The organism is Microcoleus sp. EPA2, assembly GCA_020882975.1.
Classification (GTDB): Bacteria; Cyanobacteriota; Cyanobacteriia; order Cyanobacteriales; family Microcoleaceae; genus Microcoleus.
Genome location: JAHRFD010000001.1, coordinates 57,672 through 104,235, shown reverse-complemented (window position 1 = coordinate 104,235; position 46,564 = coordinate 57,672). Strand labels below are relative to the sequence as shown.

General features: G+C 46.4%; 35 protein-coding genes, 1 CRISPR repeat array and 1 riboswitch (1 of these 37 running past the window's edge). Of the genes, 22 read left to right on the top strand and 13 right to left on the bottom strand.

Annotated features, from left to right (window positions below; genetic code table 11):
- On the top strand, positions 1-1,181 hold a 1,181-nt coding region (locus AAFP14_RS00355; RefSeq protein WP_341730364.1), incomplete at its 5' end, for a right-handed parallel beta-helix repeat-containing protein.
- A gap of 279 nt (positions 1,182-1,460) precedes the next feature.
- Here AAFP14_RS00355 and dprA read toward each other — a convergent pair.
- Together dprA and AAFP14_RS00345 are read right to left on the bottom strand one after the other, a co-directional pair.
- Entirely contained in the window at positions 1,461-2,612 is a 1,152-nt protein-coding gene (gene dprA, locus AAFP14_RS00350; protein WP_341730363.1) for a DNA-processing protein DprA, read from the bottom strand.
- Between the two features lie 178 nt (positions 2,613-2,790).
- On the bottom strand, positions 2,791-2,982 hold the full coding sequence (locus AAFP14_RS00345; protein WP_341730362.1) for a hypothetical protein: 192 nt from the start codon (positions 2,980-2,982) through the stop codon (positions 2,791-2,793).
- A 31-nt stretch (positions 2,983-3,013) separates the two neighbouring features.
- On the opposite strand from AAFP14_RS00345, the gene AAFP14_RS00340 reads away from it, so the two are divergent.
- The 7 genes from AAFP14_RS00340 to thiC all read left to right on the top strand — a co-directional run bounded on the left by AAFP14_RS00340 (position 3,014) and on the right by thiC (position 13,101).
- Entirely contained in the window at positions 3,014-5,023 is a 2,010-nt protein-coding gene (locus AAFP14_RS00340) for a tetratricopeptide repeat protein (protein WP_341730361.1), read from the top strand.
- Between the two features lie 631 nt (positions 5,024-5,654).
- Complete coding sequence (locus AAFP14_RS00335) at positions 5,655-7,913, top strand: Calx-beta domain-containing protein (protein WP_341730360.1); 2,259 nt, start codon at positions 5,655-5,657, stop codon at positions 7,911-7,913.
- Positions 7,914-8,223: 310 nt separating this feature from the next.
- The gene (locus tag AAFP14_RS00330; protein ID WP_341730359.1) at positions 8,224-8,784 is read left to right on the top strand and encodes a Uma2 family endonuclease; all 561 of its coding nucleotides are present in this window, start codon (positions 8,224-8,226) and stop codon (positions 8,782-8,784) included.
- Positions 8,785-8,860: 76 nt separating this feature from the next.
- A complete protein-coding gene (locus AAFP14_RS00325) occupies positions 8,861-9,418 on the top strand; it encodes a Uma2 family endonuclease (RefSeq protein ID WP_341730358.1) in 558 nt (185 codons plus the stop codon).
- Between the two features lie 79 nt (positions 9,419-9,497).
- A complete protein-coding gene (locus AAFP14_RS00320) occupies positions 9,498-10,058 on the top strand; it encodes a Uma2 family endonuclease (protein ID WP_341730357.1) in 561 nt (186 codons plus the stop codon).
- Positions 10,059-10,612: 554 nt separating this feature from the next.
- Entirely contained in the window at positions 10,613-11,452 is an 840-nt protein-coding gene (locus AAFP14_RS00315; RefSeq protein WP_341730356.1) for a Uma2 family endonuclease, read from the top strand.
- A gap of 172 nt (positions 11,453-11,624) precedes the next feature.
- Positions 11,625-11,720, top strand: a riboswitch (TPP riboswitch).
- Between the two features lie 7 nt (positions 11,721-11,727).
- Positions 11,728-13,101: a phosphomethylpyrimidine synthase ThiC gene (gene thiC, locus AAFP14_RS00310; protein ID WP_341730355.1), complete on the top strand. Its 1,374-nt coding sequence runs from the start codon at positions 11,728-11,730 to the stop codon at positions 13,099-13,101.
- A gap of 162 nt (positions 13,102-13,263) precedes the next feature.
- On the opposite strand, the gene dcm is transcribed toward thiC, so the two are convergent.
- The 4 genes from dcm to pyrE all read right to left on the bottom strand — a co-directional run bounded on the left by dcm (position 13,264) and on the right by pyrE (position 16,649).
- Positions 13,264-14,556, bottom strand: a complete 1,293-nt coding sequence (gene dcm / locus AAFP14_RS00305; RefSeq protein ID WP_341730354.1) for a DNA (cytosine-5-)-methyltransferase — start codon at positions 14,554-14,556, stop codon at positions 13,264-13,266.
- A gap of 53 nt (positions 14,557-14,609) precedes the next feature.
- Entirely contained in the window at positions 14,610-15,662 is a 1,053-nt protein-coding gene (locus AAFP14_RS00300) for a restriction endonuclease (protein WP_341730353.1), read from the bottom strand.
- 124 nt (positions 15,663-15,786) lie between these two features.
- The gene (locus AAFP14_RS00295) at positions 15,787-15,939 is read right to left on the bottom strand and encodes a hypothetical protein (protein ID WP_341730352.1); all 153 of its coding nucleotides are present in this window, start codon (positions 15,937-15,939) and stop codon (positions 15,787-15,789) included.
- 134 nt (positions 15,940-16,073) lie between these two features.
- A complete protein-coding gene (gene pyrE / locus AAFP14_RS00290) occupies positions 16,074-16,649 on the bottom strand; it encodes an orotate phosphoribosyltransferase (RefSeq protein WP_341730351.1) in 576 nt (191 codons plus the stop codon).
- An 84-nt stretch (positions 16,650-16,733) separates the two neighbouring features.
- Between pyrE and AAFP14_RS00285 the strand changes: the two genes are divergently transcribed.
- Positions 16,734-17,255, top strand: coding sequence for a hypothetical protein (locus AAFP14_RS00285; RefSeq protein ID WP_341730350.1), 522 nt, complete (start codon positions 16,734-16,736; stop codon positions 17,253-17,255).
- A 188-nt stretch (positions 17,256-17,443) separates the two neighbouring features.
- On the opposite strand, the gene AAFP14_RS00280 is transcribed toward AAFP14_RS00285, so the two are convergent.
- Both AAFP14_RS00280 and AAFP14_RS00275 read right to left on the bottom strand, forming a co-directional pair.
- Positions 17,444-18,190, bottom strand: coding sequence for a pentapeptide repeat-containing protein (locus tag AAFP14_RS00280; RefSeq protein WP_341730349.1), 747 nt, complete (start codon positions 18,188-18,190; stop codon positions 17,444-17,446).
- Between the two features lie 19 nt (positions 18,191-18,209).
- Positions 18,210-18,854, bottom strand: a complete 645-nt coding sequence (locus tag AAFP14_RS00275) for a hypothetical protein (protein WP_341730348.1) — start codon at positions 18,852-18,854, stop codon at positions 18,210-18,212.
- Positions 18,855-19,129: 275 nt separating this feature from the next.
- Between AAFP14_RS00275 and AAFP14_RS00270 the strand changes: the two genes are divergently transcribed.
- On the top strand, positions 19,130-19,432 hold the full coding sequence (locus AAFP14_RS00270) for a WGxxGxxG family protein (protein WP_341730347.1): 303 nt from the start codon (positions 19,130-19,132) through the stop codon (positions 19,430-19,432).
- 160 nt (positions 19,433-19,592) lie between these two features.
- On the opposite strand, the gene AAFP14_RS00265 is transcribed toward AAFP14_RS00270, so the two are convergent.
- The gene (locus tag AAFP14_RS00265; protein WP_341730346.1) at positions 19,593-20,750 is read right to left on the bottom strand and encodes an AAA family ATPase; all 1,158 of its coding nucleotides are present in this window, start codon (positions 20,748-20,750) and stop codon (positions 19,593-19,595) included.
- A 186-nt stretch (positions 20,751-20,936) separates the two neighbouring features.
- Between AAFP14_RS00265 and AAFP14_RS00260 the strand changes: the two genes are divergently transcribed.
- Positions 20,937-21,692: a DUF561 domain-containing protein gene (locus tag AAFP14_RS00260; RefSeq protein ID WP_341730345.1), complete on the top strand. Its 756-nt coding sequence runs from the start codon at positions 20,937-20,939 to the stop codon at positions 21,690-21,692.
- Positions 21,693-21,796: 104 nt separating this feature from the next.
- Here AAFP14_RS00260 and AAFP14_RS00255 read toward each other — a convergent pair whose 3' ends face one another.
- Positions 21,797-22,441 carry a hypothetical protein gene (locus AAFP14_RS00255; protein WP_341730344.1) on the bottom strand — a complete coding sequence of 215 codons (645 nt, stop codon included), beginning with the start codon at positions 22,439-22,441 and terminating at the stop codon, positions 21,797-21,799.
- 84 nt (positions 22,442-22,525) lie between these two features.
- On the opposite strand from AAFP14_RS00255, the gene AAFP14_RS00250 reads away from it, so the two are divergent.
- Together AAFP14_RS00250 and AAFP14_RS00245 are read left to right on the top strand one after the other, a co-directional pair.
- Positions 22,526-23,173 (top strand): DUF2301 domain-containing membrane protein, encoded by a 648-nt coding sequence (locus AAFP14_RS00250; protein ID WP_341730343.1) that lies wholly within the window; start codon positions 22,526-22,528, stop codon positions 23,171-23,173.
- Positions 23,174-23,334: 161 nt separating this feature from the next.
- Positions 23,335-23,988 carry an ElyC/SanA/YdcF family protein gene (locus tag AAFP14_RS00245; RefSeq protein ID WP_341730342.1) on the top strand — a complete coding sequence of 218 codons (654 nt, stop codon included), beginning with the start codon at positions 23,335-23,337 and terminating at the stop codon, positions 23,986-23,988.
- A 305-nt stretch (positions 23,989-24,293) separates the two neighbouring features.
- Here AAFP14_RS00245 and hisD read toward each other — a convergent pair whose 3' ends face one another.
- Positions 24,294-25,607, bottom strand: coding sequence for a histidinol dehydrogenase (hisD, locus tag AAFP14_RS00240; protein ID WP_341730341.1), 1,314 nt, complete (start codon positions 25,605-25,607; stop codon positions 24,294-24,296).
- Positions 25,608-26,333: 726 nt separating this feature from the next.
- Here hisD and rpsT point away from each other — a divergent pair.
- The 7 genes from rpsT to AAFP14_RS00205 all read left to right on the top strand — a co-directional run bounded on the left by rpsT (position 26,334) and on the right by AAFP14_RS00205 (position 40,732).
- A complete protein-coding gene (gene rpsT / locus AAFP14_RS00235) occupies positions 26,334-26,633 on the top strand; it encodes a 30S ribosomal protein S20 (protein WP_341730340.1) in 300 nt (99 codons plus the stop codon).
- A 156-nt stretch (positions 26,634-26,789) separates the two neighbouring features.
- The gene (locus AAFP14_RS00230) at positions 26,790-27,569 is read left to right on the top strand and encodes a TatD family hydrolase (RefSeq protein WP_341730339.1); all 780 of its coding nucleotides are present in this window, start codon (positions 26,790-26,792) and stop codon (positions 27,567-27,569) included.
- 818 nt (positions 27,570-28,387) lie between these two features.
- Positions 28,388-31,777, top strand: a complete 3,390-nt coding sequence (gene rpoB, locus AAFP14_RS00225) for a DNA-directed RNA polymerase subunit beta (RefSeq protein ID WP_341730338.1) — start codon at positions 28,388-28,390, stop codon at positions 31,775-31,777.
- 142 nt (positions 31,778-31,919) lie between these two features.
- Positions 31,920-32,075 carry a hypothetical protein gene (locus AAFP14_RS00220; protein ID WP_341730337.1) on the top strand — a complete coding sequence of 52 codons (156 nt, stop codon included), beginning with the start codon at positions 31,920-31,922 and terminating at the stop codon, positions 32,073-32,075.
- 279 nt (positions 32,076-32,354) lie between these two features.
- Positions 32,355-34,229, top strand: a complete 1,875-nt coding sequence (locus AAFP14_RS00215; RefSeq protein ID WP_341730336.1) for a DNA-directed RNA polymerase subunit gamma — start codon at positions 32,355-32,357, stop codon at positions 34,227-34,229.
- Between the two features lie 591 nt (positions 34,230-34,820).
- Complete coding sequence (locus AAFP14_RS00210; RefSeq protein WP_341730335.1) at positions 34,821-38,951, top strand: DNA-directed RNA polymerase subunit beta''; 4,131 nt, start codon at positions 34,821-34,823, stop codon at positions 38,949-38,951.
- 762 nt (positions 38,952-39,713) lie between these two features.
- Positions 39,714-40,298: direct repeats of the CRISPR family, unit length 36 nt; unit sequence GTCCCCACTCGTTGGGGAAACTAATTGAATGGAAAC.
- Positions 40,299-40,591: 293 nt separating this feature from the next.
- The gene (locus AAFP14_RS00205) at positions 40,592-40,732 is read left to right on the top strand and encodes a hypothetical protein (protein WP_341730334.1); all 141 of its coding nucleotides are present in this window, start codon (positions 40,592-40,594) and stop codon (positions 40,730-40,732) included.
- A 568-nt stretch (positions 40,733-41,300) separates the two neighbouring features.
- Here AAFP14_RS00205 and AAFP14_RS00200 read toward each other — a convergent pair.
- Complete coding sequence (locus tag AAFP14_RS00200) at positions 41,301-41,699, bottom strand: response regulator (protein ID WP_341730333.1); 399 nt, start codon at positions 41,697-41,699, stop codon at positions 41,301-41,303.
- A 1,260-nt stretch (positions 41,700-42,959) separates the two neighbouring features.
- On the opposite strand from AAFP14_RS00200, the gene AAFP14_RS00195 reads away from it, so the two are divergent.
- A complete protein-coding gene (locus AAFP14_RS00195; RefSeq protein WP_341730332.1) occupies positions 42,960-45,512 on the top strand; it encodes a DNA gyrase/topoisomerase IV subunit A in 2,553 nt (850 codons plus the stop codon).
- Here the strand turns inward: AAFP14_RS00195 and AAFP14_RS00190 are convergent.
- Positions 45,499-45,693, bottom strand: a complete 195-nt coding sequence (locus AAFP14_RS00190; protein ID WP_341730331.1) for a hypothetical protein — start codon at positions 45,691-45,693, stop codon at positions 45,499-45,501. The genes AAFP14_RS00195 and AAFP14_RS00190 overlap by 14 nt on opposite strands.
- Positions 45,694-45,721: 28 nt before the next feature.
- On the opposite strand from AAFP14_RS00190, the gene AAFP14_RS00185 reads away from it, so the two are divergent.
- Positions 45,722-46,564 carry the 5' portion of an ABC transporter ATP-binding protein gene (locus tag AAFP14_RS00185; RefSeq protein WP_341730330.1) on the top strand. 507 nt of this gene lie beyond the right edge of the window, so only the first 843 of its 1,350 coding nucleotides appear in the window; it begins with the start codon at positions 45,722-45,724; the stop codon falls past the right edge of the window.

Here is a 46,564-nt window from a genome sequence, read left to right as displayed (position 1 = left end):
AAAGTCAATTAGAGACGGCGCAACAACAGCAAGCTAACCTGACAGCTCAAGTATCCGAGTTAGAGCAGAGTCGCTCCCAATTACAGTCAGAATGGGAAACAGCAAATCAAGAGCGATCGCAATATTACACCCAACTTCAGGAAATGCAAAGTCAATTAGAGACGGCGCAACAACAGCAAGCTAACCTGAGAGCTCAAGTATCCGAATTAGAGCAGAGTCGCTCCCAATTACAGTCAGAATGGGAAACAGCAAATCAAGAGCGATCGCAATATTACACCCAACTTCAGGAAATGCAAAGTCAATTAGAGACGGCGCAACAACAGCAAACTAACCTGACAGCTCAAGTATCCGAATTAGAGCATCAGTTAGCAAATTTCGATCGCGAAAAGTTGCAACTAAGTACACAATTATCAGAAATCCCAGCACAATCCCTCACGGGCGATGGAGAAATTGCAACACCCGCTGCTGAATCTGAGGAAATTGCACCATCAACTTTCCAGGCTCAAATCTCCAATAGCCTAGAATTGGTTGTTTGTCAACAAGGCCAAGGTAATTATACTACAATTAACGAAGCACTACAAAATGCAGCACCAAATACTCGCATTTATGTGAATCCGGGCTTATATTTAGAAAGTCTCATCCTCGATAAATCTGTGGAAATTATCGGTAAAATAGAAGCGGGAAGCATTGTTATTCAAAGTACCAATTCTAACTGCCTCAAAATGCAAACAGCATCGGCTTTAGTGCGAGGTTTAACCCTAAATGCTACTGGAAATTATTATGCGGTTGATATTCGGGAAGGAGAGTTAGTCATCGAAGATAGCGATATTACTTCTGCTGACTATTCTGTGGTGGGAATTTGCGGGCATAATGCTGCTTCTGTAATGCGTCGCTGTCAAATTCATGATGGCATCTGGAACGGAATTTTTATGTCCGATAGCGCCCAACTAACGGTGGAAGATAGTGATATTTTTGGCAATGGTACTGTAGGAATTGGTGTCGGATTGGGAGGGAAATTGATTGTACATCGGTGTCGAATTACTGGTAATGGCTCTGAGGCGATCGCACTTTATAAAGATGCTATTGCGAAGGTGGCAGATTGCGATTTGACAGGCAATTCTGGCGGCGCTTGGCGACTGGTAGATAATGGATATGTGGAAGGAAAAAATAATCAAGAATAAATATACAGCGATTCCCGCTGTATTGCGACACACTGGGAGCATCCCGAATTTGCAAATATATCGGTAGGGGCGAAGCATTCGCGTTGAAAATCTCTGATCTATCTATAAGATATGGGCGCGAATGCGAATCCCCTACAAAAATGCGATGCACCCCGCTTTTGTACCTCATAACAGCAGGAACCGCTGTAGCAATCCTTGGAGGAGTCGTAAATTTTTTACCCCACCCCAGCCCTCCCCTTACTAAGGGGAGGGAGGAAGAAATTCAGAAATGATGCGATGTCAGCACCGCTGGTATCGCATTCCCGGTAACTGGGAGACTAATCCTAATAATTCTAATTGCAATAGTGCACTAGAAATTTTGCCGGTATCTAATCCTGCGGCTTGGACAATGCAATCAAAAGCAATCGGACCAGATTCGATCGCACTTAACACCAAAGCTAATTCCCTATCCAATGCTGGCTCTTGCTTTTGGGGAGACGGATTGGCTGGAAATAGGGACAATTGTTGGGGAGAATCCAATTTGGGGATAGCTCCTAGCATTTCTAACAATCGTTCTTCGCTCAAAAGTCGATCGCTATTGGGCAGAATTGGATGAGCACCTTTACTCAATAATTCCAAACATCCAAAGGAAAGTTCATCATCTAATCTTGATGTCAAAACATAGACATCCCGGCAAAAATCATTAGCTTGATAAGCGGTAATTAAAGCACCAGATTGGCGCGGAGCTTCTATGACTATGGTAGCACGACTTAAACCAGCAATTATCCGATTTCTCCGGGGAAAATTAGTTTTATTTGGTTGAGTACCAGCGGGATATTCACTAATTGCTAATCCCTGCTGCAAAATGCGATCGTACAACTTATCATTTTGCCGAGGATAAACGATATCGACTCCCGTGCCTAATATGGCAAAAGTCCGCCCTCCCGCAGCCAAACAGCTTGTATGAGCTTCTGTATCGATTCCAGCCGCCAATCCCGACACCACAGTAAAACCGCTTTTAGCCAAAGCAGCGCTAAATTTACGAGTCCACCGTCTACCATATTCCGAAGGAGAGCGAGTACCCACAATTGCTACTGTGGGTGTAATTCCTTGACTTTCTTTGGTATCAACTGTACCCCGATAATATAAGACTGCTGGTGGAGTGGGAATTTCTAATAATAAACGAGGATAATCTCGATCGGCTGGTGTCCAAAAAAGAGGATTTTTGATGAGATGTTGTTCAATAAATTGTTGGGGATTAATCTTTTTTCGTTCTGCTATTACTTTTTCAATAGTCTGTTTACCAAAGCCTTCAATTTGGCATAAATCTAGGGATTTTGCCGTCCAAGCTGTTGCTAAACTCTGAAAATGTTCCTGCAATCTTTGTAATAAAATCGGCCCGATGCCGTTAATTTGAGACCAAGCCAGCCAGTAAGTGCGTTCTTCTGTCATGAATTGCCCTCAATTACTGTTGATTGAATTAGTTATGGACATCCCCAAAATTATTCTGGGCTTGGCATTCTGCTGTTCCAAGACTGGCTTTTTAGGAGATGTCTATTTTATCATTTTTCAACAATGAGTTTATGGGTATTTTTGATACCCGACTTCGTAGAAGTTGTTGGGTATCTGACTAGAGGGTGATGGAACCGGAGCGATCGCCACCATCTATCCTTTCGGGAAAGTGACAGAGTGGGAATTGTGGACACTTTTCCTGATAAATCAGAGGCTGGGCGTATTTTGGAGATAGTAAGCCAAACTCTCTGGAAATCGCGATTTTGACTGCTGACAGTAGCATCGCGATCGCCCCAGGAGCGATCGGCAAGCACTAACTCCTCCTAAGTAATTTCACGCTTATGCGAGTATCAAATGTAGCTTTTTTGACTCTGGCTGCCCTCGCATCCCAGAATTTAACTGCTAATGCTAGCAAAACTCCCGCTCCACCTCCGGCTGCTCCTCAAACACCACAAAGCAGCAACTTTGTGGATGCCATAAATAATACCGTAGCCCGTCCCGCTCATTCAATTAGCGCCCCAGAGACGATCGCCCACGAACAATTTTCCCCACGCATTGCTGTCAAATCCCAGACAGGTTTGCTCGTGGCGACAGCACCACCCCAGTCATCTATCCCAGCCAAAACCAAGGAAAACACTACATCTTCATCCGGTGATGAATTGACCAAATCCTTACAAGAAACTTGGCTAGCTAAATTAATCGAATCCGGTACTCAAACCATCCCCCAAGCTCGCGACGCTTTCGATTTGATCTCTCCCCGCGTTGGTGGCAATATCGACTCTGAATATAGTTTTAATCATACTGTAACTTTGCTCAATATTTTGCTGATTCTGGGGACCATATTTCCCCCAGTTACCCTTGCTTTTTTTTGGATGATGCGACGGCTGGTAATCAGACAGTTGGTGGCTGATGCCAATAAAAGATTACAGGGAATTGGTGTATTAGAATCAGAATTAATTAATTCTAGTCAGTTAAATCAAAAATTGAGAGATGAATTAGAAGCACAAATGAGTGCAGCCAAACAATCCATTGATTTTTTAAGTAAAGAAACTGAAGTTTCTAAATCTTCCGTCGAGCAAATAGAAACTCTCAAATCTCAATTTTTGATGCACCTGCAAGTTTTGCTGACGGAAGTTTACGAAAAAAAATCTCAAATAGTTCAAGAAATTTCTCAACTCCCCGCCGTGGTAGCCCAGGAAGTTGTCAAAGTCGCACCAACACCTCCCTCCAACAACTCCCCAGACTCAGAAGTAGCCTCGGTTTCTAGTGAGGACAATAATTTGATTGCTGATGATTATATCAAGCAAGGGGAAGGGCTTTATTTTCAAGGCAAATATGATGAGGCAGTAGTCTGCTTTGAAAAAGCTATTTTAACGAATAATAATTTAGATATGGCTTGGTATTGGCGCGGAAATGTGTTAATAAAGTTGCAAAAGTACGAAGAGGCGAGCGCCTGTTATGACCAAGCCATATCTATTAAATCAAATAACTATGAAGCTTGGTATCATAAAGCTAATTTGCTGGGAAAATTGCAAAAGTACGAAGAGGCGATCGTCTGTTACCAGCAAGCAAGTGCGATCGAACCCACAAATTATGCTCCCTGGCACAATATCGCAGCTTTATTGGGGAAATTACACCACTACGAAGAGGCGATCGCCAGTTACGATCGCGCCCTCGCCATCAAAGCAACCGACAGCGAAATTTGGCACAACCGAGCCGTGATGTTGGGTAAAATAAAGCAGTACGAAGCAGCAGTCGATTCCTACGATCGAGCGATTGCTATCTATCCCAATAGATACGAAACCTGGTACAATCGAGGTAATATGTTATGGAAATTGCTCCGCTACAAAGATGCGATTGATTCCTACGATCGAGCCATCAGCATCGCCCCAGACAAATATGAAGTTTGGTACAATCGAGGTGCTGTCTTCGGAAACATACACCGCTATCTGGATGCGATCGCATCCTATGACAAAGCCATTGCGATTAAATCAAACGACTTTGAAATTTGGCACAACCGAGGCACAGCTTTCGAGAAACTGTTGGATTACGCACCCGCCATCGCATCTTACGAAAAAGCGATCGAAATTAACCCTCAGTGTTATGAAGCTTGGTTTGGTAAAGGCGAAGCCTTAGCAAAATTGTACCGAAACCAAGAGGCGATCGCCGCCTATGAACAAGCGGTTGCGATCAAGCCTGATTCCTACAACGCTTGGCATCACTTGGGGACAGTGTTGTCGCAATTAAAGCGCTATGAAGAAGCAATGACAGCCTACGATCGAGCCATCGCTATTCAGCCAGAAAACGAGGAAGCAAGGCGCGATCGCCGCACTCTCATCTCAGAACTATAGCAGATGTTCAAGGCAGAAGGAATAATCGCCATAGAACCCCGACTTTGTAAAAAAAGTCGGGGTTCTGCGTTTGATGTGTTTGCTAGTTAGACTTAGGTGTAAATAGGGTAATGGGTAATGGGGAATGGAAAATGGGGAATCGGGAATCGGGAATGGAGAATGGGGAATAACCAATTACCAATTACCCATTACCTATTACCAATTCTCCAACGTACCTCATCTTTCACTCCAAAGACTATATTTATTTATTTTTCAAACATTTGTCCTGAAAATATCTCATTGTTTAGAAGCATAGAGGTGGACTATATAAACAATTCTTGCTTTCCAAATATCCGGTAAAACAACTATTAAATTCACCCCGAATATTCATAATAAATGGGAACTTTATACGGGCTGGTTGCTTCTGAGCTATTAACAGGGCAGGAAAACAGATTTACCTGACTAAGTGCTAGCAATAAAAGATTGCCTACGGCAATTATTTGACCTAACGGATAAGTATAGTCAATCATGACATAAATACCGGATTGTTGCACAAATCATACGTGTATAAAAATAGTGCAAAAAATCCCTAAAAAAATTCTACAGGTGCTTCTACTAAAGGCAAAAAAAACTAATCTGTGGAATTAAGAAAATGGCAAACATAACAGGAACTCTAGGCGCAGATCTCATACCTGGAACTTTACCAGACGGTCGCGTAATTAGCCTAGGCAGCTTGCTAGGCGACGATACAATCATTGGACTTGACGGTAATGATGCGATGGGTGCAGGCTCAGGAAACGACCTCGTATTCGGCGGCCCCGGCAATGATATTCTTAACGGCAACGAAGGCGACGACCAAGTATACGGTGGCAAAGACGACGACGTAGTATACGGTGGCAAAGGCAACGACTTAGTAAGAGGCGACATCGGCCGCGACAGCGTGTTCGGTAATGACGGCAACGACTCGATGTTCGGCGGTAAAGACAACGACACGATGTTCGGTGGTAAAGGCAACGACTTGATTCTGGGCGACCTCGGCGACGACGTACTCTACGGCGACCTTGGTTCTGATACCATGAGCGGTGGTGGTGGAAATGACCTGTTTGCGATCGGGCGAGTAGGCGACGGCAAACCCACAGCCACTACTGGCGGCCCCAGCGTCTCCGATGCCGACTTCATTACTGACTTTCAACTCTCCGGGAACGATGTCATCCAGTTATTTGGGGGACTGCAATTCAGCGATTTGCAATTCATCGACGGCACCGGCTCCAACGGCATCAGCATCGGCAACACCCTCGTTCGCGATACCGGCACCGGCGAGTATTTAGTCAACATCCAAGGTTTGACTGCTGCACAACTGAGTGCAAATCCGGGTTGGTTTCAATCCTCCGGGTTGCCCACACCCACACCAACGCCGACACCAACCCCCACCCCAACCCCGGCACCCACACCGACACCGGGAACAACACCTACAAGTGTCTTCAGCTTCAGCACCAATAATTACTCTACCCCCGAAGGCAGCCCCGCCACAGTCACAGTGATTCGCACCGGCAATACATCTGCCCCCGGAAGCATCAGCTTTGGTACCGTTGATGGTTCAGCCCTATCTACCGGCTCGGCTACTGATTATACTGCCACCACAGGAACCCTAAATTTTGCGGCCGGGCAAACTAGCGCCACTTTCACTGTCCCCACTTTGACCGATGCTATTAGCGAAGGCTCAGAAACAGTGAATGTATTTCTCAACAACGGTAATGTAGGCAGTCTCAATCCAGCCACTGTTACCATTTTTGATGGTGGAAGTGCCCCAGCTCCGACTCCGACTCCGATTACAACTCCAACGCCTGCAAGCGTCTTTCAATTCAGCCAAGGCAGTTACACGGTGAATGAAGGCGGTGCGGCCACCATTACCGTCACTCGCACTGGTGGGACTGGTGCAGCAACCATTAACTACGCCACCACCGACGGTTCAGCTAGTTCTAGCGGCACTAGCCCTGACTATACCGTTGGGGCGGGTTCCCTCAACTTTGCCGCTGGACAAAATAGCGCCAGTTTCACTGTCACTGCTTTGACTGATGCGATTACTGAAGGCCCGGAAACTGTCAACTTAGTTCTCAGTGGCGGTACTGTCGGCAGCAACCCGTCTATCTTGACGATTAATGATGTTGCGCCGACTCCGACTCCGACTCCGACTCCAACCAGTCCCACTCCCACTCCCACGACAGCAACTACTGGGCCTAGTATCTTCTTCTTTAGTGCCGCTACTTACAGCGGTAACGAAGGTAGCACTGTGAACGTGACAATCAATCGCTCTGGGGATTTGACAAAGGCAGGAACCATTCTATTTAGCACTGCTGACGGTTCGGCCACAGCTTCTGCCCCTGATTATGTCTCTGTCAGCAATGTGTCAGTTAACTTTGCTCCTGGTCAAGCTAGCGCTACAGTAGGTGTTCCCATCATCAATGATACGGTGCCGGAATTGACTGAGACTGTGAACTTATTCCTCAGTGGTGGCTCTGTAGCTAGTCCATCCGCAGCAGTCTTATCCATTCTCGACAGCAGTGGTGGGATCAGCAATGGATTCTTCTACGGTTCTGCTCCAGCCCCTGTGGCTGACAATACTAGCGGAACGTTTACCATCAACCGGACGAGTGGTGTCGGTACGGGTTCCATCGACTTTTTGATAGCTGCACCTGGTGGTGGCCAACCCCAGAATCTTACCGACTACTTTATCACCGGCTCTGGCGTAGTCCCCAACGCTACCGGCGGCACCGTGAATTTTGCTAACGGACAAACTAGCGTCAGCTTGACAATTAACAACATTGCTGGTTTGACTGCTGGTAATGTCAACCTAGGTTTCGGCGCTGGTTCCATTGGTACTCCAGCCTCAACCTCAATTACTCTACTCTAAGGTGATTTCCCTGGCGGACAATGCCCGCCTGGCGATCGCTAAAACCTGTATTTTTAGCACTTGAAATTCTCTTGTTTTAGCCTAGGTCATTTACACCGTTTCAGAATATGCCACCCTATTTAGGGTGGTTTTTTGTTGTCTTGAAATAATACTATAGCAATCCTAAATCATTTGTGAATTTCTTACTCCCGGACCTTAATAAGGGGAGGGTTGGGGTGGGGTAAAAAACTTTACGACTCCTGCAAGGACTGCTATATTTATCAAAATCAAGTGATAAGCTGAGATTCACTGCTCAAAAAGGAGAATAGTTATGTCTGTTCAGATTCAAAGACGGCTATTTACAGTGCAAGAATACCACATGATGAGTGAGGCTGGTGTTTTTGCTCATAACGAACGAGTGGAACTTATAGAAGGAGAAATCATCCAAATGGCCGCAATTGGTACTCGTCATGCTACTTGTGTGCGACGACTGATCCGACAGTTTCGCCAAATTCCTGAAGAAAGTGCTATTTTGGATGTTCAAAACCCAATTCGGTTAACTCAACGTACCGAACCTCAACCCGATCTAGTTTTGCTGCAATTCCGTTTAGACTGCTACGCTACAGCCCATCCAATACCGTCAGAAGTTTTGCTGTTAGTTGAGGTTTCTGATACTACAGTTGATTTTGACCGCGATGTGAAAGTACCTAACTATGCTCGTTCTGGGATTCAGGAAGTATGGTTGTGGGATTTAGAGGTTAACTGTTTAGAAGTTTATCGCTTTCCAACGGCAAATGGCTATACTTCCATCCAAAAAATTGAGAGGGGAGAAATGGTTTCACCGTTGGCTTTTCCTGATTTTGAAGTGAGCGTTGATTTGATTTTGAGTTAGCCTACTTTAGCAGTAGGTAGAATATTAGAATCAAAAATAGTAAACTTAGGTTAACTGCCGAAAAAGGAGAATAGTTATGTCTGTTCAGACTCAAAAGTGGCTATTTACTGTCCAAGAATATCACCTGATGAGTGATGCTGGTGTTTTTGCTAATGAACGAGTGGAATTGATAGAAGGAGAAATTATTCAAATGGCTGCAATTGGTACTCGTCACGCAAGTTCCGTTAAGCGTCTCACTAGATGTTTTAGCCTCATTCCAGAAGAGCTGGCAACTCTGGGTGTTCAAGACCCCATTCAGTTGACAGAAAAAACTGAACCTCAACCGGATGTTGTCTTGCTGCAACCTCGTGCTGACTACTACGCCACAGCCCATCCAGTACCGTCAGAAGTTTTGCTATTAGTTGAAGTAGCCGACAGCACTGTTGATAACGATCGCAATATTAAAGTCCCTATCTACGCTCGTTCTGGGATTCAGGAAGTATGGTTGTGGGATCTTGAGGTTAACTGTTTAGAAGTTTACCGCAATCCCACGGCAAATGGCTATACTTCCATCCAAAAATTTGAGCGGGGAGAAATTGTTTCACCCTTGGCTTTTCCTGAGTTTGAAGTGAGTGTTGATTTTATCTTGGGTTAGGGAGATTAGCTAGTAGTAGTTTGAATATTACTAGCAAAAATGGTAAGCTTAAGCCAACTGTTGAAAAAGGAGAATAGTGATGTCTGTCAAAATGCAAAGACGGCTGTTCACATTACAAGAATATCACCTGATGGGTGAAGCTGGCATTTTCGGTGAAGATGACCGAATAGAATTGATAGAAGGGGAGATTGTGCAAATGGCTGCAATTGGAACTCGTCATGCAAGTTGTGTAAACCGCCTCGCGCGGCGGTTCAGCTTGATTCCCGAAGATCTGGCGACTTTTGCTATCCAAAACCCAGTTAAGTTAACCGATCGCACTGAACCTCAACCGGATGTTGTATTGCTACAACCTCGCGCTGATTACTACGCCACAGCGCATCCAGTAGCGTCAGAAGTTTTGCTATTAGTTGAGGTTTCGGATAGTACAGTTGATTATGACAGAGATGTGAAAGTATCTATTTACGCGCGATCGCTAATTCAGGAAGTTTGGCTACTAGATTTAGTGGAAAATTGTTTGGAAGTCTACCGTCAGCCAGGCCCGAATGGTTATAGTTTAATGCTCAAGTTTTGGCGCGGTCAACAAGTTGCGCCGCTGGCTTTTCCTGAGTTTGAAGTGAGTGTTGATTTTATCTTGGGTTAGTATGAATAAGCAATGGCAGCTTACGATCGACTCTCTAAAAAAATTGCTAACTCTCCAGAAGACTCCCAACAATTACTACTTCAGATTTCTGAAGTCACAAAAAAGATTTTGAAAATCATAAATGTTTTAAATAGCATTTAGACTAATTAGCGACGACAGCAAGGGAACAAACAGCAGAGATTCGCGCAAAATATAACACGATGCGCCTAGCAGCAAAATTGCGCGAAATGGGGATTAATCCTGATGAAGTCTGAGGTTTTTTTTCGGTTGTTAAATTGAGGGCGATTCCCTACCATTAGGCAACGCTTCGCGCGTTCGGGATAGCTCAGCTTCACGCACTTTTTTTACAGCAGAAATATGAGAAATCTGGAAAGTGCGATCGCACCTCCGCTCGCCCTTTTAATTATTTATTATGGACTCTAGGGACACTGCATCGTTCGTACTTGTAGCGGGCGATAGATTAGCTTTTTTCCGATTGTCAATTATTAATTACAATTACCAAAATTTTATAGTTGCTATATAATAAGTGTAATTCCTCAAATAGCGCAAGTTTTATGACTATTGCCAAATCATTTGAATTGGAAGTCACCCATCTCCCAGACCACACTGAATTACCAGAGTCGGATGGTACTTTTGTGAAAAATTTTCAAGAACTTCCTCAAAGGATTATTCTCACTGATTCACTCCGGCCAATATTGCAACAAATTCATCCTGATGCACGGTACCGCATCGGTCAAGATTGCGGGATTTATTGGCGTTTAACTGAGCCTCTGGAACGGGGTGCAGAAGCACCTGATTGGTTTTATGTACCGAATGTTCCCCCACTATTAAATGGTGAGGTGCGACGTTCTTATGTATTGTGGAAAGAATATGTTGCACCGCTGATTGTTTTGGAATTTGTATCGGGGAATGGTGCAGAAGAGCGAGATAGAACGCCACCGCCTGAATTAGGACAAGCAGAAGAACAAAAGGTGGGCAAATTTTGGGTTTACGAGCAGGCAATCCGCGTACCTTTTTACGGGATTTATGAAGTAAAAAAAGCTGCTGTAGAAATGTATCATTTACAAGATAATCGCTATCAGCTAATGAGTGCAAATGAGCGAGGTCACTATCCAATTCCTCAGCTTGGAGTTGAGTTGGGAATTTGGCAAGGTGAATATGATGAGATGAATTTGCCTTGGTTACGTTGGTGGGATAGTGAAGGTAATTTGTTGTTAATTGGGGAAGAACGTGCGGAAAAAGAACGCCTTCGCGCAGAACGAGAGCGTCTTCGTGCTGGAGAAGAACATCTTCGGGCAGAGGAAGAAAAACTTCGCGCAGAGGAAGAAAAACAACGGGCCGATCGCCTAGCAGCAAAATTGCGCGAAATGGGAATTAATCCTGATGAAGTCTGAGGGTTTTTTCCGGTGTTAAATGGGGGTACGATCGCACTTTGGGCAACTCTAGAAATATCAGAAGTCTGGAAAGTGCGATCGCAGTTCCCATCTTCCCATCGCCTCAGTCATCCTCCTTATTAAGATTTGCTTAATTGCTTACATCCGGTACAGACATCAGTGTTATTATTAATAGCTTAGCTAGGGGTGCCCGAAAATCCGGGCTGAGAAACACCCTTAGAACCTGAGTCTGGGTAATACCAGCGGAGGGAAGCTGTTTATCAAGGAAATCAAATATGCGTACCGAATGGATCGCTAAGCGTAGCGGGCAGAGCAATGTAAGTCAAATGCACTATGCCCGCCAAGGTGTAATTACTGAAGAAATGCACTACGTCGCTAAGCGAGAAAATCTCCCGGCCGAACTCATCCGCGCCGAAGTAGCCCGCGGACGGATGATTATTCCAGCTAATATCAATCACCCGAATTTGGAACCAATGGCGATCGGCATCGCCTCCAAGTGCAAAGTCAATGCTAATATCGGTGCATCTCCCAACTCTTCCAATATGGCAGAAGAAGTTGACAAGCTGAAATTAGCAGTTAAATACGGTGCTGATACCGTCATGGACTTGTCCACCGGTGGTGGTAATCTGGATGAAATTCGTACTACCATTATCAAAGCTTCACCAGTGCCGATCGGCACAGTACCAATTTACCAAGCTCTAGAAAGCGTTCATGGTAAGATGGAAAGTCTCACCGCCAATGACTTTCTTCACATCATTGACAAACACGCTCAACAAGGTGTTGATTACCAAACTATCCACGCCGGAATTCTGATTGAGCATTTACCATTAGTCAAAAATCGGATTACTGGCATTGTTTCGCGCGGTGGCGGCATTTTGGCCCGGTGGATGCTACATCATCACAAACAAAATCCCCTCTACACTCACTTTAACGACATCATTGAAATCTTCAAAAAATACGATGTTTCGTTTAGTTTGGGAGATTCTCTGCGCCCCGGTTGCACCCACGATGCCTCCGATGCCGCTCAATTAGCTGAACTCAAAACTTTGGGACAATTAACTCGCAAAGCTTGGGAACATGACGTGCAGGTAATGGTAGAAGGCCCAGGCCACGTTCCCATGGATCAAATTGAGTTTAATGTCAAGAAACAAATGGAGGAATGTTCCGAAGCACCCTTCTATGTTTTGGGACCCTTGGTGACAGATATTGCGCCCGGTTATGACCATATCACTTCGGCGATCGGCGCAGCAATGGCTGGTTGGTACGGCACTGCCATGCTGTGCTATGTAACACCCAAAGAACACCTCGGTTTACCCAATGCTGAAGATGTCAGAAATGGGCTGATTGCCTATAAAATTGCGGCTCACGCTGCTGACATTGCGCGGGGTCGTCCGGGTGCACGAGACAGAGACGACGAACTCTCAGCAGCCCGTTACAACTTCGATTGGAACCGTCAATTTGAGCTGTCTTTAGATCCAGAACGGGCCAAGGAATATCACGACGAAACTTTACCAGCAGATATCTACAAAACTGCTGAATTCTGTTCGATGTGTGGGCCTAAATTCTGTCCGATGCAGACGAAAGTTGATGCCGATGCTTTGACAGAATTGGAAAAATTCTTGGCTAAGGAACCTGTGGCGCAACGCTAACCGGATTGATTGGTAGGGCGGGCATTTCCCGCCTTACTTACCCAGAGTAATTTGGAATTATTTTACCACAGAGAGCGCAGAGAGCGCAGAGAAAGAACCCAGAGGGATGAATAATTTGGATACCAATGGCTTTTATCTTATACATTCGCTGCTTGATGTTGATTAAACTACATTTAGCCAAGGAACTTGTTTTGCAGAATATAAGACATTCTGAATAACTTCTTCAGCAACAGCTTTAACTACATTGACGCTGACACTGTTACCCATTTGATGATAGGCTTTATCATCATTGGAATGCAAAGTAAAAGTATCTGGAAAGCCTTGTAAACGCGCCGCTTCACGGGGCGTAATTCTGCGAACTCGGTGATGATGATAAATTCCTAATCTATTAGCATCGCTAGCAACAACTGTGACGGAAATTTTAGCTGGATCGAGAAACTTATACACTTCAAAGGAAAAGTTACCCGATACAGGTTTGTAAAGTTGATTATGCCGTTGCAGGTACTTTTTTGTTACCAGAGAATCCAGAATTTCATCGAGATTGGGATGAGCAAAAAAAGTAGCTATTTGCTCTTTTGTCAACAGCTTCCCATCTTGGTGGTTCCCAAATTCTTTATTCCGCCTTTTCAAGATAAAAAGATTCATCAATTCAATTTCTGCGACACTGCACTCCCCTCGCAAACCCAATTCCCAAGAATGAATGGAATTGCCACCACGATAGTCGATTAGCCGCATTCCGTGCAAGCGATTGAGGTCATTGTTAACGATTTGTTTCAAAGCCTTGACAAATTCTGGGGAACAATCATATTTTGCATCTGGATTATCTTCTAATATGTCTGCAACTGTGACAGGTTTATTTAAGGGATAAAATAATGAGAGTTGTTGATGGCTAGAGGAATGGGAATCTTTTGGTCCCAAGTCGGAAATTAAGTTATATTGGGGAACAGTATTTAAAACTCCGACTAAGTAAACTCGGACGCGGTTTTGAGGTAAACTGAAGTTAGAGCTGTTGAGTACAAAATAATCGAAGCTATAACCTCGGCTGGTCATTTCGCCTTTGATAGTTTCTAGGGTTTGTCCGCTGTCGTGGGAGACAAGTCCCCGCACATTCTCGAAAATAAATGCTTGAGGTTTGAAAGTGTCAATCAGTCGTACAATCTCAAAAAACAGCGTGCCTCTGGTGTCTCCAAAGCCTGCTTTTTTGCCTGCGTAGGAGAAAGATTGGCAAGGAAATCCTGCTAGTAAAATGTCATGGTCTGGGAGTTGGTCAATTAGTCGGATGTCGCCTGAAGGTCGATCTCCAAAATTGAGCTGGTACACTGATTGAGCGTCGGGATTGATTTCGCTACTTAATACGCATTCTGTTTGAATATTCAAGGAACTAGCGGCGGATTCAAATCCTAATCTCATGCCGCCTATTCCTGCAAATAAGTCAATGAAACGGATTTTTTTCATAGTAATTTTAGTTAGTTTAGATTTTCACACGCTTTCTTAAGCATAGCATCTCTTTACTCATTGTTAGGCGCAAAGTAATCCGTCAAGAACTCGCAAAGTACATTAAGTTCATTATGGGAAAATGCAACTGTGCAATGACTATATGTACACAAGGTTCTGATTGCATTTTCTCTTTCAAAGTTACCAGCACCATCAATGACATAAGCCATTTTATAACCTGCATTTTCAATTTGCTCGAATCTAGATCTTGCTTGTCCAGCTTTACGTTCAATTACACTATTTGTTGTTACCTGAAAGCTAATCTCTATTGCAACAAACTTATCTTGTTTAGAAATAACCAGATCAAATGTTGTTAGTCCTTTTTCGCTTTCTTGGTCGGTATGTCTAACGCCTGGTAAATGACCGTTAGGTCTAATAGCGATATCTATAATTCCTAAATTATCTTGCAAGTATTCTTTGACAAAGTTTTGAGCGATTTGACCTAAAGTATTTGATTGTGACCCAGAAGTTATCCGGCTAACCCAGATATATCGTTGTTTAATAAACTTATTTAATTTATCGGGTTGACCTAAGTAATTACCAATTTCACATTTGGCTAAAACCTCAGCGCTTTTTTCATTCATTGAACTAGCACCGAATAAAAGAATCATTATTAAATCTTTGTGTACGAAAGATAGAGATTGATTTTGGAGTATATTTTTACCGTCAATCCCTAATTTATTATTTGTTAGTTGACCTGTTACTGGTAAGGAAGTAAATTGATAAGAGTAAGTTTGCAGATTCCAAAGGTAATCTAATCTATTTAATGGGAAGAGAGAATTAAATTGACTATTCACTCTTTTGATCATTTCTCCCCCAAAGTCTGCCAGTACAATTAAATGCTTCAGGAACATATTTGCTGAAAGTGTTGAAGAGTCTACTATTTGAAATAATCCGCTTAACTCCGAAACAGTGACGCTAAGAATAGCAATAAATTGATCTTGAGTTTCTATCAATTTTGGTATGACACTCAGTTCTGCTTCCTTTTGAGATAAGTCGGAAGGCCAAAACATAGAAGCTAACTCACGGATTTCTTCAACTGTTCTTCTGTAATTTTGATTTGACATTTTGGGTTTTGTGTGGTAGTGAGTGATGTGAGTTTGATGCGATCGCCCGCCGTTCTCTCTATTAAATGTTCGGCGGCAGTTGACGCGATTCTTCTGGGGAGGAGGCTGGCGATCGCACTTTTGCCTATTTCTTAGCAGCCATCCACTTTTGCAGATCCTTAATCGTAAACACCGCCTCAAAATCCAAGCCAACAGAGCGATAAAATCTCATGCCACCTATTCCTCCGAATAAGTCAATGAAACAGATTTTTTGCATGGCGATTAAGCGGGCAGTCAAACCTCAGATATTCTACTATTTTTTGATCGAGGCAGAGCCTCTAGATATTCATTACCAGGCAGAGCCTGGTAACTAGCATCTTCTTCTTCTTTCTCTTCCTTCGCGTTCTTCGCGCCTTCGCGGTTGCTTAAATCTTAGGACTTATTAGCCATCCACTCCTGAATATCCTTAATCGTAAACACCGTCTCAAAATCTAACCCAACAGAGCGATAAAACTCGGCCCCACCTTGCTCTCTATCGATCAGAGACAAAATGCGATCGACCTTATAACCCGCACCCCGCAGCCTCTCCACCGCCTGCATCGCCGACTTACCCGTCGTCACCACATCCTCCAAAACCACCACTTTCGCACCCTCAGACAGCGTTGGCCCCTCAATATACGCCATTGTTCCATGTCCTTTGGCTTCCTTTCTGACAATCAAAGCTGGTATTGGTCGATCGCCCAAAGCCGAAACCACACTCACCGCAGTTACAATTGGATCGGCCCCCAAAGTCAAACCAGCCACAGCCTCCACATCCGCCGACAGCATCGACAACAGCAACCTCCCCGTCGCCAAAGCACCTTCAGGATGCAGAGTCACCGGTTTGCAGTTAATGTAATAGGAGCTTTTTTGTCCCGAAGACAACACAAAATCCCCCTCACGATAGGCAAAAGAACACAACAAATCCAAAAGTCGATCGCGCCCCACCTTCAAATCTTCAACATTCATAACTGACACCGTGTACAAAACAAGAATAATCTGCCGATAATCAGTCTATATTGGAACCGTAATTAATTTAGAAGCTTGAATATCATGGGCCACAAGTTAAAAAGCTTAAGTAGTATATTGATGATGACAGCCGTTTCTGCCACCTTGGCATCCGTGAAACCAGCCCAAGCAGAACCAGCCAGATTTCACCCTATCTCCGACGATTTCAATCGGCAATTCTTTCAGAGCTCAGGAGACTTTTACCACAACGTCAGCCTCCAAGGTTACTTCGGCGACTATTTAGGCATCGGTTCCCCCAGCGGCGTAGTTGCCTTTCCCGAAAAAGAAATCGAGCGGGACGCTAGTCGCGTCAACGGCTTTTACCGACAAATGATGCAGCGCCAAGTTTCCAGCGATCCAATTCTCCGGGTTCCAGATGCAGTCAATCCCTTCGACTCCTCCGTAATGGCACTGCCTCCAGCTTGCCAATTCGCACCCCAGCCCAGTGGCTGTTTCCCTACTGCTACCGGAGTGCAAGAACAGTTGCCCACTTCCGAGCAACAGCCACAAGCAGTGCCGGGCCCTGTTAGAGGGTTGTATCAAATATCACCCAATCGCCGAAATTAAGGGCCTAGGATTTATAGCAGAAGTTCTAAGTCATTGGTTACTTGTTAGTTGTTAGTTGTTAGTTGCGGTACCCGCTCAGCTTCGCCTATGCAAAATCGGGATGCTCCCTCAGCTTCATCGAATGGTTACTTGTTATTTCTAATAACTAATAACCAATAACTAATAACTAATAACTAATAACCAATAACTTAGAGAACAATACTACCATCCGGCATCATAGTTTTGGTCAAAATAGCTTCCGATAAATTGGCTCCTTTCAAATTGGCTCCTCTCAGATTCGCCCCCGCCAAATTAGCTCCACTCAAGTCAGCTTTGCCAAGGTTTGTCCACCGTAAATCAGCACCTTTCAACTGAGAAAAACTCAGATTAGCCCTAAAAAGATAAGCTCCCGTTAGGTGAGCTTCTACGAGATTAGCTTTATAGAAATTAGCACTATAAAAATGCGCCTCAATCAACTCTGCTTGACTGAGATTAGCTTGACTCAGATTAGCATTATTCAAGTTGGCTCCTGTCGCCTTAACTCCACACATCACCGTACCGATTAAACTAGCATCTGCTAAATCGGTATTTTGGAGATTGGCTGCGCTCATATCTGCCCCGATTAAATTTGCTAGACTCAAATCGGCTCCTCTCAAGTCGGCTTCCTGGAGGTTGGTTCCAGTTAAATTAGCTTTGACTAAGTTTGTTTCGAGCAGTAGGGTACCTGCTAGATTTGCTAGACTGAGATTAGCTTCAGTGAGGTTGGCTGCAATCAATTTAGCTTTGAATAAGTCGATTTTAAACAGGTTCGATCGCCCAAGATGCGCGCCTCGCAGATTTGCTTCCGCCAGGTTTGCTTCACTCAGATCTGGCTCGATATCTGGGTGAATATTTCTCCATTCAATCCAGGTTACAGCACCCCGTTTCAGCAGTGCCAAATGCTCTTTATTTGCCATAATTACTCTCCTTTAATGGCTATTCTTTTCGTCCAAAAATTGCTGGATTGTCCCGACCGGCCACACCTTCAATTGCCGCAATTGCCGCCTGGGAACCTGCGATAATATCTCGTTCTGCTCCGCCTAGGTACAGCCGTCCAAAACTGCCTACAGCCTGAACCTCTAGAATATTAATAGATGCGCCTTTTTCGGCTTCATTTGCCGCTAGTGCAGCATAGGCTGCGGGTTCTACTTCTAATACGTAAAGCGTTTGTCCCGCCAGCAGTAATTGTCCCCGGCGGGTGCGGTTAATTAATTGCGTTTGGTGGGCGTCGATGTTGCGAATAATTTGGCTGGAAATAACTCGCGGTTTGATACATTCTTCTCTGCGAACTCCGATGAATTCTAGAATCGCTTTTCCCGCAGCCCTGGTTTCCCCCTGCTGGCTTGAATGCACTTCCAGAAGACCGTACAAGCGTTCGACTATCTGTACTCCTGGGCGCACAGAGGCAGATTTGAGGGCGACATCGGTAATTCGGTTAATTTCGATACCGGGCGAGATTTCTATCCACAGCGACGCATCCCCCGGTAGCGGCAAGAATCCGGCCGCGACAGTGCCTATGTATGCTGCGTGCTGTGGCTGTAAGTTGTCTAGAAAGACGTAGCTGCGTAGCTCTATGCCCAAAAGTTTTTATCTCCGTCGATCGATCTGCAACTGTTTTCCTTGCAATATCTGAGTGTACCGCACGGTTGACTTGTTTTCTTCCTTGTCCAATCAGATTCCCCTACCCCTATATCCGCTGTTGATGCTACACACTAGGGTTCGATGGAGTGGGTAATGGACCTATAGTAATAGCTGGAATTTACCACAGTTTATAGCTACAGGTGGATTTTACTGGAGTTGGCGATCGATATAGTAGTGATAGTTAAAGATTTTGCCCACACACAGCATTTTTAGTTATGAAACGTTCTGATTTATCTAAAGTTATTGGTGCAGGAATTATTGCTGCTGGTTTAGCCATTGTACCAGCTAACTTGCCTGCTGCTGCTCAGACCAATACAGCTCCTGGTACTAACAGCACTACAACTACCACAACTCCTGGCTCCGATGTTTACCGTACAGAGTCCGATCGCGATTTTGACTGGGGATGGTTGGGATTGCTCGGTTTGTCTGGTTTGTTCGGTTTGATGCCCCGCAAGGAAACAGAAACTGTCAACTACACTACTACCGATCGCGACCCCTCTGTTCGCACTGAATACTAATCCTACTTTAGGATGTTGGCTGTGAGCATTATACAGGGACAGGGTTTTTTCACCTGTGCGATCGTAAATAGGAATTTCTTGACCTCCATCTTTGGGGGTCTTTTGTTTTAGGGATGAGGTCAAGGAATCAATTCACCGTCACACAAAGATAAAATAGTATTCAGAACGGTCTGCCTCCAATGATATTCATTGCCCAAAGCTGATCCAAGCTATAATCTTTTAACCAGTGTTCTAAGTCTATAGAGTCAGCCCAAGTTAGAGTCGCCAAACCATCTTCAGAATCACAAACTAGCACCTCATGAGGTTGTAAAAATCGGATTAGGCGATCGGAATGAGTTGCGACAATTAATTGAGTTCTTTGAGAAGCTTCTCTCATAGCATGAGCTAGTAGTTGTAACAACTCTGGATGTAAACTAACTTCCGGCTCATCAATCAGCGTGATAGCAGTCAAATCTCGACTTTGTAGTAGAGTTATTAACCACAGAAACCGCAGTGTTCCTTCGGAGAGTTGGTGCATATAAAAAGGATAAGAAAAATTTCTATCCTTCCAAGTCATAGCCAAAGTTCCTGCCGCTACTGGCGGAAAACTCAACCTTTCAAAATCAGGAAATGCCGCAGCAAGCGTATCTTCGATAATTTCAAATCGATTTCGATCGGTTTCTCGCAGATAATAGAGGCATGAAACTAAATCTTCTCCCTTACTACCGGGCAAAGTTGCAGGCCGCATCGATTGAGGTAAACGGATGGGACTTTGAGGCGATAAATTTAATTCCCATGCTTTATAGAAGCTACATGAAGCTAAATTTTGCCTCAAGGTTTCCGGTTCCCGATACATCTTAGGAACTTGGGCGAGGGATGTTTCGTAAGGATTGTGTTGCCAGTTTGGGCTTAGTAGCTTTTCATCTTCTGGACTAAAATATCTGACATCTAAACCGCGAGATTCAATATATTTAAAAGGTTGAACAGCATCGGGATTGCGCTGTTGAATGAGGGTTTCTAAACCAATTTCATAGAACTGACCTTTGGTTGCGATTTTTAGATAATAGTTGAGGGGTTCCTGATTCTCTATAGGCATCAATAAGGAGATTGATACGCTATCAGCCCGGTCTACTGTTACAATCTGACTTAGACCGCCTAATTCGGAAATTTTTGATTGTAACTGACCCTTGGCTGATGCTGCTAGAAGTGAGAATATTTCTAAAAAAGAACTTTTCCCAACACCGTTAGCACCAATCATCACTGTCAGAGGTCGCATTTCCACCTCTGCTGAAAACAAACGGCGAAACCCATCGATCTTTAGACGCTCAAATGTGTTCATATTTTTGGTACTTGAGCTTGTAGAATCTTAATATGCACAATTTTACTCCGCCCGAACGCTTTTTTCCATAATGTCTACAAATTGCGATAGTCACTAGGTAATTAAGAATTAATTATTAAAAATCACCAAGTGCTCAAGTCTGTGTCAAAATGATTTTACGAAATTTTCTAAGTTGGAAAACTAACGATGACTGTAAATCCTAAATTGCAGCGCGCATTTGAGCAAGGCCGCGCCCTGAAAATTATCAGCGGTTTGAATAATTTTGATGCCGCCAGAGTTGCGGCTGTTGTCAAAGCAGCGGATCTCGGCGGTGCAACATTTGTTGATATTGCAGCCGATCGCGATTTGGTAATCATGGCAAAAACATTGACAAATTTGCCAATTTGTGTATCGGCGGTGGAACCCGAAAAGTTTGTCTCTGCGGTAAAAGCCGGTGCAGATTTGATTGAAATTGGTAACTTTGACTCTTTCTACGCTTCAGGTCGCCGCTTTGAAGCTGAAGAAGTTTTGGAGTTGACTCGCCAAACTCGATCGCTACTTCCCAACATCACCCTTTCTGTAACTGTTCCCCATATTTTGACCTTGGACCAACAGGTGCAATTAGCCACAGAATTAGTCAAAGCTGGCGCTGATATTATCCAAACAGAAGGCGGTACGAGTGCTCAACCAGTTCACGCCGGCACTTTGGGATTGATTGAAAAAGCAGCGCCTACTTTAGCCGCCGCCTTTGAAATTTCCCGCGCCGTATCGGTTCCGGTACTTTGCGCTTCTGGCATCTCCAACGTCACAGCACCCCTGGCTATTGGCGCCGGTGCAGCGGGTATTGGTGTCGGTTCTGCCATCAGTCAACTTAATAGCGAAGTCGCGATGATCGCCGCTGTTCGCAGTTTGGTTGAAGCTTTAGCCAAGGTAGAGCGATCGCACTTAGCTACTTCCATTTAAACAGCTTCCAACTGATATCTTTTAGCATTGTCCAGAATAGGCTGGAAGGCCTATTCTACTCGTTACCAGGCTCTTCCTGGTAACGCAGATGCTTTGGATCTGCCTCAATGATTGATAAACCACAGTGAATAATCATCCAAAAAAACCTTATTTGGGGAGTTTTCATCACTGGTTTTTAAATTTACTAAAGGCAACACAAATTCTAGGTTATCGCTGACACGCTTTACCTCTACAAGGATGCCATTTTTCTGATAAACAGCATCCTTAAACTGTTTGATTTCAAAGATATCTGTGTAAGAAGATTGAGTTTTTGTGGTTTTTTTATATTCTTTTTTGTTGCCCGAATCACTACCCAAATCTTCTTCCCAAATAAACAATTCTCTGCCTGTGACATTACAGGGTAATTCCAAATGTTTTTTGAGGTATGCTAAATAGGTAAGGAGATTTTTAATACCGACTTCAATACTTTGAGAATTCAATATTTGAGCAATTCTCTGCTCGAATTGTTGGAGATCTAACAGGGTAATTCCATCTATACCTGTGACCATTGCGTGTTTAATTAAGTTAAATTCAGGGATTTCCATCAATAGACGCTGAAGGCTATTTAGTGGTTTCTGCTTTCTACCTGCTACAATAGTTTCATCAAGTTGAATCGGAGGAAGCTCTGCTTCGGAAGCTAGGGATTTGCTCTGGTTTGGACCCTCGTCAAATTTAGGCTTTTTAAATCTAGGCTTGTCAAATTTAGACATAACTGGAGCTGGTTGTACTGGTTTATCAATAAAGTATATCTTGACCTAAGTACATTCGTCTGTAATACATAGGAGGAAGCTGCGATGCAACTATTAAAATCCCCTGAAGAATCCGCAGTCTATCAAGGGCAATTTGGCGAGTTTACGATTACTCAAAACGATCGCACGGGTGTGCTAATTTACCGTGCAGCGTTAGGGGTAGCTGCCACTTGTTGGGCGATCGGCACTACCCTCGTACTGCAACAGGGGGACAACCCAACCGCCATCCAAGCAATCACGCCGATTTTTGCTGGTTTCTGGATAGCTTTAGGCGTTAGTTTGGCAACTATTCATATTTACATGATTGCCTTACACCGACTGTTACAAGTATTTTGGGCGATCGGCGGCGCGGCCGCACTTTTTGTCGCCATACAAAGCACAGAACCCCTAGCTTTAGCAGTTTACGAACATCCAGCAACTTTGTGGGGAATTGGTTTTATTTTTGCCGCCTTAAATGGCATCTATTTCAAAGAAGCTTTCTGTTTCAATCGCTTAGAAACTAAGTTTTTGACCCCCGGAGTTCCGTTCTTAATTCTCGGACATATTTGCGGTTTTATTTCACAGGAAAACGAACAGTTATTACTCGCTGTTTGGGCAGTTTTGTTTATCATATTTGCCGTCCGTAAGTTTTTTCAACCTATCCCCCAAGATATTGGTGACAAAAGCGTGTTTGACTACCTCAAAAATCAATAATTATTGAAGCATAATCCTAGATACACCAAAACCAAATAAACCAGGTTTTTTGCAGCTTTTGGGTGTTGGAATGAAGTATTAAGCCAAAAACCTGGTTTCTGACAACCCGTGGCTAAGTCGTAAATAATTACAGTATCTGGTTTTTTTGGGTAACACAGACCATGAAAATCCGTCTCCTACGTCGGCGAGAAAAGTGGGCAATTACCAGGGAAGGTTGGGTAATTGCAATCATGGGATTAATAATTTCAATGATGTTTATAGTTAAAAATATCCATCCGTTTTTGGCGGTAAATTCGCCCGTGAAAGCAGATATTTTGGTGGTAGAAGGCTGGTTGCCAGATTACGCGATCGAAAGTGCGATCGCCGAATTCAAAAAAGGCAAATATCGCCAACTAATTACCACAGGAATTCCCTTAAGTAAAGGCTACTACTTAGCTGAATATAAAAATTATGCTGAACTCACTGCGGCCACTTGCATTGCCCTCGGATTCGATCGCGATAAAATCATCGCAGTACCCGCAGCCAATGTCCTCAAATATCGTACTGCTGCTTCGGCGATCGCACTTAAAGAATGGCTTGCTACCTCAGCTTTAAAAGTGGATGCCATTAATCTGTATTCTTTTGGAAGTCACGCCCGCCGAAGTTGGCTCATCTTTAAACAAGTCCTGCATCCAGAAACTCAAGTGGGAATTATCGCAGCAGAACCCCAAGATTACAATCCTCAAGAATGGTGGAAATCTAGCGAAGGTTTTCGCATAGTAACAGGAGAAATTATTGCTTATATTTACGCCATTTTTGTAGATTGGAAAATTTAGCTAAAACCCTAGATATTTTGTTCAAGGGTTTGATAATTCCTCGATTGCCCAATACATATCTGAATTATTCAGATGCTACCGGATTTGATATCATATAAAATCCTCTCTTAATCGGAATTATTAAACTCTCTCTTCTCTTCCTTCGCGTACTTCGCGCCTTCGCGGTTAAATCATTCCGATACAACCGGATTTGATATCAAACCCCAACAGCCTCACGCAGCCTCAAGCGTTTTTGGTCCCACACTATATCACTTCGATTAGTGTGGGTACTTCCGTCTGTTTAGCTAAAATTTACTCTTTAGAACCTAAAATTCTACATCCTCGTCGTTTTCAGTCCGCAGTCGCACCGAATCAGCATGAGAAGGCAAACCCTCAGCTTCGGCCAAAACATTAATCGCCTTAGCCATCTTTTTCAGTGCAGTCGGCGAATATTCAATCAAACTCGAATGCTTCATAAAAGTTTCGACACAAAGTGGTGAAGCATAGCGAGGAGCTCCTGAAGTCGGCAAAGTATGATTCGGTCCCGCCAAATAGTCTCCTACCGCTTCCGGTGTCGAGTAGCCCAAGAAAATCGCCCCCGCGTGGCGAATTTGCTCTAGTAACGCCCAGGGATCTACAACTTGCAATTCCAAGTGTTCGGGAGCAAACTCGTTGGAGAGTTCCGCCGCCGCCTTGAGAGACTCAACTACCACGACTAAACCATAATTAGCGATCGCCTTTTCAGTTAAAGTCCGGCGTGGGTGATTTGCCAACTGTCTGTCTACCTCAGCCACCACCTTCCTCGCCAGCACGGAATCCGCCGTCAGCAAAATCGCCGACGCCATCGAATCATGTTCAGCTTGAGCCAACATATCCGCAGCGACGTGGACGGGGTTAGCATCCCCATCAGCGATAATCAGCACTTCCGACGGGCCAGCCAGAGAATCAATCCCTACAGTCCCGTAAACCAGTTTTTTCGCTAGAGTAACGTAAATATTCCCTGGTCCAGTAATTAAATCCACCTTGGGAATAGTTTCCGTACCGTAGGCCAAAGCCGCGATCGCCTGAGCTCCACCTACGCGATAAATTTCATCAACTCCCGCTTCCTGAGCCGCTACAAGCACCGCAGGATTCATTTTCTTTTCCTGTCCGGGGGGAGTACACATCACCAGTCTCGGCACTTTAGCGACCTTAGCAGGTACCGCATTCATGATCACCGAACTGGGATAGGATGCCTGACCGCCGGGGATGTAAATTCCCGCGCGATCGACCGCAGTATAGCGCTTGCCCAAAACCACCTCATCCGAGCCAAACTGTACCCAAGACTTGGGGACGCGCTGTCGGTGAAACGCCTCTACCTGTTTGCAAGCTGTGCGGATGGCACTTAATAATTCTTTGGGCACCTGCTGGTAAGCAGCGTCCAATTCAGAGCCACTCACGCGTAAATCTTCCGCATTTAGGGTCATGCGGTCAAATTCAGCGGTGTAGTGCAGCAGGGCCTTATCGCCTTTGCGCTTTACAGCTTGCAGCACCTCCCGCACGGTGGCTTCTTTGTGAACAACAAGTTCGTCATGGGTGCGATCGCAGATTCGTCGCAGTTCAGCTTGTGCCTCAACCCACTGAGTAATGATTCGCAGCATGGAGATTCGGAATGCCTTCCTTAGGAATTGCCCGCCTGAGAACCGGGTGGCGATGGAGAGGAGAGAAGAGGGGAGCAAGAGGGGGGAGAGGGAGAGCCGGAGAAGGGGGGAGAATGGGAGAACGGGAGAAATTGTCTTCTGCCTTTTGCCTTCTGCCTTGTACCTTTTGCCTTCTACCTTTTGCCTTTTGCTTTCTGCCTTCTGCCTTCTGCCTTCTGCCTTCTGTAAATGCTTCTTGCCGAAGCTAGAATAACCCGTACTCTTTGTTATAGCTTAACTTGGATTTTTCCGGGAATCACATTTTGAGCAGAATATGTGCTATGTTAGTTTTTCTGACGTAATTTTTTTATAAAAAACCCTCAAATATTGTATACTCGAAAATTGCGCGCAATAAACCGTTACTTGCATTGACCATTGTAGTTTGGTCTCCATCGGGTTAATCGGTCAGCGTCAAACTCAGTGCCCGCAAGGCGCAGATCTAAGCGATGCCAGTGAGTATAGTCACTGGGTTGTTTAACCTTCGGAAGCCGAGCCGAGCCAAGGTTGGGTTAAATCAACCTCTACTATTACAGGAAGCATCCTGTTTGGGTAAATCGGCTCGCTGAATCAATCATCTCAGTGTCTTCAGACCTGAGAGTCTCAAAAACTAGAGAAATCAGAGATTTTTCGGGAAATTTCTCTGGTTGAGGCAAGTATCAATGAATACCTACTTCCATCAACAGAACTATGGCAAATATTAAGTCCGCCGTTAAACGAGTCAAAATCGCTGAACGCAACCGCTTGTACAACAAATCTTACAAGTCAGCAGTAAAAACCCTGATGAAGAAGTATTTTGCAGCGGTTGAAAAATACGCAGCCAGTCCGAGTCCTGAGTTAATGCAAGAAGTGCAACAGCGGATGTCTGAGGCTTACAGCAAAATCGACAAAGCAGTCAAAAAAGGTGTACTCCACCGTAACAATGGCGCTCGCAAAAAGTCGCGCTTGGCGAGAACTCTCAAACCCCATGAAGTATCCGTAGCATCTTAAAGAAGCAGGAAGCAGTGATGAGTTAGTTGTTATTTGTGACTGGTTGTTGGTTTTAATAGCCAAGAACGGATAGCAGATAACCAAAAGCCAACTCTCCCCCTGTCCTTCTTCAAAATCGCTCACCCACTATTGTTTTGACTTGTACTTGTCTCGCTCATGCAGCTCATCGACACCCACGTTCATATCAACTTTGATACGTACAAATCTGAGTTAGAAGCCATTCGAGAACGCTGGCGGGAAGCTGGAGTAGTTCGTTTGGTTCATTCTTGTGTAGAGCCAGAAGAGTTTGCCGGAATTCAAGCAATCGCCAATCGGTTTGCTGAAGTATCCTTTGCCGTAGGCCTCCACCCCCTAGACGCAGGGAAGTGGACAGAGGAGACTGCAAACCAGATTAGGGAATTGGCGAGTCAAGATGCCAGAGTAGTGGCGATCGGCGAAACCGGATTAGACTTTTACAAAGCCGACGATCGAGAACATCAGTTCAAAGTATTTGAAGCACAACTCGCGATCGCCCAGGAACTAGACAAACCGGTGATCGTCCACTGTCGTAACGCAGCCGCCCCCATGGCAGAAATGCTGAGGGAATTTTGGCAAACTCGTGGCCCGGTACGCGGAGTCATGCACTGCTGGGGAGGAACACCAGAAGAAACCCAGTGGTTTTTAGACCTGGGTTTCTACATCAGTTTTAGTGGGACTGTCACCTTTAAAAAAGCCTTGCAAATACAAGAATCAGCTTGTATGGTAAATAGCGATCGGCTCCTAGTCGAGACAGATTCGCCCTTTCTCGCCCCCGTACCAGAACGGGGAAAACGCAACGAACCAGCCTTCGTGTACCACGTAGCCGCGCAAGTTGCTAAATTGAGAGGAGTTTCTCTCTTAACTGTGTCCCAGCAGACAACAGAAAATGCCTGTAGGCTATTCGGCCTTTCACTTTAACTAAAGCCGAACAGAGGAAGGAGGAAAAAAGCCAGTCCCAAAAGAAGCAAGGTAGATTAACAGTAAGACTTTTTCTAAAATATGCTAACAATAGCTTAGATTTGGTAGATGTCTTTATGCGATCTAGAAACTATCGGTAGAGCAGTAAATTCACCTAATTAAACCAAAAATACAGATGAGTAAAAAGCTGGCTGCATAAGTCTTCTTCTTTCTTCATGACACGATTCGTGACCTGAAACCTGCAAGCTCCCGTAGTCGAAGGGTCGAAGAGCCTTATGCCTTCTACTTACTGCCATCGATCGCCAGGAAACGGCATCAGTCGGCACCACGAATATGTTATCGTTTGAAGTTGGCCATCGATCGGATTTGCGCCCTATAATCAAAAGAACAAGGCGATCGAGCGTTGGCGCACTACTAGGGCAATAGCAGTTTCTCGGAAACTACAAGCGAAAGTTAGTATTGCATCAGCCAGTCTGACCAAACAATCAACTAATACACCGGAAAAATACACATCTAAAAAACTGAGACTCTCAGAAATTTGGCAATAGCTGAAAAGTCAATTCTAGGAATGAAATGTGTAAGGAATTAAAAATAGAACACCCAGAGATCGGAACCAAAAGGCTATCGATCGAAGCCAAAATGAGCAATAATCCGCTGCGAGCTACCCGCAAACATAACCGTTGCAGTAGTTGGTGAGCGATGGAAAACATCATATAAATTCTCTCACACAATCTCTCAAAAAAACGAAAGCAAGGTAAAAAATGCCCCGGTTGGGCACCATGTAAAAAGCTAGAGCTTGCTCAGGAAAAAGGACACCCATGACCAGTAAAGATTACACAGAATTCGCATTCACCTTGCCCGACCTGATCGAAATCCAGCGGGCAAGTTTTCGCTGGTTCCTAGAAGCCGGACTGATCGAAGAACTAGACAGTTTCTCCCCCATCACAGACTACACAGGGAAGCTAGAACTCCACTTCATCGGCAAAGACTTCAAACTGAAGCGCCCCAAGTATGATGTAGACGAAGCCAAACGACGGGACAGTACCTACTCAGTACAAATGTACGTCCCCACCCGTTTGATTAACAAAGAAACAGGCGAAATCAAAGAACAAGAAGTCTTCATCGGCGATTTGCCCTTGATGACCGAACGCGGGACCTTCATTATCAACGGCGCAGAACGAGTCATTGTTAATCAAATCGTGCGTTCCCCAGGCGTTTACTACAAATCAGAAACAGACAAAAACGGTCGCCGTTCCTACAACGCATCTCTGATCCCCAACCGTGGCGCATGGCTGAAATTTGAAACCGACAAAAACGATTTAGTCTGGGTCAGAATCGACAAAACCCGCAAACTCAGCGCCCAGGTATTGCTCAAAGCCCTCGGACTCACAGATGGCGAAATCTACGACAGTTTGCGCCATCCCGAATACTTCCAAAAGACGATCGAAAAAGAAGGACAATTCGGCGAAGAAGAAGCCCTGATGGAGCTCTACCGCAAACTAAGACCGGGGGAACCCCCCACGGTAGCAGGCGGCGAACAATTACTCAATTCCCGATTCTTCGACCCCAAACGATACGACTTGGGCAGAGTAGGACGCTACAAGCTCAACAAAAAGTTGAACTTGACCGTCCCAGACACAGTGCGCGTGTTGACATCCCAGGATATCCTGACCGCGATCGACTATTTAATTAACCTCGAATTCGACATCGGCTCCACAGACGACATCGACCACCTAGGAAACCGTCGCGTCCGAAGTGTCGGAGAACTGCTCCAAAACCAAGTCAGAGTAGGACTCAACCGCCTAGAACGAATCATTCGCGAAAGAATGACCGTTTCCGATTCCGACTCCCTAAGTCCCACATCCCTGGTCAATCCAAAACCCCTAGTAGCAGCCATCAAAGAGTTCTTTGGCTCTTCCCAGCTATCGCAGTTTATGGATCAGACCAATCCCTTGGCAGAACTGACCCACAAACGCCGCCTATCCGCCCTAGGACCAGGAGGTCTCACCCGCGAACGCGCAGGCTTTGCAGTTCGGGATATTCACCCGTCCCACTACGGTCGGATTTGCCCCATCGAAACACCAGAAGGCCCCAACGCCGGACTCATCGGCTCCCTAGCAACCCACGCCAGAGTCAACCCCTACGGCTTCATCGAAACCCCTTTTTACCCAGTCGAAAAAGGAAAAGTGCTGCGAGACAAAGCTCCCGTTTACATGACAGCCGATGAAGAAGATGATTTGCGGGTTGCACCGGGGGACATTAGCCTCGATGAAAACAACAACCTCCTCGGCGAAACCGTAGCCGTCCGCTACCGTCAGGAATTCACCACGACGACACCCATGCAAGTGGACTACATGGCAATTTCGCCAGTCCAAATCGTTTCCGTCGCCACATCACTAATTCCGTTCCTGGAACACGACGACGCGAACCGAGCTCTGATGGGTTCCAATATGCAGCGCCAAGCAGTGCCATTGCTCAAACCAGAACGACCACTCGTGGGTACAGGTTTGGAAGCTCAAGCAGCGCGAGATTCCGGGATGGTGGTGGTTTCCCGCACCAACGGAGAAGTTGTCTACATCGATGCCACCAGAGTAATCGTCAAATCCCTAGACCCCGATGCTGAATCCCCTTCATCGGAAGAGTTGTTTATGATTCGGGATTATGATGAGCTCAGGACGAGAAATCCTTCGGCTTTTAAACAAAAGTATGCTGGCTGCATCGAACATGAGTTACAAAAGTATCAGCGTTCTAACCAGGATACCTGCTTGAATCAGCGTCCTTTGATCTATGAGGGCGATCGCGTTGTAGCCGGTCAAGTCCTCGCCGATGGTTCCTCCACCGAAGGCGCAGAACTCGCCCTAGGACACAACATCCTCGTAGCCTATATGCCCTGGGAAGGCTACAACTACGAAGACGCGATGTTGATTAGCGAACGCCTGGTCTACGAAGATGTTTATACTTCAATTCACATTGAAAAGTATGAAATCGAAGCCCGCCAAACCAAACTCGGCCCTGAAGAAATCACCCGTGAAATTCCCAACGTCGGCGAAGACGCACTACGACAATTAGACGAACAAGGAATTATCCGCAAAGGGGCTTGGGTAGAAGCTAGCGACATTTTGGTCGGTAAAGTAACTCCCAAAGGTGAATCAGACCAACCCCCAGAAGAAAAACTGTTGAGGGCTATTTTTGGCGAAAAAGCCAGAGATGTCCGCGACAATTCCCTGCGCGTTCCCAACGGTGAAAAAGGCCGCGTTGTAGACGTGCGGGTGTTCACCAGAGAACAAGGCGACGAACTACCTCCTGGTGCAAACATGGTAGTCCGAGTTTATGTCGCCCAAAAGCGCAAGATTCAAGTCGGAGACAAAATGGCAGGCCGCCACGGCAATAAGGGTATTGTGTCTCGGATTTTGCCCATGGAAGATATGCCCTATTTGCCCGACGGGACACCGGTGGATATGGTGTTGAATCCCCTAGGCGTACCGTCACGGATGAACGTGGGTCAGATTTTTGAGTGCTTGCTCGGCTGGGCTGGGGAAAATCTGTCGATGCGGTTTAAGATGGTGCCTTTCGATGAAATGCACGGGGCTGAGAAGTCTCGCGAAACCGTCCACGGCAAGTTGCAAGAAGCGCGGGAAAAAACAGGCAAACCCTGGGTGTTTGATGAAAAACATCCAGGCAAGACTATTGTCTATGATGGTCGCACTGGTGAGCCGTTCGATCGCCCTGTGACAGTCGGCATCGCTTATATGCTCAAACTCGTCCACTTGGTAGATGACAAGATTCACGCCCGCAGCACCGGACCTTACTCGTTGGTAACACAACAACCTTTGGGTGGTAAAGCTCAGCAAGGCGGACAGCGGTTTGGGGAAATGGAAGTGTGGGCCTTGGAAGCTTTTGGGGCTGCTTATACTTTGCAGGAGTTGTTAACTGTCAAGTCCGATGATATGCAGGGCAGAAATGAGGCTCTAAATGCGATCGTCAAAGGTAAGGCAATTCCCCGCCCCGGTACTCCAGAATCTTTCAAAGTGTTGATGCGAGAATTGCAATCTTTGTGTTTAGATATTGCTGTTCATAAAGTCAACACATCCGATGATGGTAGCGAACACGTAGAGGTAGATTTGATGGCAGATGTCGGTGGCAGGCGATCGCCCTCTAGACCAACCTATGAATCCCTTTCCCGTGATGAACTAGACGAAGATATGTAGGGGTTGGAGATAGTAGATTTGAGATTTTGAGCAACACTAAACCCAAAGTCTCAAATCAACCATCTCAAATAGAAAACCTCAACATTGTTCGTACCACAGGTAAGATTGCAAATCAACGCTCCAAAAGGGAGAGACGCTGAACATGACCATTGCAAAAGTTGTCCCAGCAATTGATGAAAAAGCAATTCACCGCTCAACAGGCTGTATTAATTGGCAAAAAATAAGTTGGGCAACCATTCCGCACCCAAGCATAACCACAGCAATCAGAATGGAAAAACAAAATTTAGTTATTAGTTAGTAGTTAGTGGCGGTGCCAGCCAGCGTAGTCGAAGGCTTAGTGGTTAGTGGTGGCGCGCCGTGCCCTTGGACTCCCTGCTTGGAGCGGCGGAGCTCCAGACCAGGAACCACTTAGTTGAAGGCTCGAAGTGTTGTATGTTAGGGGAAGAACAAATAACCCATAACTAATAACTAATAACTAATAACTAATAACCCATAACTAACAACCTCCCCATCACAAATTCACCCAGGCTCAAACCCTTGAGCAAACAAAAAAAGTAAATTATCAATTGGAGTCACAATGGCTAAATTAGAACAACGCTTTGATTATGTCAAAATAGGATTAGCATCCCCAGAAAGAATTCGCCAGTGGGGAGAAAGAACTTTACCAAACGGTCAAATAACTGGAGAAGTAACAAAACCAGAAACAATTAATTATAGAACCTTAAAACCAGAAATGGATGGCTTATTTTGTGAGCGGATTTTTGGGCCGGCGAAGGACTGGGAGTGCCATTGTGGGAAATATAAGAGAGTGAGACATAGGGGAATTGTTTGCGAAAGATGTGGGGTGGAAGTAACGGAGTCGCGGGTGCGCCGTCATAGGATGGGGTTTATTAAGTTGGCGGCACCGGTGGCCCATGTTTGGTATCTGAAGGGTATTCCTAGCTATATGGCAATTTTGTTGGATATGCCTTTGCGGGATGTGGAGCAGATTGTTTATTTCAATGCCTATGTGGTGTTGAATGCGGGGAATGCGGATAAGTTGCAATATAAGCAGTTGTTGACGGAGGATGCTTGGCTAGAAATTGAGGATGAATTGTATAGCGAGGATTCGACTCTGACGGGAGTGGAAGTGGGAATTGGGGCGGAGGCGTTGCAGGTTTTGTTGCAGAATATTCCTTTGGAGTCGGAGGCGGAAAAACTGCGGGAGGATATTGCGAATGCGAAGGGGCAGAAGCGGGCGAAGTTGATTAAACGATTGCGGGTAATTGATAATTTCATTGCTACTGGTTCGCAGCCGGATTGGATGGTGTTGTCGGTGATTCCGGTGATTCCTCCAGATTTGCGGCCGATGGTGCAGTTGGATGGGGGACGGTTTGCTACTTCGGATTTGAATGATCTTTATCGGCGGGTGATTAATCGGAATAATCGGTTGGCTAGGTTGCAGGAGATTTTGGCGCCGGAGATTATTATTCGGAATGAGAAGCGGATGTTGCAGGAGGCGGTGGATGCGCTGATTGACAATGGGAGACGAGGTAGGACTGTGGTGGGGGCGAACAATCGGCCGCTGAAGTCTTTGTCGGACATTATTGAGGGGAAACAGGGTAGGTTCCGCCAAAACTTGTTGGGTAAACGGGTGGATTATTCTGGTCGTTCGGTGATTGTGGTGGGGCCGAAGTTGAAGATTCACCAGTGTGGATTGCCTAGGGAGATGGCGATCGAGTTGTTTCAACCTTTTGTGATTCACCGGTTGATTCGTCAGGGGTTGGTGAACAATATCAAGGCTGCGAAGAAGATGATTCAGCGGGGTGATGCTGGGGTGTGGGAGGTGTTGCAGGAGGTGATTGAGGGTCATCCGGTGATGTTGAATCGGGCTCCTACTTTGCACAGGTTGGGGATTCAGGCTTTTGAGCCGATTTTGGTGGATGGGAGGGCGATTCAGTTGCATCCTTTGGTTTGTCCGGCTTTTAATGCGGATTTTGATGGGGACCAAATGGCGGTGCACGTTCCTTTGTCGTTGGAGTCTCAGGCGGAGGCGAGGTTGTTGATGTTGGCTTCTAATAATATTATGTCGCCGGCGACGGGAAGACCGATTGTGACTCCTTCTCAGGATATGGTTTTGGGTTGCTATTATTTGACGGCGGATAATCCTCATGGGCAGAGGGGGGCTGGTCGGTTTTTTGCGAATTTGGATGATGTGGTGGTTGCTTATGAGCAGAAGGTTGTGGATTTGCATTCTTATGTTTGGGTGAGGTTCCAGGGGGTTATTGAGAGTGGGGAACCGGAGGGGGAGCCTTTGAAGATGGAGCGATCGCCTGGGGGTATTGTGACTAAGGAGTATAAGTTTCGTCGGGTTCGGGAAGATGAGGAGGGGAATGTGATTAATCAATATATTCGGACTACTCCGGGGAGGGTTATTTATCATCAGACGATTTTGTCGGTGATAAATAATTAGGGTGATGGTTGATGGTTGATGTGGAGTCGGTTGTTAACTGTTTGCTAAAAAAAGGTGACGTTTTGATACCAATTTTTTATGATGCTGCATGGAATTCCGATCCCCCCTAACCCCCCTTAATAAGGGGGGGACAAGATGCTTCTTCAAGTCCCCCTTATTAAGGGACAAGATGCTTCTTCAAGTTCCACTTAATAAGGGGAGGACAAGATTTTTCTCCAAGTTCCACTTAAGAAGGGGGGGACAAGATTCTTCTCCAAGTTCCCCTTATTAAGGGACAAGATGCTTCTCCAAGTTCCACTTAATAAGGGGAGGACAAGATTTTTCTCAAAGTCCCCCTTATTAAGGGACAAGATGCTTCTCCAAGTTCCCTTTAATAAGGGGGGGACAAGATGCTTCTTCAAGTTCCACTTAATAGGGGGGGGACAAGATGCTTCTCCAAGTTCCACTTAAGAAGGGGGAGGCAAGATGCTTCTCAAAGTCCCCCTTCTTAAGGGGGATGCGAGGGGGATCGAAATATATGCAACGACGCATTAAATTGGTTTGAGTTGGTGAAAGTTTGTAAACAATTTAGGTAATTTAAGGGTAAACAAAATGGCAATGGATAAGGGTATTGTTTTTCACAATGGTGTTGTGGATAAGGGCCGTCTTAAGAGGTTGATTTCTTGGTTTTTTACGCATCATGGTACGGCGCGGACGGCGCAGATGGCGGATAAGTTGAAGGATTTGGGTTTTCGGTTTGCGACTCGTGCGGGGGTGTCTATTAGTGTGGATGATTTGCAGGTGCCGCCTTCTAAGCGATCGCTGTTGGATGCTGCGGAGGAGGAGATTCGGATTACGGAGCAGCGGTATACTCGCGGGGAGATTACTGAGGTGGAGCGGTTCCAGAAGGTGATTGATACTTGGAATAGTACGTCGGAGGATTTGAAGGATGAGGTGGTGAAGAATTTTCGGGCGACGGACCCTTTGAATTCGGTTTATATGATGGCTTTTTCTGGGGCGCGGGGGAATATTTCTCAGGTGCGGCAGTTGGTGGGGATGCGGGGGCTGATGGCGGACCCCCAGGGGGAGATTATTGATTTGCCGATTAAGACTAATTTCCGGGAGGGGCTGACGGTTACGGAGTATATTATTTCTTCTTATGGGGCTCGGAAGGGGTTGGTGGATACGGCTCTGCGGACGGCGGATTCTGGGTATTTGACTAGAAGGTTGGTGGATGTGTCTCAGGATGTGATTGTGCGGGAGGTGGATTGTGGGACGCAGCGGGGGATTCGGGTGCGCGCGATGATGGATGGGGCTACGGTGTTGATTCCGCTGAGGGAGAGGCTGCTGGGCCGGGTGTTTGCGGCGGATGTGATTCATCCGATTACTGGGAAGGTTGTGGCTTTTGAGAATGAGCTGGCGGTGCGGAATCAGCCGATTACTGAGGAGTTGGCTTTGGAGATTGGTAAGTCTGGGGTGACGGAGGTGTTTTTGCGATCGCCTTTGACTTGCGAGGCTACTCGTTCGGTTTGTCAGTGTTGCTATGGCTGGAGTTTGGCACACTCGAAGATGGTGGATATGGGGGAGGCGATCGGGATTATTGCGGCTCAGTCTATTGGGGAACCGGGGACTCAGCTTACTATGCGGACTTTCCACACTGGGGGGGTGTTCACTGGGGAGGTTGCTAAGCAGGAACGGGCTCCTTTTGCTGGTGTGGTGAAGTTCAAGAATCTGCGGACTCGTGCTTTCCGTACTCGCCATGGGGAAGAGGCTCTGGTGGCGGAAAATAGTGGCAAGTTGATTTTGGAGGGGGAGGGTTTTGAGGAAGGAAAGTCTGGGGCGAAGAATCAGAGGCTGAAGATTGAGCTGGCGATCGCTCAGGGTTCGACGGTGATGGTGAAGGATGGACAGCGGGCTAAGCCTGGTCAGATTTTGGCGGAAGTCCCGATCGCGGGGCGGGCGGCGAAGAAGACTACGGAGAAGGTGACTACGGATGTGGCTTCGGATTTGGCTGGGGAGGCGAAGTTTGCTGACATTATTCCAGAGGAAAAGACCGATCGCCAGGGTAATACGACTCGGACTGCTAGTAAGGGGGGGTTGGTTTGGATTCTTTCTGGGGAGGTGTATAATTTGCCTCCGGGGGCTGAGCCGGCGGTGAAGAATGGCGATCGGATTCCAGCCCAGAGCGTGATTGCGGAGACTAAGTTGATTTCGGAACATGGCGGGGTGGTGCGGATTGCTGATTCTAGGGAGATTGAGATTATTACGGCTCAGGTGTTGTTGGATCAGGCGGTGGTTCGGGCCCAGAGCATTGGGGGTCGGGAGCATTACATTATTGAGACGGCTTCTAATCAGCGTTTTTCTCTGAAGACTACTCCTGGCAGTAAGGTGATTAATGGGGAAGTGGTGGCGGAGTTGCTGGATGATAGCTATCGCACGGCGACTGGGGGTATTGTGAAATACGCCGGGGTGGAAGTGCACAAGCGTGGGAAGGCGAAGCTGGGCTATGAGGTGGTGAAGGGTGGTACTCTGCTGTGGATACCGGAGGAGTGCCATGAGGTGAATAAGGATATTTCTCTGCTGTTGGTGGAGGATGGGCAGTATGTGGAAGCTGGGACTGAGGTGGTGAAGGATATTTTCTGCCAAACCAGTGGGGCTGTGGAGGTGACTCAGAAGAATGACATTTTGCGGGAAATTGTGATTAAGCCTGGGGAGTTGCACGCTGTCGATCGCCCTCTGTTGGCTCTGGGTGAGGGGCAAATTGTGAATGCGGGTCAGGAGGTTGTGCCTGGTTTGATTGCTGGGGAGTTGGCCTATGCGGAATATATCGAGACACCGGAGGGTCCTGCGTTGTTGTTGCGGCCTGTGGTGGAATTCCCTGTGCCCGATCGCCCTCCCGTGCCTTCGCAGACGGCGCTGAATGAGTCTATTGCTCTGCGGGCGGTTCAACGGTTGCCCTATAAGGATGGGGAGCGGGTGAAGTCTGTGGATGGGTTGGAGTTGTTGCGGACTCAGTTGATTTTGGAGATTGGGACTGATGCTCCGCAGTTGGCGGCGGATATTGAGCTGTTGCCGGATGAGGTGGATGCTGTGGCTTTTGGGGCGGATGGTTCTGGTCCTGGGTGGCAGTTGGATGGGGCGGAGTCTGATGGGGCTCTGGCGATGCTGGATGAGGATGGGGAAGGGCGATCGAAGCCGATGCGTCTCCAGTTGGTGATTTTGGAGTCTTTGGCTTTGCGCCGGGATGTTTCGGCGGACCCAACTCAAGGGAGCACTCACACCAGATTGTTGGTGGAGGATGGTCAAGAGATTGCGCCTGGGGCTGTGGTGGCTCGGACGGAGATTTTGTGTAAGGAGGCGGGGACTGTCCGGGGGATTCGGGAAAAGATTGGGGAGCCGGTGCGCCGACTTTTGGTGATGCGGGATTCGGATGCGGTGACTGTTGATGTGGCTGGGGTTCCCCAGGTGAGTGCTGGGGAGTTGTTGGTGGCTGGGACTGAGGTGGCTCCTGGGATTTTTCTGCAAGAGTCTGGTCAGGTGATGAAGGTGATTTCTCCAACTACTGAGGGGGGGTCGGCTCAGATTTTGTTGCGGATAGCGCGTCCCTATCGGGTTTCGGCTGGTGCGGTGCTCCATGTGGATGATGGGGATTTGGTGCAGCGGGGCGATAATCTGGTGATTTTGGTGTTTGAGCGGGCGAAGACGGGGGATATTATCCAGGGTTTGCCGCGGATTGAGGAGTTGCTGGAGGCTCGGAAGCCGAAGGAGGCTTGTATTTTGGCGAAGCGTCCTGGGGTGGCTCAGGTGGAGGCTGATGGGGATGTTGTGGAGTTGCGGGTGGTGGAGGATGATGGCCGGATTGAGGAGTATGCTTTGCTTCCTGGTCAGAATCCGATTGTTTCTGATGGACAGCGGGTGGGTGCTGCGGAGGCGCTGACTGATGGGCCGGCGAATCCTCATGAGATTCTGGAGGTTTATTTCCAGGTGCTGAAGGAGCGGAAGCCGACTTTTGAGGCGGCTCTGGAGAGTTTCTTGCAGGTGCAGACTTTGTTGGTGAATGAGGTGCAGGCGGTTTATCAGTCTCAGGGGGTTGATATTTCTGATAAGCACATTGAGGTGATTGTCCGACAGATGACTAATAAGGTGCGGATGGAGGATGGGGGTGATACTACTATGCTTCCTGGGGAGCTGGTGGAGTTGCGGCAGGTGGAGCAGGTGAACGAGGCGATGTCGATTACTGGTGGTGCGCCGGCGGATTATGTTCCTGTGTTGTTGGGTATCACTAAGGCTTCTTTGAATACTGATAGCTTTATTTCGGCTGCTTCTTTTCAGGAGACGACGCGGGTGTTGACGGAGGCTGCGATCGAGGGTAAGTCTGATTGGTTGCGGGGGCTGAAGGAGAATGTGATTATTGGGCGTTTGATTCCGGCTGGTACGGGGTTCAATGCCTATGAGGATCAGCTAAGTGCGGATATTTCGCTGGATGGTGGGGTGTTTGATGATGAGGATGTTCGGGGCTTGCCGGAGGGCGGGGTGCTGGACGATCGCTCGGCTCGTCGTGCTTATGCGATCGAGTCTGGGTTTGGTGTGGGTTCTGGTTCGGATGTTGAGGCGGATGATGAGTTTGAGGAGGAGGTTGAGGTTGGGGATGATGATTTTGTGGCGGATGGGGATGATGATGCGATGGGGGCGATGGGGGATGATGACTTCGAGCTTGGGGATGACTATGACGACGAGGACTAATGTGGTTGCCTAGTTATTCTTTTTCAAAAGCGAAACGGGTTTCGTTTTTGGGAAAGGAATAGGAAGCGCATCCCGATCGCCCACAGGCATTCAAAGCCCCCCCGAACTCGCGGGGGGGTAGTTGGGGGACAGGTGGGGACTTGGGGTGTGGGGGCACCGGTGACAAAAGCACCTGGATCAGTGATTATTTAGCTGGTGTTGCGAGGCTGGCGGTAAATTGGCTGAAACGACTTTTTTGCGTCGTGACCCTCGCAGGCTTACTGGGTAAGGGTTTCATGGATTTTTGTGGAGCGAACACAGGTGTTAAATCCAAGAAAAAGATCTGACCCTCGCAAATGGCCTCTGGACACCTTGCGCTGTATGGGGTGTATAGTGGAGGAGTCCCCACTCGTTGGGGAAACTAATTGAATGGAAACAGGGCACATAGATTAACCCACTCACGGTATACCATGGGGCGTCCCCACTCGTTGGGGAAACTAATTGAATGGAAACAGCCATTCATCAAGCTCATTGAGCTCACCGATGGGTCCCCACTCGTTGGGGAAACTAATTGAATGGAAACCAAAAAGTTCGGCTTGTGAAATTGGAATATATTTTAGGCTGAGCAAAGTCCCCACTCGTTGGGGAAACTAATTGAATGGAAACAGGTGGATAATCCACACGAAACAACTTGATTTGATGTTCGACTCCGGGAGGTAAAGGGGGTTTGTTTTGCATGGGACTTGTGAAGCGATTAGCTAGGCAGGAATTACCTGCCTAGCTGGTCCCCACTCGTTGGGGAAACTAATTGAATGGAAACCCCTAGTATTTCCTTGCGGACGATCGACCACAGCGTGGTCCCCACTCGTTGGGGAAACTAATTGAATGGAAACTTCCAAGCCCACCAGCGCCCGTCTGCACCTTGCATGATGCGACCGTTCCCAGTCCCCACTCGTTGGGGAAACTAATTGAATGGAAACATGTCGCCAACTTGAGCTTCTGTTGTAGCGTCAGACCAGATTGTGTCCCCACTCGTTGGGGAAACTAATTGAATGGAAACATTATGTGGTACGGTTAGCCTTTAAGGGGCGGGCCCTTTGTCCCCACTCGTTGGGGAAACTAATTGAATGGAAACTGACCATCTGGGTACTGATTCTGTTGGACAGTGGGAATTATTGTGGTCCCCACTCGTTGGGGAAACTAATTGAATGGAAACGTAGTAGCTTAGTTGTCGGCGACTACTTGTATGCAGCACACAGCAAGGTCCCCACTCGTTGGGGAAACTAATTGAATGGAAACGTGACAAAAAACTCCGCACGTCTGTTGCGGAGTGTCCCCACTCGTTGGGGAAACTAATTGAATGGAAACTCATAGCGACTGCTTCTCTTTTCCCCAACAAACAGCACTTAACGAAGCAAAAAAGTGCTAGAAATGGAACCCCGCTAATCAACCAAGCAAATCCGAATTAAAGCCTTTGATAGCAGTCGGTAGCTTTCGATCGGGATCTTTCTTGTTGATAGCGATCGTGTTTTGAATCATTCGTCAAATTCTCTGCAAGAAGCGAAACGAGTTTCGTTTTTGAGTTTGTCCAGTAACTTGTCTACTGCATCACTGGACAAGCTAGAATTGTCTAGTGGACAAACCTCACCAATTATCAAAAAATGACTGAATTCCACGCTGTGTCGGATTTGCAGCATCGTTACGGACTCGCAAGCCGTCAAGCTGTGTACGATCGCCTCGCTGCTCTCAAAATTAAACCAGTCAGTCGCGGCAAATTGTCCACTGAGCTTGACTACACTTAAAATATTTAATCAAACAGCCCTAGGACTAAGGATGTCAAGCAAAGTCAAACACGGCTAGCTCTATGGGCCAATCATATAAAATCCTCTCTTCATCGGAATGATTAAACTCTCTCTTCTCTTGCTTCGTGTACTACCCTACGGGAACCCCTGCGGGGAACGCGCCTTTTCGGTTAAATCATTCCGATACAACCGGAATTGATATCATTTTGTGTCTTTTTGTTGATGGCTGTAGGTGATTTTTTTTGAAGCTGTTTTTTTGAGGCCAACTGCGAGCTGGAACTGTAAAGGTTCTAGTTTGCAGTTGGCTTGTTTTTGGTTAGTTTTAGGATTGACCCGATGGCGATTGTTTTTGTTGGGAGATTGGCAGGGTTGCTGAAACTGGAGGCTGCGATCGCCTCTGTTTTGTGCTTCCTATCAATCCGGGGGTTTCGCCTTTTTTTTGGTTTGGGTAGTTGGTTTTTTGCCCTCTGTGGTTAATAAAGGGCGGGTTTTGTTTTTGGGAGTTGCTGTTGCTTTTTTCCTTGGTTTTTTGCTGTTTTTTGTTTGAGTTGTTTTTTGTTGGTTGTGGCTATTCTTGGGGCAGCAGTGCTTTAATTTGGTCAACAAATAGCTGATGGTCTACTACTGGTTTGGATATGTAGCCATCTGCACCGCTCTGATCCAGAAAGGTTTCCCTATCTCCTGCCATGGCATGAGCTGTGACTAGGATAATTGGCAAGGAAGCAGTTTGTGGGTCTGCTTTGAGCAGTTGGGTGATTTTGATGCCATCAACGGCTTTTCCTTGGTATACGCTACGTGAAAGGGACACATCCATCAAAATTAAGTCTGCTTCGCCTTTTGAAGCGATTTGCATGACTTCTTCGACGTTTTCTGTGTGTTTTACAGCCAAGCCTCCTCGCTTGGTTAAAATTTTAGAGAAGACTCTAGCATTGACTAAATCGTCCTCTACAATCAGAACGGTTTTCATAAAAGTATTCGGTAAGTGAAAGGCTCAGTATTCTGAGATGGGAGCAGAAAATATCCTTTGGGACCCCTGGGCCTCCTCGAAAGTTCGATCGGGCAACGCTAGTTTTGGGGCATGGTTACGCGAGGGGGTATCGCTAAGAGTGGTTGTAAAAAAAAAGCCACTGTGAATCTTTTGTTTGTGGGTTAGACAATTTCCCCTAGTTGTTGTGAAGTAGGCATCGAGCGGGTTGTTTGCAGGCTTTTGAGAAAACATGGATGTTTGCAGATTCTGTTGGGTAAGGGCGTGCTTTTTTTGCCCGATTTGTGATGGGTAAATTTCAGCTACTCTCGAACTCATGGCAGATTCTTTCTCTCACTCTAAAGCCCTGCTTGTGCGATCGCACTACGGTTTGCTTGCTCGTTGGAGGCTTTTGGTGGGTTAGTGCCAGACTGGACTTGGTTACTTGAGTTGCGCGATCGCCCTTGCAATGTTACTTCAATAGTTTTAAGACTATTGAATTGCCGGCGACAGAGCGGGGAAGTAGCGTTTCTTTCCCTTTTTGTCTCGGCTCAAGTAATTCCTCTTTTTACCAAGGGGTCTGGTCAGTTTTGCTGGTGGGAGGTTTTGTCTGTCAAGTTCAGTCTTTTTAGGGCTTGGTTGCAGGTTAGTAATTATGGAAAGTTGAGCATTTTTGTAGTTTTAGTCCAAAGGGAAATCAGGTACAGGGGTTTTCCCCCTCAAATCATGCAGTGTTTTTAGTGCCGTAGGCCGGGAACTCTGCAAAACCCGTATTTGATCAAGTGTTGGTTTCCTACTTGCTCTCAGAATCAAGCAATGTTTAGTCCTGCTGGTATCACTGATGTTGGCCTAGTCACCAATCAGTTTTACCCCAGTATCGTTCCATTAGTTATGGACTTGTGTTTTAGGTTTGTCAGATAGGCTGAATAAATCCACGGGTACTAAAAAATTTTAGCCGAGGCAGTCTGTGCAAAAGCGAACTCCAAGAAATTTTTGTCACATATCGTGTAAATAAAAAGGTAGGCGCCATTGAAGGCAACATAGAGGTTAGGGTAAGAGTGGAGGGTAAAAAGCAAGTGTTGCCAGTCTTCGGCAGTCTTATTCTTTTTTCATAAGTTAAGTTGATTTTTATCCCCCTGATTGGCGGCTTTGTCGAACTTTCAGTTCCAATAGCGACAAACAGTTTTCACGCTTAGATAGGCAAGCATTACCGGCCCCTTGACTCTTGCCCTAGCACTCAGGAATTAACGGACATAAGGACTCATGGCTAAACAACTCAACCTACTTTCCGGGCAAGTAATTTCTACGGCTTTGCACGCCGAGATGCAGCAATCGTACCTTGAATATGCCATGAGTGTGATCGTCGGGCGAGCTTTGCCTGATGTCCGCGACGGTTTAAAACCCGTTCACCGCCGAATTTTGTACGCGATGCACGAACTCGGTCTGACTCCAGACCGACCCTACCGCAAGTGTGCCAGAGTAGTGGGAGATGTTTTAGGAAAATATCACCCCCACGGCGACCAATCGGTTTACGACGCTTTGGTGCGTATGGTTCAAGAGTTTTCGAGCCGCTATCCTTTACTGGCGGGTCACGGCAATTTTGGTTCGGTGGACAATGATCCGGCTGCTGCCATGCGCTACACCGAAACCAGACTGGCTTCGATCGCTCATGAAGCCATGCTAACTCAGGTCGGTGATGCCACTGTTGATTTTACTGCTAATTTTGACAGTTCGCAGCAGGAACCTACGGTTTTGCCTGCCCAATTGCCTTTTTTACTTCTCAATGGCTGTACTGGCATTGCCGTGGGCATGGCAACTAATATTCCCCCACACAATCTGGGCGAGGTGGTGGACGGTTTAATTGCTTTGACTGAAAACCCAGAACTCTCGGATCAGAAGTTGCTGGAACTAATTCCGGGACCGGATTTCCCGACTGGTGGGGAAATTATTGCTACAGAGGGCATTATTGATGCCTACACTAAGGGGCGAGGTAGTATTGCCGTCAGGGGTGTGGTTCGGGTGGAGGAAGTGCCTGGTAATCGCAAAATACGCACTAAAACGGCGTTGGTGGTGACGGAATTTCCTTTTCAGGTGAATAAGGCGGCTTGGATTGAAAAGGTGGCGGATTTGGTAAATTCTGGCCGACTTGATGGGATTGCTGATTTGCGGGACGAAAGCGATCGCGAGGGTATTCGAGTGGTGGTCGAACTCAAGCGGGAATCTAACCCAGAAGCAGTTCTAGCTCGTCTTTACCAACAAACTGACTTGCAAACTAATTTTGGGGCGATTTTGCTGGCAATTGTCAACGGTCAACCCCGACAGTTAACTCTGAGACAGTTGTTGCAAGAATTTTTGCATTTTCGGGAAGTGACTCTCACCCGTCGCTACAATTACGAGTTGGAGGTGGCCCAACGTCGCTGTCACATTGTCCAAGGCTTAATGTTGGCTTTGACAAATCTTGATGTGGCGATCGATATTCTCCGCAATGCTCCCGATGGCACCACTGCTAAAGCCAATTTCCAAGTTCGGCTTAATTTGACCGAAAGTCAAGCTGATGCGATTTTGTCGATGCCGATGCGTCGGCTGACTGGTTTGGAAAGGCAAAATTTGCAGTCTGAGTTGGATGAGTTGATGGTAAAAATTCAAGAATTGCAGCGGCTTTTGGGCGACAGACATGAACTTTTGAAGGCTTTAAAGAAAGAATTCCGATCGCTCAAACGTAAGCACGCAGACCCGCGCCGTACTAAATTGGTTAATGGCCAGGCATCTGCTGCTAACGGCCAACCAAAAAGTTCGGGTAAGCAAAAATCCGCACTCCCATCTGACACAGAATTAGCTGCGCCTCACACCCTATTTCCCCAGCCCCAGGCCGAGGAAACTATTGTTGAGTTTACTCACAAAAATTATGTGCGGCGGCTGCCGACGGCCGATCAATCCCGTCCTAAAAGTAGGGAAAAGTCGCTTCAAGCTTTAGAAAAAAATGAAGATTTTATTGTCACCGCCAGCCCGACTAGAACCGATCGCAATTTAGTCATCTTAACTCCCAGTGGTAAGGCTTATCCCCTAAAAGTGTCTGATATTCCCACTAGCACCGGGCGCGATCGAGGTACCCCCATCGTCAGTTTACTTTCGCCATCGGCTACCAAAGAAAGTGCCGGCCGCACTTTGTCCGAACTCACAGTCGCACACTTTATTTTGCCGGAAAATTCCGAAGCGACAGACTTAGTAACCTTGACTGAGCAAGGTAAAATTAAGCGCCTACCACTTTCAGAATTTGCGGATTTGACTAATCGCGGTGTGACTCTTGTTAAGCTCAAGGAGGACGATCGACTGCGCTGGGCTAGTCTTACTAAAGTCGGCGAACAAGTCGCCATCGCCACAACGGGAGGCAGAGTCCTCCGGTTTGAGGTCAATGACGAACAACTGCCACCCATGGGCCGTGCAGCCCAGGGTTCTCAAGCCACACGGCTGCGAAAACAAGAAGATTTGGTGGGTTGTGTTACTCTAGACCCCGATGACACTCTGGTGCTATTTTCGGAGTTGGGTTGGGCCAAACGGATGCCCGCGGGTTCTGTCCGACTGACTAACCGCGGTGAAATCGGCACCCAAGCTTTTCGTTTCGCAGAACCTAAAGATACTTTGGTTGGCTTGCTGCGGGTGGTTCCTGGTAGTGATGTCAAACTTTTAACTAATACTGGCAGATTTCTGCGATCGGCTACTGATGCTATTGCTTTTTGGGGCAAGGATGCTCCTGGTGAGAGAGTTTTTGACCTCAATCCGGGAGAGAAAATCATCAAAGTTATTAGTTGTCAGTAGAAGGAAGAAGTAAGAAGGAAGAAGGAAGAAAGTCCTTCGACAACGCTTGCCCAAGGGGGAAGAGGGATAAAGGAAGATATTTTGCTTTTCGGCTTTTTCCCAATTCCCAATTCCCAATTCCCAATTCCCAATTCCCAATTCCCAATTCCCAATTCTCAATTCCCCATTCCCCATTCCCCATTCCCCATTCCCTATTTGAAAATAGTTCAATGGCTAAAGTTGTCTTAGAAAATATCTACAAAAGTTTTCCACTCCGCCAAGGAGAGCAGGACAAAGAGGCAAATTATACAGAAAATCTCTCACCAGATAGCCCTCCCTCCAGGTCTAACAACGTTCTGCGGCGCATTAACTTAACTGTCGAAGATGGGGAATTTATGGTGTTAGTGGGGCCTTCTGGCTGCGGAAAAAGCACTTTGCTCCGATCGCTCGCTGGTTTGGAAACTGTGACTGCTGGTAATATCTGGGTGGGCGATCGGTTGGTTAACGATGTGCCACCTAAAGACCGAAATATCGCCATGGTGTTTCAAAATTATGCTCTCTATCCTCACTTAACTGTTTACGATAATCTCGCTTTTGGATTGCGGCGATCGGAAAGGGAGAAGAAGTCATTAGTTCTTAGTCAGCAGTCCCTAGGTAGCAATAAAAATAAACAAGAGATTATTCATCAAATTGAAAATTGGGTGATTAGTAATTTTAAAAAATATCAAGTTCAGCCTTTACTCGAAGATTTGTTAGTAGGAATTACTCGCAATTTACCCAAGGGTTTACGCTATCTTTCGGAACGGGAAAAAACTGTGGGGAAACGAGTAACTAAAGTTGCTCAATTGCTGCAAATAGAACCTTTGTTAAATCGTTTACCCAAACAACTTTCGGGAGGACAAAAACAGCGGGTAGCTTTGGGTAGGGCTATGGCTCGAAATCCTGAAGTTTTTTTAATGGATGAACCCCTTTCTAATCTGGATGCTAAATTAAGGGGGGAAACTCGATCGCAAATTGTGCAGTTGCAGCGACAATTGGGAACTACAACTATTTATGTGACTCACGACCAAACT

Excerpts from the sequence above, each read along its gene's own strand:
- dprA (WP_341730363.1), bottom strand. The coding sequence starts at position 2,612 with ATGACAGAAGAACGCACTTACTGGCTGGCTTGGTCTCAAATTAACGGC.
- AAFP14_RS00340 (WP_341730361.1), top strand. The coding sequence starts at position 3,014 with ATGCGAGTATCAAATGTAGCTTTTTTGACTCTGGCTGCCCTCGCATCC.
- AAFP14_RS00335 (WP_341730360.1), top strand. The coding sequence starts at position 5,655 with ATGGCAAACATAACAGGAACTCTAGGCGCAGATCTCATACCTGGAACT.
- AAFP14_RS00330 (WP_341730359.1), top strand. The coding sequence starts at position 8,224 with ATGTCTGTTCAGATTCAAAGACGGCTATTTACAGTGCAAGAATACCAC.
- AAFP14_RS00325 (WP_341730358.1), top strand. The coding sequence starts at position 8,861 with ATGTCTGTTCAGACTCAAAAGTGGCTATTTACTGTCCAAGAATATCAC.
- AAFP14_RS00320 (WP_341730357.1), top strand. The coding sequence starts at position 9,498 with ATGTCTGTCAAAATGCAAAGACGGCTGTTCACATTACAAGAATATCAC.
- AAFP14_RS00315 (WP_341730356.1), top strand. The coding sequence starts at position 10,613 with ATGACTATTGCCAAATCATTTGAATTGGAAGTCACCCATCTCCCAGAC.
- thiC (WP_341730355.1), top strand. The coding sequence starts at position 11,728 with ATGCGTACCGAATGGATCGCTAAGCGTAGCGGGCAGAGCAATGTAAGT.
- dcm (WP_341730354.1), bottom strand. The coding sequence starts at position 14,556 with ATGAAAAAAATCCGTTTCATTGACTTATTTGCAGGAATAGGCGGCATG.
- AAFP14_RS00300 (WP_341730353.1), bottom strand. The coding sequence starts at position 15,662 with ATGTCAAATCAAAATTACAGAAGAACAGTTGAAGAAATCCGTGAGTTA.
- pyrE (WP_341730351.1), bottom strand. The coding sequence starts at position 16,649 with ATGAATGTTGAAGATTTGAAGGTGGGGCGCGATCGACTTTTGGATTTG.
- AAFP14_RS00285 (WP_341730350.1), top strand. The coding sequence starts at position 16,734 with ATGGGCCACAAGTTAAAAAGCTTAAGTAGTATATTGATGATGACAGCC.
- AAFP14_RS00280 (WP_341730349.1), bottom strand. The coding sequence starts at position 18,190 with ATGGCAAATAAAGAGCATTTGGCACTGCTGAAACGGGGTGCTGTAACC.
- AAFP14_RS00270 (WP_341730347.1), top strand. The coding sequence starts at position 19,130 with ATGAAACGTTCTGATTTATCTAAAGTTATTGGTGCAGGAATTATTGCT.
- AAFP14_RS00265 (WP_341730346.1), bottom strand. The coding sequence starts at position 20,750 with ATGAACACATTTGAGCGTCTAAAGATCGATGGGTTTCGCCGTTTGTTT.
- AAFP14_RS00260 (WP_341730345.1), top strand. The coding sequence starts at position 20,937 with ATGACTGTAAATCCTAAATTGCAGCGCGCATTTGAGCAAGGCCGCGCC.
- AAFP14_RS00255 (WP_341730344.1), bottom strand. The coding sequence starts at position 22,441 with ATGTCTAAATTTGACAAGCCTAGATTTAAAAAGCCTAAATTTGACGAG.
- AAFP14_RS00250 (WP_341730343.1), top strand. The coding sequence starts at position 22,526 with ATGCAACTATTAAAATCCCCTGAAGAATCCGCAGTCTATCAAGGGCAA.
- AAFP14_RS00245 (WP_341730342.1), top strand. The coding sequence starts at position 23,335 with ATGAAAATCCGTCTCCTACGTCGGCGAGAAAAGTGGGCAATTACCAGG.
- hisD (WP_341730341.1), bottom strand. The coding sequence starts at position 25,607 with ATGCTGCGAATCATTACTCAGTGGGTTGAGGCACAAGCTGAACTGCGA.
- rpsT (WP_341730340.1), top strand. The coding sequence starts at position 26,334 with ATGGCAAATATTAAGTCCGCCGTTAAACGAGTCAAAATCGCTGAACGC.
- AAFP14_RS00230 (WP_341730339.1), top strand. The coding sequence starts at position 26,790 with ATGCAGCTCATCGACACCCACGTTCATATCAACTTTGATACGTACAAA.
- rpoB (WP_341730338.1), top strand. The coding sequence starts at position 28,388 with ATGACCAGTAAAGATTACACAGAATTCGCATTCACCTTGCCCGACCTG.
- AAFP14_RS00220 (WP_341730337.1), top strand. The coding sequence starts at position 31,920 with ATGACCATTGCAAAAGTTGTCCCAGCAATTGATGAAAAAGCAATTCAC.
- AAFP14_RS00215 (WP_341730336.1), top strand. The coding sequence starts at position 32,355 with ATGGCTAAATTAGAACAACGCTTTGATTATGTCAAAATAGGATTAGCA.
- AAFP14_RS00210 (WP_341730335.1), top strand. The coding sequence starts at position 34,821 with ATGGCAATGGATAAGGGTATTGTTTTTCACAATGGTGTTGTGGATAAG.
- AAFP14_RS00205 (WP_341730334.1), top strand. The coding sequence starts at position 40,592 with ATGACTGAATTCCACGCTGTGTCGGATTTGCAGCATCGTTACGGACTC.
- AAFP14_RS00200 (WP_341730333.1), bottom strand. The coding sequence starts at position 41,699 with ATGAAAACCGTTCTGATTGTAGAGGACGATTTAGTCAATGCTAGAGTC.
- AAFP14_RS00195 (WP_341730332.1), top strand. The coding sequence starts at position 42,960 with ATGGCTAAACAACTCAACCTACTTTCCGGGCAAGTAATTTCTACGGCT.
- AAFP14_RS00190 (WP_341730331.1), bottom strand. The coding sequence starts at position 45,693 with ATGGGGAATGGGGAATGGGGAATTGAGAATTGGGAATTGGGAATTGGG.